Consider the following 43,803-nt stretch of genomic DNA (forward strand, 5'->3'; position numbering starts at 1 on the left):
GATGTTGCCCTCGGCGAGGGACTTACGGAAACGATCGAGGATTTCCGCGCGGGACAGTTCAAGCATGGTGTTCTCCTTCTTTTCGAGTACTACCCTTTTCTTGCCGAACATATGCGTTCACGGCGCGTCCGCGAGTTAGAACGGACGACGCCGATGAAGCCTAGGGGAAGGCGCCGCCCGCCCGCAGCGGGCCCGATGAGGACGGGGCGGCTGCGACCTGGCGCGGCGCGGCGCTAGGGGGAAGGCAGAAGCGCGTCGACCCTGCCTTCCCGGTCGTGTTATTTCTCCATGAGGTCGATGAGCTTCTGGGCTGCGGCGATCGCGAACTCGTCGTCGTTTACGTGCGCGTCCATCTCGATGATCTCGGCCTTCGCGGGGTCGATCTCGTCCTTGAGCGTCTTGAAGAGCGCCGCGTCCTCTTCGGGGCCGTAGAACGGCTGGCCCTCGGCGTCGATCATCGACACGCCCTTGAGCGGCAGCATGACCGCGCACGGGCCGATCGACATGTTCACCTTGGAGGCGATGGCGTGGCCGATCTTCTCGTTCTCCTCCACCGTGGTGCGCATGAGCGTGACCGTGGGGTTGTGCTTGTACAGGTTTCGGGACTGGTACTGCTCGGGAACGGTTTCCCACGGCCCGAAGTTCACCATGTCGTCGGCACCGACCGACACGACGGCCGGCACGCCGTTCAAGGCAGCCGCGCTGCAGCGATCGGGGCCTGCGGTGAGCACGCCGCCTGCGACCTCGTCGCACCACTCGGTGGTGGTCAGGTCGAGCACGCCCTTGATGAACCCGCCGTTGACCAGCGCCTCCATGCATTTTCCGCCCGTGCCCGTCGCGTGGAAGACGAGCACCTCGAAGCCCTTCGACTCCAGATAGGCCTGCGCCTTCTGCACAGCGGGGGTGGTCACGCCGAACATGGTCGCGGCGACGAGGGGCTTATTGTCCTCGTGCTTGGGGGCGATGTGCTCGAGCATGCCCGCCATAGCGGCGACGGCGTTGTTGAAAATGGTCGCCGAGAAGGAGTTGATGCCCGCCACGTCGACGATCGAGGGGAACATGGCGATGTCCGACGCGCCGATGTAGGGGGACGTGTCGCCGGACGCCATGGTGGACACCATGACCTTGGGCACGCCGATGGGGAGCTTGCGCATGCCGGCGGTCGCGATGGTGGTGCCGCCCGAGCCGCCCATGGAGAACACGCCGTCGAAGCGGCCGTTCGCGTACAGCGTTGGCAGAAGCTTCTCGACGCCACGCGTCATGGTCTCGGTGGCGAAAGCGCGGTCCTTCTTCTCCACGATGGTCGACATCTCGATGTCGACCGCCGCCGCGACTTCCGTGTTGGGAACGTCGGGCATGGTTTGCGGGTCGAAGACGCCGCAGTGGATGGTGAGGGTGTTGACGCCCAGCTCCTCGAAGCGGGCTTTCACATAGGCGAATTCCTCGCCTTTCGTGTCGAACGTGCCGATGATAGCGACTGTTTTCACACAGGCCTCCTGACGTAGGGTTTCGACTCGCTGCCCAGTTTAGTTCGCCCGCTATAATTTCGAGGCCGCGTTCGCAACTCGCCATAGCATCACGACAATTCCGCGAAAGGTATTTGTTATACGGCGGATAGCATAAAAGGCTTGTGCTATGCTAACGAGAACCCGACAACCGAGACCCATCCCAAGATTCGCAAGGAGCCACGATGAGCAGCGCGCCCCCTCTCGCATGGGCGCATGACCTGGGCCTTGTCGAGGGTTACAACGATCCCGACAGGGGTAAGCTCCTCTGCCCGGGCGAGGACGTCGAGCGCCAGCGCGCGGCCACCGTCCTCGCGCGCGCCTTCACCATGGGAGTCCTGAAGTAGCGCGGTGCCGTATAATGCACGTAAACGATTTTGCCTGAGGGAGGTGCGACATGCTCTATCAGCTGATGAACAAGAACACCGTCGTCGCGACGTACAAAGAAGAGAAAAGGATCGACGACTTCCGCTATACAGAGGTCGAACGCATTGACCCTTATCTCCCCTATGGGTTCATCGACATCAACGACTGGATCGACGGGCGAGCCATCGCCAAGCACCGAACCTCGATCGAGAAGCTCATGCGCGAGCTCGGCCTTACCACCCGCCATGACTTCATCGGCATGATACGCTGCCTGTCGCTGACCGACACCTTCTGGATGAAGCGCGAAGACGAAGCTTTGACCTGGGATGACGTATCGCTCTATCGCAATCCCTTCGATGACGTCATCGCGCGCATCGCCTTCGACGGCACCGGCATGTACGGGCGGCAGAACTCCCCCACCTCCCCGGAGTTCGCGACGTCGGGTTCGTTTGCGAAATGCTGGATTCGCCAAAACGGGCAGATCTCACTTTTGAAGCGCGGTTCCACCGGTTATGCGAACGCGGGGTTCGAACCGTATTCCGAGAAGCTCGCATCCGACCTGCTCGACGCTGCAAAAATCGACCACGTTCCCTATTCGCTGCTTCGATTCCACAAAAAGCTCGCCTGCAAATGCCCCCTGTTCACATCGGAACGCGAGGGGTTCGTCTCCGCTCACCGCTTTTTCGAGGGTCCTTTCGATGTCGACGACATGCTCGCCTTCGCCGCCGAGCACGACGCTGAAGAGGCCTTCCGCGAAATGGTCGTGATGGATGCGGTCATGGCGAACATCGATCGGCACGCAGGGAATTACGGCTTTTTGGTCAACAACGCGACGGGCGAGATCCTTCGCATGGCGCCGCTGTTCGACCATAACATGGCATGCCTACCCATGATGATGGAGATGGACGACTTCGACGAGTACATCCGCCTCATCGGGCCGAAGATCGGCACCGACTTCATCGCCATCGGACGCGCCCTCATGACGCCCGGCATCCGCGCAAAGCTTGTCGACTTGAAAGACTTCGAATACGAAGACCCAGGCTTTGATTACCCCAAATGGAAGCTCGATGCCGTGAACAAGTTGAAAAACGTCCAGATCGAAGCACTGCTGGCGTAAGGGTCGAAGGCGTCCCCATGTCGGGGTCGAAAGCTCCCTGAAAGCAGGAAAGGCGCCCCGCATTGCGCGGGACGCCTTTCCATTTTCGTTGCAACTACCTGGCAAAACGTGATTCGAGAGCCGCGCAGCGCTCCTCTATCACGCGCCCCATCAGCTCGCACTCCGAATCCTTGCACCCGTTTCGCTTGGTAAACGCGCGCCAATGGCGAACCGATGCAAGCGTTTCCCCCACAATTTGTGCCTTTGCCTCAGCTGACAGTCCGCAGATCTCGCCAAACGAATCCAAGCCCTCGACCTCGTTTTTTCCCGCTTCCCCAAAGATGGAAGTGGCACGAACCCGCGCGGCAGCGGGGTTGATGTTGACGTCGAAAACAGGAGCTAACACCCATCCGCCCTCCTTGCGAATGAGGCCCAGGTTTCGAAGATGGTCGTCGGTGTTATGCAATGCCACGGAAAGAACGACCCTTCGAAAGAGTTCCGCCAACTCGCGATTTGGGTTTGACGTCCAAACCGTCAAGGCGTCGGCAACGGTCGCATAATCACAATGTTCGCCATCATGCGCACCGATCAGACTCATCGCGCTCAAATACGGAATCCTCTCGCCCTTCTCAAGGGAACCTGATCGATCGAAGCGCTCAAGGAGCAGCACCGAATCGCTTCCGATTCTCACAAGCTTCGAGGAAGGAACCGCCATACCCGCGTCGCCCGCAATGTCAAGCGCCGTTTTCTCCCACGCCATCACATCCCACTCATCTCCTGGATGGGAGAATTTCGCAAGGAGAAGTTTCCCTTCGTCGACAACGGAAGCCTTCGGACGAGCACCGCCCAAAGAGCCAGAGCCAGCATCAAGAAGCTCTTTTATCTGCCCGCTTCTTTCGTTACCTCGAGCTATTTCGTTCGAGGCAAATAGGAGCCGCTTGAGCTCGATAATCGGAGGAACCTCGTTGCTCTCAGACAACCGGTCGTCAGAATCAGAAACGGAATAACGAAGGGACCCTTGACGAGTGGAATCGAAAACGCCCAGCAGATAATCAACTTCGTCAATCGCACGAAGCGTCGCACCCGCCGCCTGGGCCTCGGCAATCGCCCTTCTGTCAATCAGGTGCCTTCCCCAGCGATCGGGAGAAGAGTCGCGCATCGCGCCAGGCATTCCCTCACAGTGATAAAAAGTGGAACGCAGCGGCAAAGCGGGGTCGATTGCATAAGCGTCTGCTCTCTTGAGGTAGGCATCGCTATAGGCAAAAGAGCAGCTTATCCTTCCACGACGCAAACTGAACCGACACGTTCCGACGTGAACTTCGGCAGATTCCCCAGCAAGACTCGTAAAGACATCGACAATAGGAACCATCAGGATCTCCTTACCCGTTGCGGGAGTGCCTGATCAGCGCGGATGCGACCATAGTCAGTCTCGTAAGGGTCCGTTGCCTCCACTACAGCATCGAGAGAAGACAACGCACGACACACGTTGAGAAACGTTTCGAAGCTCACTTTCGGGTCCCCGTTTTCGAGGCGGGAAATGGTGGCGCGCGACACCGCCGCTTTGTCCGCAAGTTGCTGAGACGTCAGATTATACAATTTGCGCCATGTTGCAAGGTTTTCCCCGATCTGCTTTGCAGCAAGTTTCACCGTTGGCGACGAAGGGCGCTTCATAGTAGTCCTTATTGTATATGTTACGTTACATTATTTATGTTAGTGTAGCACATTTATAGCATTAATAAAGGCGTCCCGCATTATGCGGGGCGCCTTTCCTGCAAGGTGATTCAGCGGTGCAATCGAGGTTACAGCCCCAGATCGACCGCCACTTCAGCTGCGCACTTGAGCGCGTCGGCCATCGAGCTCACCACGAGCGAGCTGCCGTTGCGCGCATCGCCCGCGACATACACTGCGGCACGACCCGCCGCAGCAGCGCCTTCGGCGAGCTCAGCGCGATGCGTCGCCGCAGCCGCGCCGGTCGCGCCGCCTTCCATCACGGGAAGGGGACGGCCCGTCGTCGCCACGGGAACGCCGAACGCATCGAACACGCCGCGCTCGGGACCCGCGAAACCGCAGGCCACAAGCACCAGCTGCGCGTCGATTTCCCGCTCAGAGCCCTCGACCGCAGAAGGCTTGCCCGCCGACCAATCGAGCGAATGGACTTGAAGCCCGCGCACGTGCCCGTCGCTATCCAGGAGCACACGCTGCGTGTCAGCGCACCATTCACGCAGGTCATCGCCCTGAAGCGCAATAGCCTCCTCCTGGCCGTAATCGGTCTTTTTCACGTTGGGCCACTCCGGCCACGCGTTGGAGGCCGCACGCGCTTCGGGCGCGCAGGGGCCGTATTCCAGCTGGCGCACCGTGCGCGCACCCTGGCGCACCGCCGTGCCCATGCAGTCGTTGCCCGTGTCGCCGCCGCCGATGACGACGACGTCTTTGCCCTCGGCGCTGATAGCAGGCTCGCGGCCCTCGAGCAGCGCGCGCGTCTGCTCGGTGAGATAGTCGACTGCGTAGACCACGTCGCCCGAGGCGAGGCCTTCCTCGAAGCCTTCGGCGCGAACACCGCGTGCCGCACACGCGCCCGCCGCCACGACGACCGCGTCGAATTCCTCGGCAAGCCCCGCGGCCACCGCGGAATCGGCCGCGTCGGTGTTCAGGCGAAACTCGATGCCAAGCTCTGCCATGAGCTCGGTACGGCGCGCGACCACCGACTTTTCGAGCTTCATGTTGGGGATACCGTACATGAGAAGGCCGCCCGCACGGTCGTGGCGCTCGACCACCGTGACGCGGGCGCCGCGGCGCGCGAGATCCCAAGCGGCGACCAAACCCGCAGGTCCCGAACCGATTACGGCGACCTTCGGGGCATCCGCGGCAGCAGGCGCGAACCTGCGCGGCCCGCCGTGTTCCCATTGCCAATCGGAGATGGCACGCTCATTGTCGTGGATCGTCACGGGCTCGTCGTTGCGGCCTAAGTTGCACGCCGCCTCGCACAGCGCCGGGCACACGCGGCTCGTGAACTCGGGCATGGGGCTCGTGAGCGACAGACGCGCCGCCGCCGCGCCCCACTGGCCGCGCCACACGAGGTCGTTCCACTCGGGAATCAGGTTGTGAAGCGGGCATCCCGAGGGGCGCGCCTTCCCAAACGAGGCCCCGAACTGGCAAAACGCTACGCCACATGCCATGCAGCGGCTCGCCTGCACCCTCTGCTCACCCTCGGGAAGGTTCACACCCAACTCGTTGAAATCCTGCGTGCGCTCCGCAACGGGACGCAGGTCATGAGCATGACGACCATGCTCCAAAAACGCTCCTGGCTTGCCCATCGCTTACTTCCCTTCCGTCATGGCGTCGAACGCAATCTGCAACGCCTCTTCATGCGACTTCCCCGATGCCTCGGCGGCCTCGACCGCGTTGATCACGCGCTCGTAATCGCGGGGAATCACCTTCACGAACAGCTTCTTCAATGTGTTGAACTGGTAGAGCAGCTTGATGCCGCGCGGCGACTGCGTGCGCTCGGCGTGCTCCTCGATCAGGCTGCGGATGAGCTCGATCTCGTCCTCGGAGGGCTCGCACAGGCGCACCATGTCGAGGTTGCAGTTGTCCGCGAGCGTGCCGAACTTGTCGTACACGTACGCCACACCGCCCGACATGCCCGCCGCGAAGTTCGGCCCGACCTCGCCCAAGATGAGCGCGATGCCGCCGGTCATGTACTCGCAGCCGTGGTTGCCCACGCCCTCGACGACCACCGTGGCGCCCGAGTTGCGCACGGCGAAGCGTTGGCCGGAAAGGCCGTTCACAAAGCCTTTTCCGCTGGTCGCGCCATAGAACGCCACATTACCCACGACCACGTTCTCGTCGAACTTGTAGGTCGCCGCCTCAGGCGGACGCACCGTCAGGACGCCACCCGAAAGCCCCTTGCCAAAGTAGTCGTTCGCATCGCCTTCGATGTTCAGTGTGATGCCGCGCGGCAGGAAGGCGCCGAAGCTCTGGCCGCCCGAGCCGTCGCAGTCCACCGTGATCGAGCCCTCGGGAAGCCCCTCGGGGTGCTGGCGCGTCACTTGGCTGCCGAGCATCGTGCCCACGCAGCGGTTCACGTTGGCGATGTCGGCGCGGAAGCGGATGGAGCGCAGATGCTCGCGCGCGTCGGCCGTGTAGGGGATGAACAGCGTCGCGTCGAGCGCGCGGTCGAGCTGGCAGTCGGGCGCCATCGAGGGGAGGAAGTGCTTGCCCTCGGCGCCAGGGATGGCCTGGCCGAACTCGTTGGTTACCGTCGCGAGCATGTCGGAGAGGTCCATCTCGTTCGCCTTCCAGTTGCCCGGCACCTCAACCTGGCGCAGGTACTCGGGATGGCCGACCATCTCGTCGACCGTGTGGAAGCCGAGCTGCGCCATGATCTCACGCATCTCCTCGGCGACGAACATCATGAAGTTCACGACGTACTCGGGCTTGCCGGCAAAGCAGCTGCGCAGCTTGCAGTTCTGCGTCGCGACGCCGACGGGGCAGGTGTCCTGCTGGCAGTCGCGCTGCATCATGCAGCCCATGGCGACGAGCGGCATGGTGGCAAAGCCAAACTCCTCGGCGCCGAGCAGTGCGGCCATGACCACGTCGCGCCCGCACATGAGCTTGCCGTCGGTTTCCACCACGACACGGCTGCGCAGGCCGTTGCGCAGAAGCGTCTGCTGCGTTTCGGCGAGACCGATCTCGAACGGAATGCCCGCATGGTAAATCGAGTCGCGCGGGGCCGCACCCGTGCCGCCGTTGTGGCCGGAGATGGTGATCTTGTCGGCGCCGCCCTTGGCAACGCCCGTGGCGATGGTGCCCACGCCCGCGAGCGCGCACAATTTCACCGATACGCGCGCGCCGGGATTGGCGTTCTTCAGGTCGAAGATGAGCTCGGCCAAGTCCTCGATCGAGTAGATGTCATGGTGCGGCGGCGGGGAAATGAGCCCCACACCTGGGGTGGAGCGGCGCACCTCGGCGATCCAGGGGTACACCTTCTTGCCGGGCAGATGCCCGCCTTCGCCCGGCTTTGCGCCCTGCGCCATCTTGATCTGGATCTCAATGGCGGAAGAGAGGTAGCGGCTCGTCACGCCGAAGCGGCCCGACGCCACCTGCTTGATGGCGCTGCACTTGCTGTCACCGTTGGGGAGCGGCGTCTCGCGAGCGGGATCCTCGCCGCCTTCGCCCGTGTTCGACTTGCCGCCAAGGCGGTTCATCGCGATGGCCAGGCATTCATGCGCTTCCTTGGAGATGGAGCCGTAGCTCATGGCACCCGTGTTGAAGCGCTTGACGATCTCGCTTGCGGGCTCGACCTCGTCGATCGGCACCGGGGCGCCCTGCGGCGCGAAGTCGAGCAAGTCGCGCAGCGTGACCGCACGGCCGGGCACATGGCATGCGGCGCTGTATTCCTTGAACATGTCGTAGTCGCTTTCGCGCACCGCACGCTGGAGCAGGTAGATCGTCTGGGGATTGATCAGGTGCTCCTCGCCGTCGATCGGACGCCACGAGGTCACGCCGAGCGAGGGAAGCTGGTCGGGCGCCGGGGTCTTGTCGAGCGCGATCGCCTTGTCGTAGCGCTCATTCAGCTCGCGCTGCACGCCTTCCACACCAAGTCCGCCGATGCGCGTGGAGGTATGGGTGAAGCACTCGTCGACGAACGCGTCATCGAGGCCCAGGATCTCGAAGATCTGCGCGGAATGGTAACCCTGCATCGTGGAGATGCCCATCTTCGACATGATGGACGTGATGCCCGCGGTGACCGCCTTGTCGTAGTTCGCGACAGCGGTGTCGCCGTCCACGTCGAGCTCGCCGCGCTCGCACAGATCGCGGATGCACTCGTGCGCCATATACGGGTAGATGCCCGAAGCGGAATAGCCCACCAAGCAGGCGAAATCGTGCGCGCGCATCGCGTCGCCGGTCTCGACAAGCAGGTCGGCATCGGTGCGCAGACCCACGTTGATCAGGTGGTTGTGCACCGCGGCGAGCGAAAGAAGGCTCGGGATGGGGACTTCCCCCTCACCCGCGCGGTCGGACAGCACGATCAGGTTCGCGCCGCCGCGCACGGCCGCTTCCACGTTCTCGCGCAATGCGGCGAGCGCCCCTTCGAGCGCGCCCTCCTCGGCGCTGCGCGAATAGGTGCAGCTGAAGCGCGCTGTCTTGAACCCGACGCGGTCGATCGAGCACAGACGGTCGAACTCGTCGTGCGTGAGCATCGGGCCCTCGAGGCGCACAAGGCGGCAGGTGTCGCGGCAGTCTTCCAAAAGGTTGCCGTGGTTGCCGACGTAGAGCACCGTCGAGGTGACGAAGCTTTCGCGCAATGCATCGATCGGCGGGTTCGTCACCTGGGCGAACAGCTGGTTGAAATAGTCGAAGAAGCTGCGAGTCTTCTTGGAGAGGCACGCAAGCGGCGCATCAGTTCCCATGGACGCGAGCGGAATCGAGCCCTTGTTCGCCATGGGGCGGATGAGCTCTTGGATGTCGTCGAAGTGGTAGCCCAGCTTGGCCATGCGGCGCGTGAAGGGCACGCCTGCGTCCTCCTCAGCGGCAGGGTCGGCAGGCTCGGGCAGTGGCAGATCGTCGACCGAGAGCATTTCCTCGCCAAGCCAATCGCGGTAGGGCTTCTCGTTCGCGTAGCGGTTGCGAATCTCGTCGTTCCAGATGACGCGCCCCTGGTCAGGGTCGACCTCGAGCATCTCGCCCGGGCCGAGGCACCCCGCCTGCAGGATGTCCTCGGGGTCGACATCGATCGTGCCGACCTCGGAAGACAGGATGAGCCAGTCCTTGCGCGTGACGTAGTAGCGAGCCGGGCGCAGACCGTTGCGGTCGAGCGCGGCACCCAGCATGCGGCCGTCGGTGAACGCGATGGCGGCAGGTCCGTCCCAAGGCTCCATGAGCATGGACTGGTAGGCGTCGTAGGCGCGGCGCTTCTCGTCGATGCGGTCGTTGTTGTCCCACGGCTCGGGGATCATCATGGTGACGGCGCGATCGAGCGGACGGCCGTTCATCGTCAGGAACTCGAGCACGTTGTCCAAGATGGCGGAGTCGGAGCCCTCGCGGTTGATGATCGGCAGGATCTTCTTCAGGTCCTCGCCGAGCACCGGGCTGTAGAGCTTCGGCTCGCGGGCGCGCGTCCAGGAAATGTTGCCGCGCAGCGTGTTGATCTCGCCGTTGTGGATGATGTAGCGGTTCGGATGCGCGCGCTCCCACGACGGCGTCGTGTTCGTGGAGTAGCGCGAATGCACGAGCGCAAGGGAGGTCTCGACCGCCGCGTCGTTCAGGTCGGTGAAGAAGCGGCGCATCTGGGTCGCCACGAGCATGCCCTTGTAGACGATGGTGCGGCTCGACATCGAGCACACGTAGAAGATCTTGTTCGCGAGCGCCGGGTTCGCGTCAGCCGCGCGCTCGATGGTGCGGCGGCACACATAGAGCTTGCGCTCGAAATCTTGGCCTGCGGAAACGTCTTCCGGACGACGCAAAAACGCCTGCAGGATGGTCGGCATGCAGGCCTGCGCGGTACTGCCCAGGTCGTGCGGATCAACCGGCACCTCGCGCCAGAACATCAAGGGCACGCCGCACTTCGCGCAGCCTTCCTCGAAGACGCGCTTCGCGTCGCGAACGCCCGTTGGATCATCGTGCGGGAAGAAGAGCATGGCAACGCCGTAGTCGCCTTCCCCTGGCAAAAGCTGGCCTTCCTTCTGCGCCTCCTTGCGGAAGAAGCGGTGCGGAATCTGGAAGAGCACGCCCGCACCGTCGCCGGTGTTGCGCTCAAGGCCCGTGCCTCCGCGGTGCTCCAGGTTGACCAGCACCGACAGCGCATCGTCCAGCATGGCATGGCTGCGCTCGCCTTTCAGATGCGCCAATGCGCCGATGCCGCACGCGTCGTGCTCGTATGTTTCGCGGTAAAGACCCGCCGCGGGCTGCTTCTCCTCGCAAGCCGCGCATGCCCCTTGCGCAGCTTCATACCGAGGCGCCCCCGCCTGTTCGCTCAGTTGATAGTTCATATGCGATCCTTCGTCTATAGGGCTGCCGTTTTACCAAAATGGCAGTCTATGACGTAGTGTATCGACTCTCAACCGCTTTGTTTCAAGCTGCAACATGGTTATGACAACCTGGAAACAGACTTGAAACAAAGCAACCGCGATGCGGCGGCGGGCGGCAGAAAGCATAGGGGGAAGCAAGATTTCCCGATTTCGCTGCACTTTTTGCTAGCGGGCGCCTCGTGTACGCGAAACGCCCGCCCGACTCACGGCAGCACCCGCGTCCCGCTTACGCGAGCTCGGTTTCCACCTCGAGCTTGCCCGCGTCCTGCGCCCTGCCATGCGATCCGTCGGCGTTCACGAAGGTGTCGCGTGCCGCGCGGGCCTCGGACTCCTTCTCCGCCAGATTCGCCTTCGCAACCGAGATCATCAGCTTGATGCGGTTGAGCTGATTCACCTCCGACGCACCCGGATCGTAGTCGACGGCCACGATGTTGCTTTCGGGATAGCGGCGGCGCAGCTCCTTGATCACGGCCTTGCCGACCACATGGTTCGGCAGGCACGCGAACGGCTGGGTGCACACCACGTTCGGCGCGCCGGTCTTGATAAGCTCCACCATCTCGGCGGTGAGCAGCCACCCCTCGCCCATCGAGTTGCACAGCGAGAGGATCTCACTCGCATATTCGGCCAGCTCGTAGATGTTCGCCGGCGGGTTGAAGCGCGACGAGTCGGCGAGCGCCTTGTTCACCGGCGCGCGGAACTTCTTGATGGCGGAAAGCGCCACCTTCGACCCGAGCGCGCCCTTCGAGCTGCGCCCGAGCGGGTCCTTCTGGAAAATGCCGCCCGCAACGCCGAACAGGAAGAACTCTATGAGCCCCGGCACCACAGCCTCGCACCCTTCCCGCTCGATCACGTCGACAATCTGGTTGTTCGCCGTGGGGTGGAACTTCACGAGGATCTCGCCCACCACACCGACGCGCGGTTTGGTTCCCTCGCCCTGGAGCGGCAGCGTGTCGAAGTCCTCGACGATCTGGCGAATCGTGCGCTTGAAGCGGCCGTAGGACTCGCCGGTTTCCAGCTGGCCCTTGCACGTGGCCATCCAGTGGTCGAACAGGCGATTCGCGCTACCAGGCTCCACCTCGTAGGGGCGCGTGCGGTAGAGGCACTGCATGAGCACGTCGCCGTACTGCAGCGCGTACACGGCCTGGAGCAGCATCTTCGGCGTGATCTTGAAGCCAGGATTGTGTTCGCCCAAATCCTTGAACGAGATGGCGATCACGGGAATGTGCGCGAGGCCCACAGCCTTCAATGCCTTGCGGATAAGCGAGATGTAGTTGGTGGCGCGGCAACCGCCGCCCGTCTGCGTGATGAGCACGGCAAGCTTGTCAGTGTCATAGCGCCCCGACATGACGGCTTCCATAATCTGGCCGGTGACCAGAATGGACGGATAGCAGATGTCGTTATTCACATACTTGAGGCCCGCATCGACCGCGCCGTGGTCCACACTCGGCAGAAGCTCGACGTTGTAGCCGAAGCGGCTGAAAATGGGCACGAGAAGCTCGAAATGGTACGGCGCCATCTGCGGAGCCAGGATGGTGTAGCCCTGCTCCTTCATCTCCTCAGTGAACACCGCGCGCGGGAACTCCGTGTCGGCGCCCTCGCGCTGGCGCATGCGCTCCTGAGCCTCGGGCGCGGCCTTCTCGTTGAACGCGTCAGGGACGGCGTCGGGCGAGATCTCAATGTCACACGCGGGGCAGCTGGCGGGCTTCGCGGTGCGTTCGGCCTCTTCATCGGCCTGATCCTTCAGTGCGGCAAGGAGGCTGCGCACGCGGATGCGCGCGGCGCCCAAGTTGGACACCTCGTCGATTTTGAGCACGGTGTACACCTTGCCCGCCGACTCGAGAATCTCCTGCACCTGGTCGGTGGTGAGCGCGTCCAAGCCGCAACCGAACGAGTTCAGCTGGATGAGGTCGAGGTCGCGACGTTCGGTCGCCACCTTCGCCGCCGCATAGAGGCGCGTGTGGTACATCCACTGATCGACCAGGCGAATCGGGCGCTCGAGCGTGCCCAAGTGCGCAATGGAGTCCTCAGTGAGCACTGCCAGCCCAAAGCTCGTGAGCAGCTCGGGGATGGCATGGTTGATCTCGGGGTCGTTATGGTAGGGGCGGCCCGCCAGCACGATTCCGTGGGTGCCCGTCTCCTCCATCCACTTCAGGGTCTCGGTGCCCTTCACGCGCATGTCGCGCTTGAACGCCTCGTCTTCGGCCCAAGCGGCGTCGACCGCGGCGTCCACTTCCGCCTGAGTCGGGGCGGAAACACCTTCGCCCATGAGCTCAGGGTGCGCCTCGATAAGTTCAACCATCAGGCGTTTCTTCAGGTGCTCCTTCTTGTCATAGGGCAGCCACGGGTTCAGGAACTGCGTCGACGACTCGCGCAGCTCATCGATGTTCAGACGCAGCGCCTCGGCGTAGCTCGCCACGATCGGGCAGTTGAAATGGTTGCCCGCCGTGTCGTCTTCCTGGCGCTCCCATTTGCTGCAGGGGAACCAGATGAAGTCCGGATGCTTGTCGAGCAGATTCATGATGTGGCCGTGCGAAAGCTTCGCCGGGTAGCACACGCTCTCCGACGGCATGGATTCGATGCCCGCCTCGTAGGTCTTCTTCGTGGACGGGTCGGAAAGCACCACGCGCCATCCGAGCTTCGTGAAGAAGGTGAACCAGAACGGGTAGTTCTCGTACATGTTGAGCGCGCGGGGGATGCCCACCGTGCCGCGCGGGGCCTTGTCAGCGGAAAGCGGCGTGTAGTGGTCGAACAGGCGTTTGCTCTTGTACTCGAAGAGGTTCGGCACCTGCTGCGACTTCTTGTCGAGCGCGCCGGCGCCCTTCTCGCAGCGGTTGCCCGTGATGAAGCGGCGGTGTTTGCCGGTGTTCTCGTCCTTGCCGAAATCGTTCACCGTGAGCAGGCAGGCGTTCGAGCAGCCCTTGCAACGCACGGTCTTGTGCGTGGGGGCAAGCGATTCGATCTGCTCGAGGGAAAGCAGCGTGGATTTGACCTGCGGGGCGATGACTTCGGCGTCGGCGGAACTCCGCTCAGAAGCTTCGCAGCCTTCGCTTCGTCCCGCGGGCGCCGAAGTCGCCCAGGCGGAAGCCGATTCAACCTGCGGGACGGCGGAAGCCGCGGTCGAGCTATGCTCAGAAGCTTCGCAGCCTTCGCTCCGCTCGCCGGCGTCTTCCGCCTGGTCGTGAGTGGATTCCAGCGCTGCGACCTGCTTGCGGTAGCGGTCGCGCGCGAGGAGCGCGGCACCGTAGGCGCCCATGTTGCCCGCGATGTCGGGGCGCACGGCATGCACGCCCGCGAGCTGCTCGAACGCGCGCAGCACCGCGTCATTGAGGAACGTGCCGCCCTGCACGATGACCTTCGTGCCCACATCATGCGGGTCGCGGATTTTGATAACTTTGAACAGCGCGTTCTTGATGACCGAGATGGCCAGGCCCGCGGCGATGTCACCAACCGTGGCGCCTTCCTTCTGCGCCTGCTTCACGCGGGAATTCATGAACACAGTGCAGCGACTTCCCAGGTCAACGGGGTTTTCTGCATGGATTGCCGTCTTGGCGAACTCGGAAACGTCCAGGTTCAGGCCCGTCGCGAAGCTCTCGATGAAGCTGCCGCAGCCCGACGAGCACGCCTCGTTCAGCATGATATGGTCGATCACGCCGTCCTTCACGCGCAGGCACTTCATGTCCTGGCCGCCGATGTCGAGGATGAACTCCACGCCCGGAAGCATCTGCTGAGCGCCGCGCAGGTGCGCGACCGTCTCGATCTCGCCCGAGTCGACGCGCAGCGCCTCAAGGAGCAGCGCCTCGCCATAGCCGGTGACCGTGGCATGCCCGATGGTGATGAGCGGCTCGCCCGTCTCGGCGTCGACCGGCATGTCGTTGTAGAGCTTGGCGATGGCGGCCTTCGCGCATCCGAGCACGTCGCCCTTGTTCGACACGTAGTGCGACCAGAGCAGGCTGCCTTCCTCGTCGATGAGCGTCGCCTTGAACGTGGTCGAGCCCGCGTCGATGCCCAGATAGGCAACGCCCGTGTAATCCATGAGGCTCTCGCGCTTCACGCACTCGGCGGCATGGCGCTCGTTGAACTCGTCGAGCTCGGCGTCGTTTGCGAACAGCGGAGGCAGGCGCACGACCTCGGAACCTTGGATATCGCCCAGGTTCTTCAAGCGGTCAAGCACGTCTGCGAGCTTCTCGGCACGCACGGTCGAGCTCGCCGCGCCCGCAATGGCGCAGCCGCTTGCCACGAACAGGTGCGCGTTGTCGGGCACAATGCGGTGCTCCTCGTCAAGCTCGAGCGTCTCATAGAAGCGTTTGCGCAGTTCAGGAAGGTATTGCAGCGGGCCACCCAAAAATGCCACGTAGCCGCGGATGGGGCGCCCGCATGCAAGGCCGGAGATAGTCTGCGTCACGACGGACTGGAAGATAGAGGCGGCGATGTCCTCCTTGCGCGCGCCCTCGTTCAAAAGCGGCTGCACGTCGGTCTTCGCGAACACGCCGCAGCGCGAGGCGATGGGATAGATGGTGGTCGCGTTTTGCGCGAGCTCGTTCAAGCCGCCCGCATCGGTGTTCAGAAGCGCCGCCATCTGGTCGATGAATGCGCCCGTTCCGCCCGCGCAGGTGCCGTTCATGCGCTGCTCGATGCCGTTTTCGAAGTAGATGATCTTCGCGTCCTCGCCGCCGAGCTCGATGGCCACGTCGGTTTTGGGGATGAAGGTTTCGACCGCGGTTTTGCTCGCGATGACCTCCTGCACGAACTCGATGCCAAGCCACTGGGCCAAAAGCAGGCCGCCCGAGCCGGTGATGGCGATCGTCATGCGCTCATCGCCGAAGCCTTCGGCGGCCTCGGAGAGCACTTCCACGATCGTTGCGCGCACGTCAGCGTGGTGGCGACGATAGACCGAGTACTTGACCTGGTTGTTCTCATCCAAGATGGCAAGCTTCACCGTCGTCGAGCCGACATCGATGCCGATATGGAGCGCGTCCTTCACGACGGGTTCTCCAATCGGAGTCGCGTCAACCGTTGTGGTGCGGGGCGCGCAACCCTCGCCCGAGCATGCACCAAGCGACGCCTTCTCGTCCGCCGTCAATTCCTGATTGTTCATGTTTTCGTCTTCCATCGTTATCGCCTTCGTTTACAACTTGATCGGATCGCCCGGTTTGATGAAGAAGAGCTTCATCGCGATAAGTGCCATGTCCTGGGAGCTCTCGCACATGCCCGTTTCGACCCAACGCGTGATGACCCCCAGATACGCGCTCGCGTAGAACGCAACGTAATATTGCACGAACGGCTCGGGGTTGTTGCGATAGCGCTCGTGCAGGATGGTCTGGATGATTTCAGTGCACAGCGCATCGCGCACGCGGGGGCCGAAGCTCGGGTCGCCCTTGGGGCCCATCACCGCATGCAGGAAGTCGCCCTGTTCGCGCAGGCAGTCGAACAGTTCCACCAAAAAGGGCATCGGGCGCTTGCTCACGCGGTAGCGCATGACGTCCTTCAGGCCGATCGTCTGCATCTTTGCCTGAAGAGCCTCGAGGTCGGCCATGATGTCTCCCTCAAGGGCACGAAGCAGCCCGTCTTTGTCCCCGAAGATGTTGTAGAGCGTGCCGCGGTTGAGCCCCGCGCGAGCGCACAGGTCGCTTGCGGAGAACCCGTCGAGCCCATTTTCCTCCGTCAGCTCGATGAAGGCCTCGCGCAGCGCCTGCTTAGAGCGCGTGATCCGCCGATCTTCAGAAGCGGCACCTTCGTTTGCCGAACATGTCATAAGCTCCACCCCCATTCAACAATCCGACCAATAATAAACATATTGTTCAATAGTGTGATTGTAGCGAGCTGACACGCGAATGGCAACGGATGCGCGCCCTGTTTACACAGGTTTTGCTGGAAAAGCAGGAGCCGACCAAGGCGCAGCCGAATCACCTTCCCCCGCCGCGCCAAATCAGCGCCGTTTTTCCCGCTAAAACGATGACAGCTGCCGTTTCCCCTCCGAAAAAAGGTATCCTGTTCGAAGAAATCAACAGCCCACGCGCAATTCAAACGCCCATTCGCGAGAGGGAGAGCATCTATGCAAATCACACCTGCCGAAATCGCCGAAACCCTGGCGATGGTGAACAAGGAGCACCTCGACATCCGAACGATCACGCTCGGACTGAACCTGCGAGGATGCACCGATTCGGACATCGACACGATGGCCCGCAAGGTCTACGACCGCATGACCACCGCAGCCGAGCAGCTCGTTCCCACCGCCGAACAGCTCGAACGCGAATACGGCATCCCTATCGTGAACAAGCGCATCTCGGTGACGCCCATCGCCGAGATCTGCGCGGCGACCGACGCCCGCGACCTGTCGCCTATCGCTGTGGCCATGGACAAGGCCGCGAAGGTCATCGGCGTCGATTTCGTCGGCGGCTTCTCCGCCCTCGTGCACAAGGGCGCGTCGCGCGCAGACAACAACCTTATGGACTCCATCCCCGACGCCCTCGCGGCGACCGACTTCGTGTGCTCGAGCGTGAACGTGGGCTCGACGCGCGCGGGCATCAATATGGACGCCGCCTTCAAGATGGCGGGCATCGTGAAGAAGACCGCCGAGGCGACCGCCGATCGCCAGTGCATCGGCGCAGGTAAACTGGTTGTTTTCTGCAATGCAGTGGAGGATAACCCCTTCATGGCGGGCGCGTTCCACGGTTCGGGCGAGGCCGACGCCGTCGTGAACGTGGGCGTATCGGGCCCGGGCGTTGTGCGTTCGGTGCTCGCTAACATGCCGAAAGACGCCGACATGACCGCCATCTCGGAAGCGATCAAGGCGACCGTCTTCAAAATCACGCGCGCAGGCGAACTCATGGCTCGCGAGGCGAGCAAGCGCCTGGGCGTGACGAAGGGCATCCTCGATTTGTCGCTCGCGCCGACGCCGGCAGAAGGCGACTCGGTCGCGGAGATCTTGGAAACCATCGGCGTCGGAAAGTGCGGCGGCCCGGGCACCACGGCAGCGCTTGCCATGCTCAACGACGCGGTGAAGAAGGGCGGCGTCATGGCATCGTCGAGCGTCGGCGGACTTTCGGGCGCGTTCATTCCCGTGTCGGAAGATGCCGGCATGATCCGCGCAGCCGAGGCAGGCGCCCTTTCCCTTGAGAAGCTCGAGGCCATGACCTGCGTCTGCAGCGTGGGCCTCGATATGATCGCCATCCCGGGCGACACCTCGGTGGAAACGATCTTCGGCATCATCGCCGACGAGTGCGCCATCGGCATGATCAACAACAAGACCACCGCCGTGCGCGTCATCCCCGCCATCGGCAAGAAGGTCGGCGACCGACTGGAGTTCGGCGGCCTTCTGGGATACGCCCCCGTCATGCCCGTGAACGGACACGCTGGCACCGTCTTCGCCCACCGCGGAGGCCGCATGCCCGCCCCGATCAACAGCTTGAAGAACTAGCAAGCGTCAACGTCAAAACAGCAAGAGGGGCCGAAGCATTTCAACTTCGGCCCCTCTTCATATTGCAGGGAGTCCCCGCTTCCATCTTATCGAAATCTCAGCACATATCCGCAGGTCGGGGGTAGGTGCTTTCCGAACAATGCAGCTACGGGCGTCAAGCGGCGGCAGCGCTCGCATCGCGTAAAGCGCTCATCGTACACGCAGCACAACCGCGAGTCCTCGTCGAGAAACTCGCACGGCGCCGAGAAGTCGATGCCGACAAAGCCGTCTTCACCGACTTCCCGCTCGTAGCAGCACATCCCGCAACGCAGGCACGCATCGTCCCACGAACCGTCGAACCACGCCCGCAGCGCTGCAATCGGCTTCAGCATCGCCTGACTAGTCCCGCGTCAGCTTGCGATGGAGGCGATGCGGCTTCGAGGCCTCCTCGCCCAAGCGCTCGATGCGATTCTTCTGGTAGCTGTCGAAGTTACCCTCGAACCAGAACCAGTTGCCCGGGTTCTCGTCGGTGCCCTCCCACGCGAGGATGTGCGTGGCGATGCGGTCGAGGAACATGCGGTCGTGGCTCGTCACAACGGCGCATCCGGGGAACTCGAGCAGCGCCTTTTCCAAACTGGAAAGCGTCTCAACGTCCAGGTCGTTTGTGGGCTCGTCGAGCAGCAGCAGGTTGCCGCCCTGCTTCAGCGTGAGCGCCAAATTCAGGCGATTGCGCTCGCCACCCGAGAGAACGCCGGCGGGTTTCTGCTGATCAGAACCTTTGAAGCCGAAGCTTGCCACATACGCGCGGCTCGGCACCTCGGTCTCGCACACCATCATGTAGTCGAGCCCGTCAGAGACCACCTCCCAGACGTTCTTCTTGGGATCGATGCCCTCGCGCCCCTGATCGACGTAGGAGAGCTTCACCGTCTCGCCCAGCTCGAGCGTACCCGAGGTCGGCTGCTCCTTGCCGACGATCATCTTGAAGAGCGTCGACTTGCCCACGCCGTTCGGGCCGATCACGCCCACAATACCGTTGCGCGGCAACTCGAACGACAGGTTGTCGATGAGCACGCGATCGCCGAAGCTCTTGCAGAGTCCGTCCACCTTGAGCACGTTCGCGCCAAGGCGCGGACCTGCGGGAATGTGGATCTCAGTGAAGTCAACCTTCTTCGACTGCGCGGCCTCGGCCACCATCTGGTCGTAACGCTCCAGACGTGCGCGGCTTTTCGCCTGGCGCGCCTTCGGGGACGAGCGCACCCACTCGAGTTCCTCGGAAAGGCGCTTCGCGAGTTTCTCGTCGCGCTGCTTCTGCGACGCCAGGCGCGCAGCCTTCGTCTCGAGGTACGTGGTGTAATTGCCCTTGTAAGGGTACAAATGCCCGCGGTCGACCTCGCAGATCCACTCGGCGACGTTGTCCAAGAAGTAGCGGTCGTGCGTGACGGCGAGCACCGCTCCTTGGTACTTGTGGAGGAACTGCTCGAGCCACAGGACGGACTCGGCATCCAAGTGGTTCGTCGGCTCGTCCAAAAGCAGCAGGTCAGGCGCCTCAAGCAGCAAGCGGCAGAGCGCCACGCGCCTGCGTTCGCCGCCGGAGAGCACGTTCACCGGCATATCGGGGTCGGGACACTGCAGCGCGTCCATCGCCTGCGAGAGCTGGCTGTCCAAATCCCAGCCGTCAACTGCGTCGATAGCATCCTGCAGCTCGCCCATTTCCGCCATGAGCGCGTCGAAGTCGGCGTCGGGCTCGGCCATGAGCCCGCCGATCTCGTTGAAGCGATCAATCTTCGCCTTCACGTCGCCGAACGCGAGCTCGATGTTCTCAAGCACCGTCTTGTCCTCATCGAGCGGCGGCTCCTGCTGAAGGATTCCCACGGTGTAGCCGGGCGTGAGGCGCGCCTCGCCGTTGGAGACCTCCTCCATGCCCGCCATCAGCTTCAAAAGCGTGGACTTGCCCATGCCGTTCGGGCCGACCACGCCGATCTTCGCGCCGGGATAGAACGACAGTGTGACGTCGTCCAAGATCACCTTGTCGCCGTGCGCCTTGCGCGCCTTGTACATCTGGTAAATGAATTCGGCCATTCGATAGACTCCCTATTGTCCTGGTCATTGCATACGTGAGGCCTATTGTATCAAGCAAACGTCCGTTACAGCTCGAATGCCTCCAAATCATCGGGCACGTGGAGGTTGCCGCCGTACACGCTGCGGCCTTCGGCGACGTAGCGTTCCTTGCGATGCGCCAGGTCGTCATCTTCCGTATGGTAGAGCACGAGGTTCTCCACACTGAGATGCTCCGCCGTCGCGCATGCCTCGCGCACGGTCCCATGGTGAATCGGGTGCGGATTGCAACGCTCGATGTCAGCGTGGCGGCAGTAGGCCTCGTGGACAAGCCACGTCGCCCCTTCGACATGAGAGAAGTTCTCGCTGGTCAGCGGCTCATCTCCGCTGCAGGCGAAAAACTTGCCCGGGGCGTATTCCATCGTGAGCCCGAACTGCTTGGCCGAGCCGGTCGAATGGATGTCGAAGAAGGTCGCGGGACGCCCGAGAACCTGCGCCGCGTCGCCGTCTTCGACCGCATGAAGGAACACGCGCTTGCCGATGAACGCCGACTCGCTCGGACGCAAGAGCATGTGCGCCAGCTTATCGGCGGCCGCCACGACCTCATCGTTTCCCCAGAAGTGGAATTCCCCCTGATAGTTACCGCACTCCATGCCGTAGCACACCACGCGGAGAATCCAAACGGACCCGAGCAGATGATCGACGTGGGTATGGGTGACGAACAAATCGTGGATGGAATGCCAATCGATGCCCGCCCGCTCGAGCTGGGTCAAGATGCCGTTCCCGCCGCCCGCGTCGATGAGGAAGGTGCGGCCCGATGCCTTCCCCATCGCGTCGTCCTGCAGCGCGAAGCACGCGTTGTAGCATTTCGTTGCGAGCGCATGGCCGGTGCCGAGCATCGTCAACCGCATGGTAAAACCCTTTCGCTTCATGCCTTCAAGGCCTTTCGAGAATAACCGAAACCCTCCAGGAAGATCCGCTCTCAGAAAGCCGCATCCAGCGGACCCGGCGCCTTTCGGGATAACCCCGACCCCTTCCCGGAGGAGGCTTTCGATCCTTTCGAAAAGCCTCACCAAAAAAGAAGGCGCCGCTTTGCAAGCGACGCCTTCAGCCCTTCATCAGTTGCGACGTGAGTGAGGGCTATGCAGCTGAACCCGCGCGGGTTCGTTAAAACGTTTCGCGAACCACCAAGGTATCGAGCGGTTCGGTTTGCTCGTGGCGAGGACTCGGTTCAGCATCCTCGGCACTGTGCCCTACCATCATAAGGTCTACGAGCACATAATTGTTCGGGATATTGAAATTCTTTCGAATAATCGCAGAATCATACGCCCCAACCCAACAACTTCCTAGGTTTTCGGCGGCCGCGGCGTTCGCGATGTTGGTGAGGACGATCGACGTGTCGATGTCGCCGAAGTCGCCCGTTTCATAGCCGAGCCCTTTCGCTGACACGTCGGTATCGTAGGCGCCGATGATTACCGTGGGCGCGCCGTAGCGGCAGCGTGTCGCCTCGTCAATCTTCGCAAGACCTTCGGCGCTTTGCACCACGCAAAGGCGAAACGGCTGCGAGTTCTTCGCCGTGGGAGAAAGCTGCGCCGCCTGAAGCAGCACATCGAGCTCCGCGTCGGTCAACTGCACGTCGGAAAACGAACGCACCGAGTAGCGCGCCTTCAGAAGGTCGAGGTATTCCTGCCCGTTCATGCTGACTCCTTCGATCGATTGCGATTTGCCGAGAACAGTATAACCCTGAAGGCAGACGAGCCGAGCGCGCGAAGCTGGGCGAACAGAGGAGGCTCGACAAGCTCCCCTGCGAGAAGGCCGCGCCAAGAAAAACAGTATCTCAGCCCCGAAAGACTGCGCGGACGAGGTATTCCACGTTCCCTTCCGCGCCTTTGATCGGCGACTCGATGGTGCCCGTCACCTCGAAACCTTCGCGCTTAAAGGCGCAGCTGACCTCTTCCACCGTGCGAGCGCGCACAGCCTCGTCGCGCACGATGCCGTGGTCCGTCTCGTCGTGGCGGGACTCGAATTGGGGCTTGACCAGACCTAAGAACACGCTCGCCGGCGCGCTTTCGGTCGCTGGACGCGACAGGCGCGCGAAAGCGGGAGCCAGCACGGCAAGCCCGATGAAGCTCACATCGCACACGATCAGGTCGAACGGCGCGCCCAATTCCCCCGGATCGGCAAGCTTGATGTTCGTGCGCTCGAACACGCTCACGCGCTCGTCGGTGCGAATCTTCCAAGCGAGCTGACCGTAGTTCACGTCGACGCACGCCACATGCGCAGCGCCCGCCTGCAAAAGGCAATCGGTGAAGCCGCCCGTCGACGACCCGACGTCGATGCAGTTCAGCCCCTGCACGTCCTGCTCGAACGCATCGAGCGCGCCCTGCAGCTTATGCCCTCCGCGCGAAACGAACTGCTTGCGCCCACGCACAACGATTTCCGCATCGGGCGCCACCTTCACCGCGGCACTCGCGACGTACACGTCGTCCACCTTCACCTCATGCGCGAGCACAGCGCGCAAAACCGTGCCTGCGTCAGGAAAAACTCCCTGTTCAACAAGGAGTTCGTCAAGGCGTATCTTTTTCGGCTTTTTCGTCATGGGGACATTATACAGGCTCAATACACGAACACAAGTTCGTTTTTCTATGATACACTACACTCGTGCAAGGTGGCGGGCTACCCCCTATCCCATTAGGAGGTTGCTCATGGTTACCTATACGGAATTGTTCACATTCTGTCTGGTTGTGATAGCGGTTATCGAGCTTTCGTTACGCTTAAGAAAGTGAAGTAGCCGCCCCCGCTAAGACGGGAAACGGCTACTCCCACAAGCTCAAAACTTGCCAACGGGGTAGCTGCCGTAGCAGCGGCGAGCCACCTTGCACGCGTTCAGTATACCATCCTGGCCCGACGCTCGGCCGGACAATCCACCGTTAATCCTTCGGAAGCAAAAGCTGCGCGATCTGCACGGCGTTGAGCGCAGCGCCCTTGCGGATCTGGTCGGCAACAACCCACATCGACAGGCCATGGTCGACCGTGTCGTCGCGGCGAATGCGCCCAACGTAGGTGTCATTCGTGCCCGCGAGCAGGCCGGGCATCGGGTACACATTGTTCGCGGGGTCGTCCATCACGGTGACACCGGGCGCTGCAGCGAGAGCCTCTCGGGCAGCCTCGGGCGTCACGTCGGCGGCGAACTCCACGTTCACGGACTCGCCGTGGCAGCGCAGCACGGGAACGCGTACACAGGTAGCGGCAACCTTCACACCCGCATCGCCCATGATCTTCTTCGTCTCGGCAACCATCTTCCACTCTTCCTTCGTGGAGTCGTCGTCGAGGAACTTGTCGATGTGCGGGATGCAGTTGAAAGCAATGCGATGCTGGAACGCCGACACCGTGAGCTCGTCGTCGGGCGTGCCGCCCAGAAACTCGCGCGTCTGGTCGTAGAGCTCGGCCATGGCGGGTGCGCCGGCGCCGCTTGCCGCCTGATAGGTCGAAACGACGACACGGGTAATTTTCGCCAGGTCATAGAGAGGTTTCAGGGCAACGACCATCTGGATGGTCGAGCAGTTCGGGTTGGCGATGACGCCCGAGTGCCACGACACGTCGCCCGGGTTCACCTCGGGAACCACCAGGGGCACGTCCTCGTCCATGCGGAACGCGCTCGAGTTGTCGATCATGACGGCGCCCGCGGCAACCACGGCTTCACGCATCGCCTTGGAAACGTCGGAGCCTGCGGAGAACAGCGCAATGTCGACGCCCTCGAACGACTCGGGGGTCATTTCCTGCACAGTGAGCTCACCTGCGGGAACGTCGCCGCAGCCCTCGAAGGGAAGCTTCTTGCCAGCCGAGCGCGCAGACGCGAGCGCGCGCACCTCGCTTGCAGGGAAGTCCAGGTCATGCAAGACCTTCAGGAACTCATTTCCCACAGCGCCCGTCGCACCGGCAACAGCGACAACCGGATGAGCAGGGATAACCTTCGTCCAAGCCATGTTTACCTCCCTATCGGCCCTTGTTCATCTTGGCGGCGATTTCTTCCGCCGAAAGCTGGGTTTCCACGAACACGCTGTCGGAATCCAGGCCGAAGGCGGAGTGCAGGCACTGGACCGCCTGAGCGGCCTGCGCGGCATCGACCACCACGGACAGGCGAATCGGGCTCGTGGAGATAGCCAGAATGTTGATGTCGTTTTGGCCCAACGTCTCGAACGCCTTCGCGGCAACGCCCGGCGAGGACTTCATGCCAGTGCCCACCAGGCTCACCTTCGCGATGTCCTCGTCGACTATGTAGGTGCGCGCGTTGATGGTCGGCACGATGCGCTCGACGGTCTCGCGGGCGCGCGGCAGATCGCCGCCCGGGCAGGTGAAGCTGATGTCGGTGATGCCCGACTCCGACACGTTCTGGATGATCATGTCGACGCTGACCTGGTTGGATGCCAGGGCGCTGAACAGCTTCGCCGCCACGCCCGACATATCGGGAACGCCGCGAATCGTGACCTTGACCTCGGACGTGTCGTGCGCAATGCCGGTGATTACCGCTTCCTCCATGTCGGGAGCCTCCTTGATATACGTGCCCTCGGCGTCGGAAAACGCCGAACGGGAATGGATGACGACGTTCCATTTGCGGGCGAACTCGACGGCGCGCATCTGGAGCACGCCGGCGCCCGCGCCAGCGAGTTCGAGCATGTCGTCGTAGGAAATCTGGTCGAGCTTCTTAGCGCGCGGGCACACGCGCGGATCGGCGGTGAAGACGCCTTCGACATCGGAATAGATCTCGCACACGTCGGCATTGATTCCCCAGGCCACAGCCACTGCCGTCGTGTCGGAACCGCCGCGGCCGAGCGTGGTCATGTCATCGTTGTCGTCGATGCCCTGAAAGCCCGCGATCACGGGGATGATGCCCTTGTCGACCGTCTCCATGATGCGGTCGGATCGCACGCTGACGATCTTCGCCTTGTTGTGCGTCCCGTCCGTGCGGATGCCCGCCTGGCGGCCCGTGAAGCTCATGGCGTGATAGCCCTGCGCCTCGAGTGCCATGGCCAGAAGCGTCATCGACACCTGCTCGCCGGTCGAAAGGAGGCGGTCAAGCTCGCGCGCTGGAGGGTTCGTGTTGAGCGCGTTTGCAAGTCCTACCAGCTCATCGGTCGTTTTTCCCATCGCCGAGACGACGGCGACCACATCGTCGCCCGCCTTCTTCTTGGCAATGAGCTTGTTCGCGACCATCTTGATACGCTCGGGCGACGCGACCGACGTCCCCCCGAATTTGCATACGACTAACGACATCTCGATCTTTCTTTTGAAAGGGAAACCTTTGCGCCACTATACCAAACGGCTCGGGATACACTCCCGAGCCGTACACGAGCGAGCGATTTTCCATGCCGAGTACACCAAGCCGCACGTCGCGCGGGGGAAGCGTGCGGTCCCGAGCTGCGAGCAGGGCGGCGTACGCTCGAAGCCCCGGCGGCTCGCACGCCGCACGCTGGCCACGTCCCGCAAGCGGCGCCCAGGCTTCTACTCTCCTGCAGTCGTGCCCTCGGGCATCTTCAAAAGCAGCACGAAGCCGACGATGAACAGCACCGCCACGGAAAGGACGCCGACCGAGCTCGAACCCGTCACCTGGGTGAACACGCTCACGAGCAACGTGCCCATGATGGTCGCGTACTTGCCGAAAATGTCGAAGAAGCCGTAATACTCGTTGGCGTGCTCCTTGGGGATGAGCTTGCCGAACTCGCTGCGCGAGAGCGCCTGGATGCCGCCTTGGAACAGGCCGACGCAGATCGCGAGCACCCAGAACTCGGCAGCGCTGCGCAGGAAGAACGCCGCGAACAGCGTGATCAAAAAGTACGCGAACACGGCGATGAGCAGCATCTTCTTCGTGCCGAAACGCCCCGCAAGGCGCCCGTAGGCAATCGCCGAGGGGAATGCCACGAACTGCGTGACCAAAAGCGCCAGCACAAGGCTCGTCGAGCTGATGCCCAAGTCGGTGCCGTAGCTCGTAGACATCGCGATGATCGTGTGCACGCCGTCGATGTAGAAGAAAAACGCCAGCATGAACATCATGAGCCTGCGGTCGTGGAAAATCTTCTTGCACGTTCCCACAAGGCCCGCAATCGTGTTCTTGAACAGATGCTCCTCGCGCGGCTTGTAGTGCGTCTGGCGCACGTCGCGCCAGATGGGAACGCTGAACGCGAGCCACCACACCGCCGTGATGACGAACGAGATGCGGATGCCGTCAAGCTGCCCGATCCCAAAGTTCTCGCCGAACAGCACGAGCACCAAGCAGATGATGAACGGCACGCACGACCCGATATATCCCCAGGCGTACCCCTGCGACGACACCTCATCGTAGCGCTCCTCGCTCGATGCAGCGTCCACGAGGAAGGCGTCGTAGAACACGAGCGACGCGTTCAACATGACCGACGACACCACGTAGATCACAAGGAACACCATCGCGTCGGAGGGAATGCCCATCACGGCGAGCGTCACCGCGCCCGTGCCGATGGTGCCGGCGAGAAACTTCTTCTTGTTGCCCTTCAGGTCGGCGAGGCTGCCGAGGAACGGCATGAGCAACGCCAGCACAAGCGAAGCCACCGTCGAGGCGTAGCCCCAGGCCACAACCGCAGAAGAGTTCGGGTCGGCAATCGCTGAGAAGTAGATGGGGATAAGCGTCGATGCAAGAAGCACGTAGGCGGAATTGCCCACGTCGTAGAGGACCCAGCTGCGCTCGGGTTTCGTCATATGGGTGCGCGACAACGCAACGCCTTTCACTCAAAGTTCGGAAAATCCCTGCTCACGCGTCATGGCGGCCTATGTAAAACGTACGCAAAGACGCATGGGGGACGTTAACAAGCCGCTCATCATTGTATATGATGCTTTACTTAGCGACAGTAAAATTCCCGTCAGGGGCTCAAAGGATGGAGTTCAGACTATGCCGGCAATCATCACGCACGACACGTTCGGACAGGACGCCTACGCGCGTCATTTCTCCTCCATCGGCGGAACGAAGGACGAGGCCGAGGCCTTCCTCTTGGGAAACCAAGGGCCCGACCCGCTGTTCTATTCCGTTACCAATCCCCTGCTCTCGTCGGTCCATCGGCTCGGGAACATCATGCACAAGGAGAAGCCGAACGAGATACTCGTCGCTTTCAAACAGGCGATCGACGCACTCGATGAGGCGGACCGCTCCGTCGGACGCGCCTATGCGCTCGGGTTCTTGGGCCACTACGTGCTCGACTCGACCATGCACCCGCTCGTGTACTTCCACGAGTTCCAGCTGTGCGATGCGGGCGAGCCGGGTCTTTCGCGCGCGGACGGCAGCGAGGTGCACGCGGTTATCGAAAGCGAGTACGACGAGATGGTGCTCACCGTGAAGCGCGGCGAAACGGTGGCGACGTTCAACCCAGCCGTGAACATCCTCAAGGGTTCCGATCGCATGCTGCGCATCGTTTCGCTTTTGTACGCGAACATGGCGTTCTCCGTGTTCGGCAAGATCATCCCGCGCAACGCGTTCGGCGACGCGGTGCGCTGCTTCCGCCTGGTGCAGCATCTCTTCCATTCGGGCTCTGGCGTGAAGCGCGAGGCCATCGCGCGCATCGAGGAGCTGGTGCGCCCGTACTCGTTCTACCGCGCGATGAGCCACCGCGCGATCCTGGCGGAGACGTGCGCGTACGACAACCGCGAGCACGCCGCCTGGGAGAACCCCTTCACGCATGAGAAATCGGCCGACAGCTTCTGGGACCGCTACGAGAAGGCGCAGCAGCGTTTCGACGAGGTGAGCTTGCTGTTCGACGCCGACGGCTTCAACGCGGAGACGGCGCGCGCCATCACGCGCGACCTCAATTTCTCCGGCGAGCCCGTCGAGGCGAAGCTGCTCGCGGTGGAGTAAGGGCGCGAGTGCGACAATCTGCCTTCTCGAAAAATCGGGGCCTCACAAGCGTACGGCCCTTCTTGTCGCGCGGCCCCCTTCGGCCCGCGCGCAGCTCGATTCCCTATACGCTTCCCTTACGCGAAGCCCCACAGGCTGCAGAGCGCCGGCAGAAGCGTGCAGGTTAGCGCGATTATCAAAAGCGTCGGGATCCAGCCGATCTTCGCCATGTCGGCGAAGCGGTAATACCCAGTCGAATAGGTGAGGATCGGCACGCAGTCGAGTGGCAGAATGTAGGCGAGCGACGCCTGCCACGCTACCACCATCAGCATGCAGTACATGCCGATGCCGAAGTCTCCCGCGATAACGCCGAACGGGTACGCCAGAATGCTCGCAACCGCCGGCCCCACGGGCACGATGTTGTGCACGATCGCGCCGATGGTCGACAGCACGGCGAGCACCACCACGGGCACCTTCCAGCTTTCGGGAAGCGCGCCCACAACGGCGTTCACGATCCAGTCGCCGGCACCTGTGGCAACCACGAAATGCGCAACCGACAAAATGCACATGATCATAACCAGAACGCCCCAGTTCATGCGCGAAACAAGCTCCTTGAACTGCAGCGTGGAGCAACCCGGCACCGAAAGCGCCACCACCGCGCAGATGGCAATCATGGCGGTGTTCAGCACGCTGATCCACGAACTTAGGATCCAAAACACCATGGCCAGCGCGATGATCACGATGGTGGCAATTTCAGGCCGCGTGATCTTGCCCATGCCGGAAACCTCGGCCATGGTGGCGTCGATGGATTCCTGCGAAATCTCTTCGGGCTTGAAGAAGCGCGTGATCACGAACCACGAAGCGAACAGCATGATAATGCAGAACGGAAGGCCGATCATCGACCATTCCACGAAGCTCATGTTCACGCCGAACAGCGACGAGAACAGCCCCACGGTGACAACATTGCAGCCGTTGCCCGTCATAACCGCGCAGCCGCCGGCGTAGCTTGCCCACGGAATGGCGATCATCATGGCCTTGCCCATGGGCGACTTCAGCTTCTCGGCGTGGTTCAGCTCGAGCAGGCGCTTGCCAACGGAAATGAACACGCCGCATGCGGCCACGTCGGACATGAAAAAAGACAGGAACGCCGTCGCGCACATGAACCCGAGGAGCATCTTGTTCGTGTTCGTACCCGACCATTTCAGCACGAAGGCCGCGATGCGGGTGGGAAGCGTCGTCGCATCGAGCGCGACCGTGAAGGCGAACGTGCCCATAAGGAAGAACACCGTCGATCCCATGGCGTTCTTGTACGCCTCGTCGAACGTGCACACCCCCATGATGGGCATCATGATCAAAATGAGCAGCGCCGTTGCCGGAAGCGGCAGCGATTCGGTGATCCACAAAAGGATGCCGGCGGCCAAAATACCCAGCACCATGCGTCCTTCGTAGGTGAGCCCCGGCGTGGCCGGAGCCAGTGCGGTCACAGCGATGACGATCGCCGCGATGATGATGAACAGGATGCTCCGCGGCCTCAAACCCGCGGGCTTCAACGCTTGAGCCATGCTACCCCCTAGTGCTCAGCTTATCCTTGTTTCCCCTTGAGTGAGAAAACCCTCGCCGTCGGCTTTCACGCGACGGCGAGGGTTAATACGTTGTGCGAGCTTACGCGGCGCCGAGCATCGGCGGCAGGATGAGCAGAACGGCGCTGAAGAACACCATCGTGGCGACGGTGACGGGCAGGCCGCCCTTCCACATCTCGTTGAACTTGTAGTAGCCGCCCGCATACGAAACCAGAAGCACAGAATCGAGCGGAACCAGGAAGCACAGCGCGCACCATAGAGCCAGCATGACGATGGTCGCGGTGTAGTTGCCGCCAACAGCTCCCACAAGGCCGATGACCGGGGCGGTGACGAGCGCTGCCAGGCCGGGGCCAGAGGGGAAGAAGTTGTGGATGATGGCGAGCACCACGCTGATCACCATGAACAGCGCGAAGAAGCTCATGCCGGAGGTGACGCCCAGAAGCATGTTCACGATCCAAGCGACCGAGCCTGCGGCCGACATGGCAGCAACGATGCCGTTGATGGAAGCCATCATGAGCAGGATGTCCCACGGGCTTTCGGAGCGGTACTGCTTGGAGGTGATCATGGACGTGCCCGGCAGGAACAGAAGGCCGAGCGCGAACAGAGCGACGAACGTGGTGTTCAGGATAGGCAGCCACGAGCTTGCGATCCAGCACACCAAAGCCACGACCAGAACGCCGATGTTGAACTTCTCCTTGAAGTCCATGGGCGGCAAAGCGGAAACCTCGTCCAGGAACTTCTTCACCGTCTCATCGGAAAGCGGCTCGGGCTTGTACACCTTGATGAGGATGAACCAACAGGCCACAAGCGAAAGCGCCACGGGAATGATGGTGTAGCCGAACCATTCGGCGAACGTGATGGTAACGCCGCACGCGCTTTCGGCAAGGCCCAAAACCACGACGTTGATCGGCGTGCCGGAAGGAAGCAGGCAGCCGCCGAACATGACGGCGAACGGAATGGCGAGCGCCAGACAGCGGCCCATGTTGGACTTGCCCTTTTCAGCGCCAGCGGCGCGCAGAAGCGAGGCCGCGAATCCCATCATAATAGCGGTGAGCGCTATGTTGGACATAACAGTGGAAATGATGGCGGAGATGACCATGAAGCCCAAGATGACCAGGTTGATGTTGCCCTTGGTCATGCGCACCACCATCGCGATCAAACGCTGAGGGAACGTGGAGACGCCCAGAAACGTGGTGAAGCCGAAGATGCCGACGAACATCCACAGCGAGCTCGTGAACGTTGCGGCCCATATCTCCTTGTACGTCGCGATTCCCAAGAACCCGCAGAGCGCGACCATCACGAGCGAGGTGATGGGCAAAGGCAAAGCCTCGGTCGCCCACATGACGACGGCAGCCAGAAGCACCATGATCGCCGATTGGCCCTCGCGGGACAGATCAGGCGACCAAAGCGGCCCGAACTGGCCTACGAGGATCAACACGATAGCGACGACTATCCAGGCCCATTTGAACAGCACCTTGTTCTTTTTGACTGATTCAGCCATGTTTTCCCTTCCTTCTCAACTTGATGAGCCCGCAGCATCTTAACAAGTCAGACGCTGCGGGCAAATCCCCTGGGTATCGCTTAGGCCACTGACTTCAGGAAGATGTCGCCCAAAACGACGTCTTCCGCGGTCGTGTCGGCCGAAAGCTCGATGTCCTCGTAGCCTTCCACCGAAGCGGTGACGGTGTAGGGCGCGTCTTCGAGCTCTTTGAAGCGGAACTCGCCGAACTCGTCGGTGGAAAGCGTGGCCACAACCTCGCCGTCGGCGCTGTGCAGTTTCACCTCCGCACCTATGATGACCTCGTTAATCGTGCGGTCCACGAGCACGCCGTACACCCACTTCTTCGGAATGTTGATGTAGTACACGTGCGGGTGAGCGCCTTCGGCGACGGGCATGGGCGTTGCGCCTTCCGGCACGTCCTCCTCGTCGATGTAGGTAAGGGCGCCCGTTGCGCACACGTCCACGCAGCGCGGAACCGTCCAACCGTCATCGAGCAGATGCGCGCATCCCGTGCACTTCTGCGGGATCTCCAGCTTGTCGTTCCAGTAGATTGCGCCCGCCGGGCACGCGTCGACGATCTGCTTTTGGCCCTTGGACTTCTCCGGGTCGATGATGATGAGGCCGTCCTCGCGACGGTACACAGCGCCGTCCTTCGCCGCGTTCATGCACGCTGCGTTTTCGCAATGGCCGCACATGACGGGCGTGTACTGCACCTTCACCTCGGGCACCTTGCCGCGGGTTTCCTGGTTGACCTTGCACCAGAACTGGCCGCTCGTGGGCTGCTCGGCGGCTATGGGGCTCCAGTCGTTGCCGCAGTGCTCGTCTTTGCAGGCCATCTGGCAACCGTAGCAGCCGTTGCACAGGCTCGCATCGAACAGAATGGTTTTCATCGTCTATGCCTCCTGCAGGTAGTCGTAAACGTTCGTGCCGGTTTCGGCCGTGTAGTACTGCGTGTCGAACGCCTCGGGGTACTTCTCCTTGAGCGCGTTGATGTCGCACTTGCGCACGCCGACCAGATAACCGCCGGTCACTTCGCCTGCGGCGTTCTTCGAAGAGGTGTTGCTCGGGGCGATCAGGTTGTTCGCGCCGCCGCGGTCGATGCCGCCCACACCGCTCACGATGGGGTCGGTTTCCGCGCCGTGGTCTTGCAGAACCGCGCCCGGGATGATGCGCTCGGACACGTACGCGCCGCCGAGCACGGTGCCGCGCTCGTTGAAGACCTCCACGATGTCGCCGCTCTTGATGCCGAGCTTCTCAGCGTCCACCGGGTTGATCCACACGGGCTCGTAGGCGTAGCCGTCCTCGCCGACAACCTTGCAGGTCTCGATTTCGCGAGTCCACGGGCAGTCGTCGAAGTTGGCGTGGATGCGCCAACGCGGGTGGTTGGACACCAGAAGGAACGGGTAGTCCTTCGCGCGCTCGCAGCTGATGCGCTCGTGGTGCGACTCGGATTCCTCGATCCACTTCGCCACGGGCTGACGCTCGGGGTCGTCGGGGAAGAAGTTCGCAAGGCCGGTGGAGTAGAACTCGATCTTGCCGGTGGGCGTTTCCATCGGGTTGTTGTCGGGGTCCTCGTAGAACTCGATCATGCCGGCGGGCTCTTTGTCCCAGCCCTCGCGGGTGGGGAGCATCTGGTAGCCCTGCTTCTTGATCAGCTCGAGGTCCTGCTCGTCTTCGGGGATGCCGGAACCGCGGTAGCCGATTTCCTGCCATTCCTCGACGGTCATGTCGCCGGTCAGGTGGCTCGCGCAGTCCTCGTAGATGCCGCCGAACTTCTCCAGCTTCTTGGCAACCTCGACGACGGCCTCGTAGTCGGAAAGCGACTCGTACTGGTGGTCGCACGCATGCTCTTCCCAGATGACGGAGTTGAACTGGCCCGAATAGGTGTCAACGCCGAAGTCGTCCAGCTCGAGCGTGGTGGAAATCGGCAAGATCATATCGGCGAACAGCGTGTCGTTTTCCATCCACGGATGCTCGACCAAGAAGAACTCCAGGTTGGGGTTGGTAAGCGCGTCCTGGAACTCGTTGCCACCGTTCCAGCAGGTGGACCAGCAGGGAGAGTCGGACCAGATCATCTTGATGCCGTGGTCGCCGTCCTGCGGGAACTGGAAGTGCCTGAACTGGTCGGTGCGGTGGTGGCGGCTCGTGGTGTGGCCGTACCATTCCACCTTCTCTCCTTCCTTAACGGTGATGCACTGCGGCACCAACGTCTTCGGAATGAACGACGCGGGAAGCTCGCCCAAAACCGAGCCGTGGTAGCACGCGCGAACCTCGGGAAGGAAGTGTCCCGGGGGCAGCGGGTTGAACGAGTCCATGCCGATAAGGGCCCATTCGATGAATTTCACCTGGTTGCGGCCCGGTTTGCCCACTGCTTGCATAGCGAGCAGGTACACCTCCAGGCGCGCGGGCTCATGCGAATAGCACGAGCGGATGTAGCTGCCGCCGTTGCAGTGGCCGATAGACACGTTGTGCTTGGCCCAGTAGCGCGCGAGCGCCTTGATGCGGTAAGCCGGCACGTGGCACTTCTCCTCGGCCCATTCCGGCGTCTTGGGAACGCCGTCCTCGTTGCCGAGCACGTAGTACTCGAACCAGTCGAAGCCGTCGGTGTGCGTCTTCACGTACTCGGTGTCGTAGGTGCCCTCCGTCATCCACACGTACGCGATGGCGAGCTGCATGGCCGCGTCGGTGTTGGGCAGAATCGGGATCCACATGTCGGAGTGCACGGCGTTGGCGTAGTTCACGTCCGGCGCGATGTGGATCTGCTTCACGCCGATTTCGGTGAACCAGAAACACAAACGCGACGCCTGCTGGCCCGACCAGCCCCACGGCGTGGTCTCAGGGTCGCAGCCCCAGAACAGAAGCGCGTCGGAATTCTCGGAGATGTCCTTGAACAGGTTGTGCTGATGGGTGTTCTGGCCCAAAGGCTCGTTGCCCCAGGCGTGCTTGGCGCCCCAGTACCAGCCTTCCCAGCTGTCTGGCTGGCGGGCCTGCATGGTGAGGCCGCCCGTCATGTCCAGAAGGTTCGCCATGGTGCCGTGCGGGCCGTGGATCGAACCGGTCTCGCCGTGGCCGTCGCCCTGGCAGAAGATGGAGTTGCGGCCGTAGGTTTCGTCGATGCGCTTGATCTCCGACGCGATGATGTCGGTGGCCTCGTCCCAGCTGATACGCTCGAACTTGGACTTGCCGCGGTTTTGCGGGTTGCGCTCGCCGTTGGGATCCCAGTCCACGCGCTTGAGCGGGAAGGGGATGCGGTTGGGCGAATAGGTGCGGGTCTTGTAGATGAAGGTGAACGGGGAGTTCAGCGTCTTCATGCCCGGCTCGAAGGTGTGGCCCTTCGCGTTGATCGTCCAGTAGTTCAGGTCCTCTTTGGTGTAATGCTCGTCGTAGTGCACCGGACGCATACGAACAACTTTGCCGTCTTTCGAGTCAACGGCGGTCAGGTTGGCGCCGTTGCCGAAAGAACACAGCGACATGTTCTTGTAGATGGTTTTATCCGATGTCTTCATGCTCCTCCTACTTTCGTCGTTTCTTGCAGAAGCCGCATGCCGTGCGCGGACGCTCGCGGATGCGGCGAGTGATGAGCTCGAGCCCTGCGGCTCGGTGATCCCCCTGCGATGCAGTGTATGGAGCGCGCGGGCGGAAGAAAAACATCGGCTCGTTGACCCGCTTCCCGTTTTCGTGGGGGCAAGGCGGCCCATCGTTCGGGCGGGCTAGCTCAACGAGATGTTGAGGCGTGGGTTTCCCAAGGTCGGTGGGCGGTTTTCCTGCGCATTGAAAGGTTGCTCGCAAACTGTTTGAAGAAAATACACACGCCGAAAAGCACAGTAAGTTTTAGAATTGCTACAAGGGTACTGGGGGAAATCTATCGAGGGGGACGAGTATGAACATCGATTACCTGTACTATTTCATGGACGTTGCCAAGACGAAGTCGATCACGCGCGCCGCGAAGCTGAACTTCATTTCCCCGCAGGGGATGAGCCGCGCCATGAACGAGCTCGAAAAGGAGCTTGGGTGCCAGCTTCTGGTGCGTTTCTCCAACAAGCTGGAGCTCTCCGAAGCGGGCGAGAAGATAGAACCCTATATTTCCCGAACCATCGAAAGCTATTCGCGCCTGCTCGATTTCGCCACGAGCGAATCGCATCTGGAACAGAACGAGGGCCGGTCAATCATGCTCGAATGCCAAAACGTCGCCATGTTGGCGTTTCTGACGCGCGAGGCGAAAGATTACGTCATCGCATCGGATGCCATACATTTCAGGGAATGCCAGAACATGCAGATCCGCTACGACCTTCTGATGAGCGCCGAAGTGAGCGACCCCGTGCCCACGATCGGGCTGGTGTGCTTCTTTCGTCAAAACCACGGTTCCAGCCTCGACGGCATCAACGATTTGGAGAAGGCGGGATTTCAGTATCGGCCGTTTCTGCGCACCTACGACAAGGTGCTCGTGAACGTGAAATGCGACGTGGCGAAAAAGGAAAAGCTAACCGATGCCGATATCGTGGAAAAGCGCATCGCGTGCACCAACACCGAGCTTTCCACGTTGCTCGCGAACCGCTTCGGGCGCGACGCCATCGTGCTCTCGAGCGCCGATTGGTCGCTTCGCCGCCGTATGGTGGAAAGCGATTCGGCGGTGACGTTTCTGCCGGCCATCGCGACGCTCACCATGGAGGAAAGCGAGGATTTCGCGCTGCGCGACATGGACAGCCCCTACGGCGTGGAAATCGGTTTCGTGGGCGCGGAGTCGAGCCTGGAAGACGATGCGTTCAAGACACTCATGGACATTCTGCGCCGCTTCTATCTGAAGCACGAGAACACGGGGCTTTTCACCCTGTGCGACTAGGGTCTTCGGCCGCATGGCAATGCTTGAGAACGCATGACCTGCCCCTTTAGCATGCTCTGTCATGCGTAACCCCCTGCTCGGCGAAGCGCGGGACATTTTCTGCCGTGTGCCGTTCAATTGCTTGAAAAATGCAGTGTCGCGGGCCTTAAAGGGCGGGGATCGCACTCGCATCGCCCATGCGCGAGCGAGCGTGCGACCAAGCCTTCTGCGCCAATTCGCCCTTCCCGTCAAATACAAAGGCGCCCGACGCGTGAGGGGAAACGTCGGGCGCTGTGGAGGGATAAAAAGGGGGATTGTCGATAAGACTTAGGCCTGGGGTGCCTTGGGCGCGGCGGGCGCCTTGGGAGCACCAGGGGCTTTCGGGGCGCCGGGAGCGCCGGGAGCCTTAGGAGCGCCGGGAGCCGCGGGCGCGTGGCCCGGGGTGGAAACCGCGAACCCGCATTCTTCGCACTGCGTTGCGGAAATCGGGTTCTCATGCCCGCACATGGGGCAGGAAACGGTGTTGGCATTTGCCGTTGCTGGTCTGAAGCACATGTCGTTTTCCTCCTTTCGTTTCTTGCTGGCACCTAGATTACGCGACGGCGCGGCGGTTGCACAGCAGCCCCTCGTTGGGCCGCCATCAACAAATCTGGGGGGTTCGAAAACGTGCGAAACGGCCCCTGCTTTTGTTGGAGCGGCTCTGTCTTTCGTTGATGTGACCTCGGCATATCGCGCGCGCGAACAACGTATCATTAAGCCAGTGCAAGCTTTGAGACAAGGAGGCAGAAATGCTTGGACCACTGGGTGGAGACCGACTCTGGAACCCGAAGGAACTCGATAAGTGCAAGGCCGCTGCGCAGGAGCTCGTTAACGCGCAGGACAAGGGCGAGGCCGAGGGCGGCATCATCTACGGCTACATGTACACCATGAACAACAGCGACTACGGCTTCAAGGGCGACGACCTTGAATTTAAGAGTACCGAAGAGATCGCTGCGTTCGATGCGAACGGCCAGGTGAAGAACACCTACGTCGTGTACAAGCAGGCGTAAGCGCTTATCGTTAGAAGCCTTGGAATCGAAAGAGGGGGTCGGCATATGCGCCGGCCCCCTCTAATATGAGCAGGACATTGTCAAGAGGCAAAATCGGGCCTGACCCAGTTTCCTGATGAGGCCCCGTTCGCTTTCGGTATTTCCTGCGCCTTGCCGGCCGTCGTCACGCTGCGCTTTATCTGCGCGTTACACGTTCTTCAGCAGGATGGTGCTCATGCAGTCGGCGGCGTGCTCGGTCGCGTCCGCGCAGTTCTCCATGTGCTCGAAGATGCGCGACCACACCATCACGCGCATAGTGTTCTCGCAGTCAGTGGTGTGCAAATCGCGGATGACGTGCATCAACAGCTGGTCGGCCTCTTCCTCGTAGGTGTTCACCTCGATGATGAGCGACTTGAACTTCTTGGACTTCTTGAAGTTGCGGAAGTCCTCCATGGCTTTGTTGAGCGCCTTGCATTCCTTCTTCAGAAGCTGCGCGAACTCGAGCGCATCCTTGTGCATGAAGTGTACGTCGTACATGTAGAAGCGCTGGATGACCTCTTCAAGCTCGTCGATGATCGTGTCGAGCGCCTGGGCGAGGCCGATGATGTCCTCGCGGTCGATTGGCGTGATGAAATCGGTCGCCACGTTGCGGAAGATGTCGTGGTTGATGTCGTCGCCTTTGTGCTCGATGGCGTGTGCCTTCTCCATCGTTTCCTTGAGCGCATCGGCTGTGGTGAATTCCTCGATGGCCTTGATGAGCAGGTCTGCCTCATCGACCGCAAGCTCCGAGAGGTCCTCGAACGCGCTGAAATAGTCGTACTTATGGTGCCTCTTGCCCATTCATCGACTCCTTTTCGCTAAGCGAATTGACCAGAAGAACGCGAGCCTCGGGAAGGGGTCGCGCTGACGCTCAAACGCCCAGAGTTTAACGTGTTCTTTACTTAGTTCTCAACGCTATTAGCCCGAATTGCCGCAGACGATATCAGAAAGCCCCGCAGCGGCGCAATCGGCAGGCTCTTACGCCCACTGCGCAAAGGTGCGGCTCCGCTCGGCACCGACGGTGGTCTGCCTGCCGTGCCCGGGAAGGACGATCGTCTCGTCGGGCAGAAACGCTAGCTTGCGAAGCGATGCGCGCATCTCCTTCGTGCTTCCTCCCTCGAAATCGGTGCGCCCCACAGACCCTTCGAACAGCGTGTCGCCCGAAATGAGGACAGGTGCGCCGTCCTCGTGGTTGCCGAACTGCGGCACGAGGTACCAGCACATGCCACCTTTGGTATGACCAGGGGTTAGCATCACTTTCCACGCCATATTGCCGATTTCCACGACATCGCCGTCCTCGGCGCGGAAATCGATCGGGCAGGTCTTGAACTTCCAGTTGTCGCGGGAGAGGGACTTCTCCCCGCAGATTTCAGGGGCGTCAATCTTCGACGCGATCACCGTCGCGCCCGTCAGACGGCGCAAGTCGGCCGCTGCGCCCACATGATCGGAATGGCAGTGCGTCAGCACGATCGCGTCAAGCTCGCGCCCGCCGAGCGCGCGCACGATCGCCTCCGCGTCCGACGACGGGTCGACCACCATCGTCGCCTCGCCATCCGAAATGAAGTACACGTTGTTCTCGAGCATTCCCTGCACGAGAAAGCACACGTCAACGCACGTTTTTTTCACCACTCGAAGAGACATTGCCACAACCTTTCGATAAGAGCGGTCCGCCTGCTGGCCCCAGCGCGAAATGCACCCGCCGCACCCGCGGACGAACGACCGTTACTTCTTCTTCCCCCCTTGCCCGGGAAGCATGCGATGAGCGTCGAACACGCCCTCGAGCCCGAGCAGCTTGCGTTGCACCGCGTCGATGAGCGAAATATCCGACACCTGGAACAAAAAGCGCATCTCGACCATGCCGTCGCGGTGCGAGATGGTGTTGCAGGACAGCACGTTCGCACCCATGTCGGAGAGGACCACCGTAACGTCGCGCAACAGGTTCAAACGGTCGATTGCCTCGATGTAGATCTCCACCTTGTAGGACGTGCTCGACGGCGCGGATTTCTCCCACTCCACCTCGATGATGCGCTCGGGGTGCTTCATGAGCTCCTCGGCGTTCGGACAATCGGCGCGATGCACCGACACGCCGCGGCCGCGCGTCACGAAGCCCAAAATCTTGTCGCCCGGCACCGGATTGCAGCAGCGCGACAGACGTACGAGCACGTCATCGACGCCCTTCACGACGATGCCGTTCGAGCTGTGCGCTTCGCGGCGCTTCGGCGAGACCACGCTCGTGATCATGGGAGGCATGACACCGGGGCTCGTCTCGGATTGCCCGAGCGCGCCGGCCCGCGATTCCTCGTTCCCGTCGTCGACGAGCAGCTTTAGCAGGCGATTGCCCACATGCTGCGGGCTTTCCTTCCCCGTGCCGATGTTCACAAGCATGTCATCAGGGCTTTTGTAACCCATATGCTCGGAAATCGTCTTAATCGCACGCATCGAGTTGGCGCTCGAGATGCCGATGCCGTGCTTCTTCATCTCACGTGTCAGGCGATCTCGGCCTATCTGCAAATCGTCCGAGCGGCTCGCCTTGCTGAAGAACCCGCGAATCTTGTTGCGCGCCGAGGGCGTCTTCACGATGTTCAGCCAGTCGCGTGAAGGCGTGGCGCTCTTCTGCGTGAGGATTTCCACGCGGTCGCCCAGCTGCAGCTCGTAGGTCAGCGGCACGATGGCGCCGTTCACCTTCGCGCCCACACAATGGTTGCCCACCTCGGTGTGGATGGCGTAGGCGAAATCGACCGGCGTGGAGCCCGCCCGCAGGCTCATGACCTCGCCTTTCGGGGTGAACACGAACACCTCGGTCGGCGCTAGGTCGACCTTTAGGTCCTTCAGGAACTCGCGCGAGTCCTGCGTCTCGTCCTGCCAGTCGACCATCTGGCGCAGCCATGCCAGCTGCTGGTCGAGCGCGGCGTCGGCCTTCTCGCCCTTCTCCTTGTAACGCCAGTGCGCCGCCACGCCGTATTCGCTTTGACGATGCATCTCCTCGGTGCGAATCTGCACCTCAAGCGGCCTGCCAGCTGGGCCGATGACCGTAGTGTGCAGGCTTTGGTACATGTTGAACTTCGGCATGGCGATGTAGTCTTTGAATCGCCCGGGCATCGGGTGCCACAGCGTGTGCACCGCGCCTAACGCCGAATAGCAATCCTTCACCGACTTCACGATGATGCGCACGGCGATGAGGTCGTAGATCTCGGAGAAGCCTTTGCCCTTGTTCACCATCTTCTGATAGATGGAGTACAGATGCTTCGGGCGGCCCATGATCTGGCAGACGATGTTGACCTTCTTCATCTCGTCGTGCAGCGTGTCGATCACTTCGCCCAGGTACTGCTCGCGCTCGGCGCGCGACTCGGTGACCATGCGGCTGACCTGCTTGTACTTGTTGGGCTCGAGGTAGTAGAAGGAAAGGTCCTCAAGCTCCCACTTCACCGAGTTGATGCCCAGGCGGTGCGCGATGGGGGCGTAGATCTCGAGCGTTTCGCGCGCCTTGAAGATGCGGCGGTCCTCCTTGAGCGCCGAGAGCGTGCGCATGTTGTGCAGACGGTCTGCCAGCTTGATCACGATGACACGGATGTCTTTGCTCATGGCGACGAACATCTTGCGGATGGTGGCCGCCTGCTTGTCCGACAGGCTTTCCACCTCGATGCGCGTGATCTTGGTGACGCCGTCGACGAGCGCGGCCACGTTATCGTTGAATTCGGTTGCCACGTCCTGGTAGGTGACGTCGGTGTCCTCGATCGTGTCGTGAAGAAGCGCGGCGCACAGCGTCTCGCCGTCCATGCGCAAGTCCGCCAGGATGATGGCGACCTCAACCGGATGGATGATATAGGGCTCGCCCGATTTGCGCGTGACGCCCTTGTGTGCCGCATCGGCGAAGCGGAACGCGCGCTCGAGCATGTCGCGCTCGTCGTCAGTCAGGTAGCCGTTGGTCAGGCGCTGCAGCTCGACGAAGCGCTCTTCCGGGGTTTCCGTCGAGTGAAGCTCCCCCACCTCGGTGGGACGAGGCGCCACCGAAAACGATTTCTCGGGCGTGTACGCGCGCCCGAGCATGACATCATCAACCGTCTGCTTTTCGGAAGACGACTTGAGCGACTCGCCGAGCATTATCTCGTCATCGCCGCCGTTGCGGCCGTTGGTGCTCATGTCAGTCCTCCTTTCCCTTGAAACTAAATCGTAGTGATTTCATTCTACTCGATTCGTCAAAGAGAAAAGAGACGCTTACGCAAACACACGCATCAGGGCATCAGGAGCTTTGAGAGTGCGCCGTCGACGATGCAACCATTGCCTCCTCGAACGCAGCAACCTCGTCGTCGGTCGCAATGGTAGCGAAGCCGTTGCGCGAGGCGTTGTAGAGCTCTTCATATGCGCTGAGCATCTTTTCATCTATCTTCCCAGCCGCAAAGAGGTTTCGAACATCCTCTATCATCGCATCTTCCGATTGAAGATTTTGCTCAGATGCCGGAACCGCGTCGCTTACAGGCATAACGGCAAGCGATGAAGAATCAACGCTCCCGATCTCGCTATTGGAAAAGACCCCCGAAGCGCCCTTTTCCCAAATGCCCAACTTGTCGCCAAAAGAATAGTAGTGATTCCCTTCCGTATTCCCATCGAGCCCGTCGAGGACCCGGTAGAGAAAAAGCAGATAGTCGGCGCCTTCCTCTAATTCTGGAGCATTATCGTTCACGACGGCAACCCGGTCGCCTACGCCGCCCTTCATGCGAACGGATATGACGGAATCCCCGCGCGACGAGGCAGAATCATCGACCAAGACGTCGCCTTTGAAAACATCCTCGACCGCGAAATAATAGTCCGTATAGTACATCGCTGAATCGATGCCTCCGACAACAGGAATCACGAGGAAGGGGTCCGATTTCCCCAGATAACGGCCCGAAGCAACGAGATCCGAGTCATCACGCAACGATTCAAAGGTGCACTCTGCGCTTGAAGCGCTTACATGAAGAACGGCTTCCTTCGATTGCAGCACATCAGTCTGGGAATGGGAAACCTCGACAGAGGAAGCGCCTCGTGGTGGCTGAGACCCGCACCCCGACAACGCCGCAGCACACACAAGAGCGACAGACGAAAAGGCGGCCAGGACGGAAAGACGCAAACCCTGCTTCGTTCGAATGTTCATTTCTATGCGCCTCCTAATATCGTGCCGAAAGGCCATTTTAGTCATCGTACGAAAAAGATGCGCGCACCCAGTTCATAGGGAAAGTGCGAAACATAACGGCATCTTGAACGTAAGGCATCGTTATCAGCGATAGATTAACATGGATATTCTTTGTTAGGAATATTCTTTTCTCGGGATTTTTAACATCGAACTGGCCTTGGATTTGCAGTCAAACCATTCGCTAAATATGATTGGAATTAAGAAGGCTACGCCGACACGTACCGCTTCTACAGGATACTTGTCGGGGAGGCAGGCGAGCCCTAGGAGGGGGTAGGCCATGGGAAAGAGGGAGAGGGAGTACGACCCCGCAAGGACGCTGCGGTGCATGCGCAACTTTGTCGTGGCGGTGCTGCTCGCAGTGCTCGCGTGGCTCCTCCTGAGCAGGGCCTACGCCGCGACGCGAGCCGACAACGCCCTCGACGAGCTGTACTACAGCACGCTCGACTCGCGTTCTTGCGACGCCCTGTGGGAGCAAGGCCACCTCAGCCCGACCGTCCTGGCGTCGGCCCTGAGCGCGTACAGGAACGACAGGCCCCGTATCTGCATCGAGGGGGCGTACTCCCTGTATGGGTACCAGGGGAAGGACGCGCTCGCGCCGTTCTACAACAACTACGTCTACCTGTTCGGCTACCAGGACGGGCTCACCGTAAGCGACGGCAGGGTGGAGTCCTTGTCGTGGTACATCGAGGACGGGGGCGAGACGGGGCACTCGGAGAAGTACCCACAGAGGTGCGTCGTGCTCTGGATGGGCTTCTCCCAGGAGGGGCTCGGGGGATATCCCCCGGGAAGCAATCCTGCCTCCTTCGATAGATATAGCGCCATCTGGGTCTACGACGTCGATTCGAAGACCCTCTGGCTCGACAGCGTGTACGGTCCGTCGGGAGACGAGGAAAACGGGGACGGAGCCTTCGTAGGGGAGATCAGCCAAGGCGACTACGCCGAATGGGTCTTCGGGCTCAACGGGGCCGACCCCGTGCTGATGATAGACCTCAGCCGCCAGGCCATCCGCGACGTGGTCCTGCGCGGCTACCTGGAGGGCGCGGGGCTCTCCGACGACGAGTTGGAGTCCGAGCTCTCTAAGGTCGACCCGATAATCGACGCGGGGGTCGACGAGGCGAAGGGGATCTACCGGGACGCGGGGCTCGCAGGCTAGCGCGAGCCCGTAAGTTCCGCGCCTAGCAAAGGCGAAATCGCAGGCAAGAGCTACCGCTGCCTTCCTCGCACCAGTCCCAATGGCGCACCGCCATTCGCCATCGCACGCCACACACCACTACCGCAGATGCAGCGGCTTCATCTGCGGGGTGATGGGCCCGGACACACGCTGCTCGAGGCGCGCGCAGTCGCAGTCGATCACCCACTCGTA

The 43,803-nt window shown here is 61.6% G+C and carries 31 protein-coding genes; 7 read left to right on the top strand and 24 right to left on the bottom strand.

Annotation, left to right across the window (positions count from 1 at the left end; translation table 11 throughout):
- Positions 1-278: 278 nt before the first annotated feature.
- On the bottom strand, positions 279-1,487 hold the full coding sequence (locus Q0I65_RS07150; RefSeq protein ID WP_296061701.1) for a Tm-1-like ATP-binding domain-containing protein: 1,209 nt from the start codon (positions 1,485-1,487) through the stop codon (positions 279-281).
- A gap of 203 nt (positions 1,488-1,690) precedes the next feature.
- Between Q0I65_RS07150 and Q0I65_RS07155 the strand changes: the two genes are divergently transcribed.
- Both Q0I65_RS07155 and Q0I65_RS07160 read left to right on the top strand, forming a co-directional pair.
- Positions 1,691-1,852: a hypothetical protein gene (locus Q0I65_RS07155; RefSeq protein ID WP_296061703.1), complete on the top strand. Its 162-nt coding sequence runs from the start codon at positions 1,691-1,693 to the stop codon at positions 1,850-1,852.
- 50 nt (positions 1,853-1,902) lie between these two features.
- Positions 1,903-2,988, top strand: a complete 1,086-nt coding sequence (locus tag Q0I65_RS07160) for a hypothetical protein (RefSeq protein WP_296061707.1) — start codon at positions 1,903-1,905, stop codon at positions 2,986-2,988.
- Positions 2,989-3,082: 94 nt separating this feature from the next.
- Here the strand turns inward: Q0I65_RS07160 and Q0I65_RS07165 are convergent, their stop codons facing one another.
- The 6 genes from Q0I65_RS07165 to Q0I65_RS07190 form a co-directional block, all read right to left on the bottom strand.
- Positions 3,083-4,336: a type II toxin-antitoxin system HipA family toxin gene (locus tag Q0I65_RS07165; protein WP_296061708.1), complete on the bottom strand. Its 1,254-nt coding sequence runs from the start codon at positions 4,334-4,336 to the stop codon at positions 3,083-3,085.
- Positions 4,336-4,638, bottom strand: coding sequence for a helix-turn-helix transcriptional regulator (locus tag Q0I65_RS07170; protein ID WP_296061711.1), 303 nt, complete (start codon positions 4,636-4,638; stop codon positions 4,336-4,338). Before Q0I65_RS07170 ends, Q0I65_RS07165 begins: the two co-directional genes overlap by 1 nt.
- Before the next feature lie 128 nt (positions 4,639-4,766).
- Positions 4,767-6,281 (bottom strand): glutamate synthase subunit beta, encoded by a 1,515-nt coding sequence (locus Q0I65_RS07175; RefSeq protein WP_296061713.1) that lies wholly within the window; start codon positions 6,279-6,281, stop codon positions 4,767-4,769.
- Positions 6,282-6,284: 3 nt separating this feature from the next.
- A complete protein-coding gene (gltB, locus tag Q0I65_RS07180) occupies positions 6,285-10,958 on the bottom strand; it encodes a glutamate synthase large subunit (RefSeq protein WP_296061715.1) in 4,674 nt (1,557 codons plus the stop codon).
- Between the two features lie 265 nt (positions 10,959-11,223).
- Complete coding sequence (locus Q0I65_RS07185) at positions 11,224-16,092, bottom strand: 2-hydroxyacyl-CoA dehydratase (RefSeq protein WP_296061719.1); 4,869 nt, start codon at positions 16,090-16,092, stop codon at positions 11,224-11,226.
- 30 nt (positions 16,093-16,122) lie between these two features.
- Positions 16,123-16,749 (bottom strand): TetR/AcrR family transcriptional regulator, encoded by a 627-nt coding sequence (locus tag Q0I65_RS07190; protein ID WP_296061722.1) that lies wholly within the window; start codon positions 16,747-16,749, stop codon positions 16,123-16,125.
- A gap of 300 nt (positions 16,750-17,049) precedes the next feature.
- On the opposite strand from Q0I65_RS07190, the gene Q0I65_RS07195 reads away from it, so the two are divergent.
- Entirely contained in the window at positions 17,050-18,414 is a 1,365-nt protein-coding gene (locus Q0I65_RS07195) for a PFL family protein (protein ID WP_296061726.1), read from the top strand.
- An 86-nt stretch (positions 18,415-18,500) separates the two neighbouring features.
- Here the strand turns inward: Q0I65_RS07195 and Q0I65_RS07200 are convergent, their stop codons facing one another.
- The 8 genes from Q0I65_RS07200 to Q0I65_RS07235 all read right to left on the bottom strand — a co-directional run bounded on the left by Q0I65_RS07200 (position 18,501) and on the right by Q0I65_RS07235 (position 27,192).
- Entirely contained in the window at positions 18,501-18,785 is a 285-nt protein-coding gene (locus tag Q0I65_RS07200) for a hypothetical protein (RefSeq protein ID WP_296061728.1), read from the bottom strand.
- Between the two features lie 7 nt (positions 18,786-18,792).
- Positions 18,793-20,472, bottom strand: a complete 1,680-nt coding sequence (gene ettA / locus Q0I65_RS07205; RefSeq protein WP_296061732.1) for an energy-dependent translational throttle protein EttA — start codon at positions 20,470-20,472, stop codon at positions 18,793-18,795.
- Between the two features lie 65 nt (positions 20,473-20,537).
- On the bottom strand, positions 20,538-21,359 hold the full coding sequence (locus Q0I65_RS07210) for an MBL fold metallo-hydrolase (protein ID WP_296061734.1): 822 nt from the start codon (positions 21,357-21,359) through the stop codon (positions 20,538-20,540).
- Between the two features lie 256 nt (positions 21,360-21,615).
- On the bottom strand, positions 21,616-22,146 hold the full coding sequence (locus Q0I65_RS07215; RefSeq protein ID WP_296061736.1) for a nitroreductase family protein: 531 nt from the start codon (positions 22,144-22,146) through the stop codon (positions 21,616-21,618).
- Between the two features lie 139 nt (positions 22,147-22,285).
- Positions 22,286-23,047 (bottom strand): TlyA family RNA methyltransferase, encoded by a 762-nt coding sequence (locus Q0I65_RS07220; RefSeq protein WP_296061739.1) that lies wholly within the window; start codon positions 23,045-23,047, stop codon positions 22,286-22,288.
- A gap of 331 nt (positions 23,048-23,378) precedes the next feature.
- Positions 23,379-24,434 carry an aspartate-semialdehyde dehydrogenase gene (locus tag Q0I65_RS07225; RefSeq protein WP_296061745.1) on the bottom strand — a complete coding sequence of 352 codons (1,056 nt, stop codon included), beginning with the start codon at positions 24,432-24,434 and terminating at the stop codon, positions 23,379-23,381.
- 10 nt (positions 24,435-24,444) lie between these two features.
- Complete coding sequence (locus Q0I65_RS07230) at positions 24,445-25,722, bottom strand: aspartate kinase (RefSeq protein WP_296061748.1); 1,278 nt, start codon at positions 25,720-25,722, stop codon at positions 24,445-24,447.
- Between the two features lie 228 nt (positions 25,723-25,950).
- Positions 25,951-27,192, bottom strand: a complete 1,242-nt coding sequence (locus tag Q0I65_RS07235) for an MFS transporter (protein ID WP_296061749.1) — start codon at positions 27,190-27,192, stop codon at positions 25,951-25,953.
- A 175-nt stretch (positions 27,193-27,367) separates the two neighbouring features.
- Here Q0I65_RS07235 and Q0I65_RS07240 point away from each other — a divergent pair, with 175 nt between their 5' ends.
- Positions 27,368-28,324, top strand: coding sequence for a zinc dependent phospholipase C family protein (locus Q0I65_RS07240; protein WP_296061752.1), 957 nt, complete (start codon positions 27,368-27,370; stop codon positions 28,322-28,324).
- A 116-nt stretch (positions 28,325-28,440) separates the two neighbouring features.
- On the opposite strand, the gene Q0I65_RS07245 is transcribed toward Q0I65_RS07240, so the two are convergent.
- The 4 genes from Q0I65_RS07245 to Q0I65_RS07260 form a co-directional block, all read right to left on the bottom strand.
- Positions 28,441-29,865: an SLC13 family permease gene (locus Q0I65_RS07245; protein ID WP_158049329.1), complete on the bottom strand. Its 1,425-nt coding sequence runs from the start codon at positions 29,863-29,865 to the stop codon at positions 28,441-28,443.
- 100 nt (positions 29,866-29,965) lie between these two features.
- Positions 29,966-31,384 (bottom strand): SLC13 family permease, encoded by a 1,419-nt coding sequence (locus Q0I65_RS07250; protein WP_296061755.1) that lies wholly within the window; start codon positions 31,382-31,384, stop codon positions 29,966-29,968.
- Positions 31,385-31,464: 80 nt separating this feature from the next.
- The gene (locus tag Q0I65_RS07255; RefSeq protein WP_296061758.1) at positions 31,465-32,274 is read right to left on the bottom strand and encodes a 4Fe-4S dicluster domain-containing protein; all 810 of its coding nucleotides are present in this window, start codon (positions 32,272-32,274) and stop codon (positions 31,465-31,467) included.
- Positions 32,275-32,277: 3 nt separating this feature from the next.
- The gene (locus Q0I65_RS07260; RefSeq protein ID WP_296061760.1) at positions 32,278-34,890 is read right to left on the bottom strand and encodes a molybdopterin-dependent oxidoreductase; all 2,613 of its coding nucleotides are present in this window, start codon (positions 34,888-34,890) and stop codon (positions 32,278-32,280) included.
- Positions 34,891-35,264: 374 nt separating this feature from the next.
- Here Q0I65_RS07260 and Q0I65_RS07265 point away from each other — a divergent pair, with 374 nt between their 5' ends.
- Complete coding sequence (locus tag Q0I65_RS07265; protein WP_296061762.1) at positions 35,265-36,224, top strand: LysR family transcriptional regulator; 960 nt, start codon at positions 35,265-35,267, stop codon at positions 36,222-36,224.
- A gap of 306 nt (positions 36,225-36,530) precedes the next feature.
- On the opposite strand, the gene Q0I65_RS07270 is transcribed toward Q0I65_RS07265, so the two are convergent.
- Positions 36,531-36,758 (bottom strand): hypothetical protein, encoded by a 228-nt coding sequence (locus Q0I65_RS07270; RefSeq protein ID WP_158049324.1) that lies wholly within the window; start codon positions 36,756-36,758, stop codon positions 36,531-36,533.
- A 233-nt stretch (positions 36,759-36,991) separates the two neighbouring features.
- Here Q0I65_RS07270 and Q0I65_RS07275 point away from each other — a divergent pair, with 233 nt between their 5' ends.
- Positions 36,992-37,252, top strand: coding sequence for a hypothetical protein (locus Q0I65_RS07275; protein WP_296061766.1), 261 nt, complete (start codon positions 36,992-36,994; stop codon positions 37,250-37,252).
- 186 nt (positions 37,253-37,438) lie between these two features.
- On the opposite strand, the gene Q0I65_RS07280 is transcribed toward Q0I65_RS07275, so the two are convergent.
- The 4 genes from Q0I65_RS07280 to Q0I65_RS07295 form a co-directional block, all read right to left on the bottom strand.
- Positions 37,439-38,071 carry a DUF47 family protein gene (locus Q0I65_RS07280; RefSeq protein WP_296061769.1) on the bottom strand — a complete coding sequence of 211 codons (633 nt, stop codon included), beginning with the start codon at positions 38,069-38,071 and terminating at the stop codon, positions 37,439-37,441.
- A 177-nt stretch (positions 38,072-38,248) separates the two neighbouring features.
- Positions 38,249-38,911, bottom strand: coding sequence for an MBL fold metallo-hydrolase (locus tag Q0I65_RS07285; RefSeq protein ID WP_296061771.1), 663 nt, complete (start codon positions 38,909-38,911; stop codon positions 38,249-38,251).
- A gap of 81 nt (positions 38,912-38,992) precedes the next feature.
- The gene (locus Q0I65_RS07290) at positions 38,993-41,410 is read right to left on the bottom strand and encodes a bifunctional (p)ppGpp synthetase/guanosine-3',5'-bis(diphosphate) 3'-pyrophosphohydrolase (RefSeq protein ID WP_296061773.1); all 2,418 of its coding nucleotides are present in this window, start codon (positions 41,408-41,410) and stop codon (positions 38,993-38,995) included.
- 100 nt (positions 41,411-41,510) lie between these two features.
- Positions 41,511-42,251 carry a hypothetical protein gene (locus tag Q0I65_RS07295; RefSeq protein ID WP_296061775.1) on the bottom strand — a complete coding sequence of 247 codons (741 nt, stop codon included), beginning with the start codon at positions 42,249-42,251 and terminating at the stop codon, positions 41,511-41,513.
- 466 nt (positions 42,252-42,717) lie between these two features.
- Between Q0I65_RS07295 and Q0I65_RS07300 the strand changes: the two genes are divergently transcribed.
- Entirely contained in the window at positions 42,718-43,593 is an 876-nt protein-coding gene (locus Q0I65_RS07300; RefSeq protein WP_296061778.1) for a hypothetical protein, read from the top strand.
- Positions 43,594-43,803 lie beyond the last annotated feature (210 nt).

The sequence above is a fragment of the uncultured Ellagibacter sp. genome, from assembly GCF_934643285.1.
Lineage (GTDB): Bacteria > Actinomycetota > Coriobacteriia > Coriobacteriales > Eggerthellaceae > Ellagibacter.

What these genes read in the sequence shown, in the direction of transcription:
- Q0I65_RS07190 (WP_296061722.1), bottom strand. Translation starts at nt 16,749, where the DNA reads ATGACATGTTCGGCAAACGAAGGTGCCGCTTCTGAAGATCGGCGGATC.
- Q0I65_RS07185 (WP_296061719.1), bottom strand. Translation starts at nt 16,092, where the DNA reads ATGAACAATCAGGAATTGACGGCGGACGAGAAGGCGTCGCTTGGTGCA.
- Q0I65_RS07215 (WP_296061736.1), bottom strand. Translation starts at nt 22,146, where the DNA reads ATGAACGGGCAGGAATACCTCGACCTTCTGAAGGCGCGCTACTCGGTG.
- Q0I65_RS07285 (WP_296061771.1), bottom strand. Translation starts at nt 38,911, where the DNA reads ATGTCTCTTCGAGTGGTGAAAAAAACGTGCGTTGACGTGTGCTTTCTC.
- Q0I65_RS07270 (WP_158049324.1), bottom strand. Translation starts at nt 36,758, where the DNA reads ATGTGCTTCAGACCAGCAACGGCAAATGCCAACACCGTTTCCTGCCCC.
- Q0I65_RS07290 (WP_296061773.1), bottom strand. Translation starts at nt 41,410, where the DNA reads ATGAGCACCAACGGCCGCAACGGCGGCGATGACGAGATAATGCTCGGC.
- Q0I65_RS07195 (WP_296061726.1), top strand. Translation starts at nt 17,050, where the DNA reads ATGCAAATCACACCTGCCGAAATCGCCGAAACCCTGGCGATGGTGAAC.
- Q0I65_RS07230 (WP_296061748.1), bottom strand. Translation starts at nt 25,722, where the DNA reads ATGTCGTTAGTCGTATGCAAATTCGGGGGGACGTCGGTCGCGTCGCCC.
- Q0I65_RS07280 (WP_296061769.1), bottom strand. Translation starts at nt 38,071, where the DNA reads ATGGGCAAGAGGCACCATAAGTACGACTATTTCAGCGCGTTCGAGGAC.
- Q0I65_RS07240 (WP_296061752.1), top strand. Translation starts at nt 27,368, where the DNA reads ATGCCGGCAATCATCACGCACGACACGTTCGGACAGGACGCCTACGCG.
- Q0I65_RS07300 (WP_296061778.1), top strand. Translation starts at nt 42,718, where the DNA reads ATGGGAAAGAGGGAGAGGGAGTACGACCCCGCAAGGACGCTGCGGTGC.
- Q0I65_RS07155 (WP_296061703.1), top strand. Translation starts at nt 1,691, where the DNA reads ATGAGCAGCGCGCCCCCTCTCGCATGGGCGCATGACCTGGGCCTTGTC.
- Q0I65_RS07225 (WP_296061745.1), bottom strand. Translation starts at nt 24,434, where the DNA reads ATGGCTTGGACGAAGGTTATCCCTGCTCATCCGGTTGTCGCTGTTGCC.
- Q0I65_RS07170 (WP_296061711.1), bottom strand. Translation starts at nt 4,638, where the DNA reads ATGAAGCGCCCTTCGTCGCCAACGGTGAAACTTGCTGCAAAGCAGATC.
- Q0I65_RS07220 (WP_296061739.1), bottom strand. Translation starts at nt 23,047, where the DNA reads ATGACGAAAAAGCCGAAAAAGATACGCCTTGACGAACTCCTTGTTGAA.
- Q0I65_RS07245 (WP_158049329.1), bottom strand. Translation starts at nt 29,865, where the DNA reads ATGGCTCAAGCGTTGAAGCCCGCGGGTTTGAGGCCGCGGAGCATCCTG.
- Q0I65_RS07175 (WP_296061713.1), bottom strand. Translation starts at nt 6,281, where the DNA reads ATGGGCAAGCCAGGAGCGTTTTTGGAGCATGGTCGTCATGCTCATGAC.
- Q0I65_RS07200 (WP_296061728.1), bottom strand. Translation starts at nt 18,785, where the DNA reads ATGCTGAAGCCGATTGCAGCGCTGCGGGCGTGGTTCGACGGTTCGTGG.
- gltB (WP_296061715.1), bottom strand. Translation starts at nt 10,958, where the DNA reads ATGAACTATCAACTGAGCGAACAGGCGGGGGCGCCTCGGTATGAAGCT.
- Q0I65_RS07250 (WP_296061755.1), bottom strand. Translation starts at nt 31,384, where the DNA reads ATGGCTGAATCAGTCAAAAAGAACAAGGTGCTGTTCAAATGGGCCTGG.
- Q0I65_RS07210 (WP_296061734.1), bottom strand. Translation starts at nt 21,359, where the DNA reads ATGCGGTTGACGATGCTCGGCACCGGCCATGCGCTCGCAACGAAATGC.
- Q0I65_RS07160 (WP_296061707.1), top strand. Translation starts at nt 1,903, where the DNA reads ATGCTCTATCAGCTGATGAACAAGAACACCGTCGTCGCGACGTACAAA.
- Q0I65_RS07265 (WP_296061762.1), top strand. Translation starts at nt 35,265, where the DNA reads ATGAACATCGATTACCTGTACTATTTCATGGACGTTGCCAAGACGAAG.
- Q0I65_RS07255 (WP_296061758.1), bottom strand. Translation starts at nt 32,274, where the DNA reads ATGAAAACCATTCTGTTCGATGCGAGCCTGTGCAACGGCTGCTACGGT.
- ettA (WP_296061732.1), bottom strand. Translation starts at nt 20,472, where the DNA reads ATGGCCGAATTCATTTACCAGATGTACAAGGCGCGCAAGGCGCACGGC.
- Q0I65_RS07260 (WP_296061760.1), bottom strand. Translation starts at nt 34,890, where the DNA reads ATGAAGACATCGGATAAAACCATCTACAAGAACATGTCGCTGTGTTCT.
- Q0I65_RS07275 (WP_296061766.1), top strand. Translation starts at nt 36,992, where the DNA reads ATGCTTGGACCACTGGGTGGAGACCGACTCTGGAACCCGAAGGAACTC.
- Q0I65_RS07165 (WP_296061708.1), bottom strand. Translation starts at nt 4,336, where the DNA reads ATGGTTCCTATTGTCGATGTCTTTACGAGTCTTGCTGGGGAATCTGCC.